The following is a 54,385-nucleotide window of genomic DNA, read 5'->3' as shown; positions in this document are numbered from 1 at the left end:
TGGCCCGGCCGATGCCGCGGCTGCCGCCAGCCACCACCACCCGTTTGCCCCTGATCCCGAGGTCCATGACATTTTCTCCCGTCTGATTGGCTTCAGCTTTGCCCAGGCAAAAGCGTCATGCAACGGCCCCAAGCCTCTGGTATGCTTCTTGCTGCCAATAACGGACAGATCGAGGTCCGGATGCCGCAATACACCGCCAGCCTGAATGGGACCCGCCATATCTTCGCCGACCTGAAGGCGCTGCTGGCCTGCGCTTCGCCGCGACGCTCGGGCGACGAACTGGCCGGCATCGCCGCCGTCAGCGACGAACAGCGCGTGGCGGCAAAGATGGCGCTGGCCGATCTGCCGTTGCGCGTCTTCCTCGACGAGGCGTTGATCTCCTACGAGCAGGATGAAGTGACGCGACTGATCGTGGACAGCCACGATGCTGCAGCCTTTGCGCCGGTCGCCTCGATGACAGTGGGCGAGTTCCGCGACTGGCTGCTGGGATATCAGGCCGATGGCGCGGCGCTGGCCCGGCTCGCCCCCGGCCTGACACCGGAAATGGTGGCCGCCGTTTCCAAGCTGATGCGCAACCAGGACCTGATCGCGGTCGCGGCGAAATGCCGGGTGATTACCGGCTTCCGCACCACGCTGGGCCTGCCCGGCCGCCTGGGCAGCCGGCTGCAGCCCAACCATCCGACCGACGATGCCGAAGGCATTGCCGCCGCGCTGCTGGATGGCCTGCTCTTCGGCATCGGCGATGCGGTGATCGGCATCAATCCCGCCACCGACAGCGTGCCCGATGGCATCCGCCTGCTGGAGATGCTGGACACCATCCGCCAGCGTTTCGAGATTCCGACACAAAGCTGCGTGCTGGCCCATGTCACGACGACATTGCAGATGATGCAGCGCGGCGCCCCGGTCGATCTGGTCTTTCAATCCATCGCTGGCACAGAGGCTGCGAACAAGGGTTTCGGTGTCGATCTCGCCATCCTGAAGGAAGCACAGGATGCAGCACTCGGCCTGAAGCGCGGCACGGTGGGCAGCAACGTGATGTATTTCGAGACCGGCCAGGGCAGCGCACTGTCGGCCGACGCGCATCACGGCGTCGACCAGCAGACGCTGGAAGTCCGCGCCTATGCGGTCGCCCGCGCTTTCAGGCCATTGCTGGTCAACACCGTGGTCGGTTTTATCGGTCCGGAATACCTGTTCGATGCCAAGCAGATCATCCGCGCCGGACTGGAAGATCATTGCTGCGGCAAGCTGCTCGGCCTGCCGATGGGCGTCGATGTCTGCTACACCAACCATGCCGAAGCCGACCAGGACGACATGGACAGCCTGATGACCTTGCTGGGCACCGCCGGCGTGAACTTCCTGATCGCCGTGCCCGGCGCCGACGACGTGATGCTGAATTACCAGAGCCTGTCTTTCCACGATGTGCTGGGCCTGCGTCATCTGCTGAAGCTGCGGCCGGCACCGGAATTCGAAGCCTGGCTCGGCCGCATGGGCATGCTGAACGATGACGGCCGCCTGCCGCCGCCAGCACCCGACAGCGCCGCCCTGCGACGCCTGACCGGCATGACGACATGAACGATGTGACCCGGGATATCTGGGCGCGCTGGCGCAGCACCACGCAGGCCCGCATCGGCTTGGGCCGCAGCGGCGACGCGATGCCCACGGCGCCGTTGCTGGAATTCCAGGCCGCCCACAGCCGTGCCCGCGATGCCGTGCACGGCACCGCCGATTTCGTCGCGATCGCCGCGCAGCTCGCGCCCCATCCAACCCTCCACCTGCACAGCCGGGCGGCCGACCGCGCCACCTATCTGCGCCGCCCGGATCTCGGCCGTCGCCTCGATCCCGCCTGTCTCGATACGCTCGCGGCTGCAGCCGGCGACTGGGATGTGGCTTTTGTGCTGGCTGATGGCTTATCGGCGCGTGCCGTGACGGCACAGGCCGTGCCGCTGCTGCAGCGCTGCTTTGCCAGGATGGCTGGCTGGCGCATTGCGCCCGTCGCCCTGGTGAACCAGGGCCGCGTTGCCATCGGCGACGAGATCGGCGCGGTGCTGAAGGCCGATGTGGTCGCCGTGCTGATCGGGGAACGGCCGGGCCTGTCGGTGGCCGACAGTCTCGGCGTCTATCTCACCTGGGCGCCGCAGCTGGGCCGCGTCGACTCCGAGCGCAACTGCATCTCGAATATCCATGGCAACGGCCTGCAGTCCGAACCGGCGGCCGAGCTGCTGGTCTGGCTGCTGACCGAAGCGCGGCAGCGAAAGCTGAGCGGCATCGCCCTCAAGGTCGATCCCGCCGCGGTCCTGCCCCCTACATGATGATGTCGCCGCCGTTGACGCGGACATGCTGGCCCTTGAGGTCACGCACCGACTTGCAGCCGCAGGCATGGGCGATGGCTTCCACGTCATGCTGCACCGCCTTGGCGTAATTGGCGACGCGCACCGCCTTGCGGGCAGGATCCAGCCCGCGCATGAAGCGCGGATCGTTCGAGGTCACGCCGGTGGGGCAATGGCCGGTGTTGCACTTCATCGCCTGGATGCAGCCGAGCGAGAACATGAAGCCGCGCGCCGACACCACATAGTCGGCACCCATGCAGATCGCCCAGGCCACCTTATCCGGCGTCAGCAGCTTGCCTGAAGCGACCAGGCGGATGCGCTGCCGCAGGTTATACTCGCGCAATCTCTGAGCGACGAGCGGCAGGGATTGGACGATCGACTGGCCGACATAATCGGCCAGCGGCGCCGGCGCCGCACCGGTGCCGCCCTCGGCGCCATCAATCTGGATGAAGTCCGGCGCGTCTTCAGGGCGCGACTGCAGATAGCCGAAGAAATCGTCGATGAAGTCGAAGCTGCCGACGGCCATCTTGATGCCGACCGGCTTGTCAGTGACCTTGCGCACGCGGTTGATCAGCGCGACCAGCGTCGGGATATCGGTGATGTCGCGATGGCGGCTGGGCGAGATCGAGGACTTGCCGGCCTCGATGCCACGGATACCGGCGATCTCCGTCGTCACCTTGGAGCCCGGCAGGATGCCGCCGCGGCCCGGCTTGGCGCCCTGGCTCAGCTTGATGCAGAACATCTTCACCTGTTCGAGATCGGCGATCTTACGCAACTTGGCTTCGTCGAGATTTCCGTCCTGGTCGCGCACGCCGTATTTCGCCGTGCCGATCTGGAACGAGATATCGCAGCCACCCTGCAGGTGATAGGGCGACAGGCCGCCCTCGCCCGTATCCATCCAGATGCCGGCCATCGCCGCGCCTTCCGACAGTGCCTGCACGGCAGCCGAGGACAGCGCACCGTAGGACATGCCCGAGATATTGAAAAAGCTCTTCGGCTTGTAGGGGTTGCCGACGATACCCTTGCCGATCCACTTGCCGGTGAAGTCCTCGACCTCGTCGTCGTTGATCGGGAAAGCCGAGTGCAGAAAATAGATATGCCCGGGCTGCTGCGCATCGACCTCGGAACCGAAAGCGACATAGTTCGACACGCCCTTGGCCGAGCGATAGACCCAGGCGCGGGTCAGGCGATTGAATGGGCGTTCCTCCCAGTCGGCGGTGAACCAGTACTGGCGGAAATACTCGCCCATGTTCTCCATGACATAGCGAAAACGGCCATAGATCGGGAAATTGCGACGGATCGCATGGTCACGCTGGATCCAGCGGTCGTAGATGTAATACCAGGACATGGTCCCGAAGCCGAGCAGCGCCAGCGCGGCCAGGATATACAACGCCACCACCATGATCGTCTCCCCACCCTTCGACCGCCGTCACTGCGGACGGTCGGACGAGCTTAGCACAATCAGTAATAGCGCCCCCGGATTAACATTCGATAACAGGATGTTGACAGATCATCGTGCTGCACTGCACAGCATCAGGAGCACCTGTTCAGGAGCGGGGGCCGAGCATGCTGCGCGGATCGGCCAGCCGGTCGTACTCGGCCTCGCTTAAATATCCCAGCGCCACCGCGGCCTGCTTCGGACTGATCCCTTCCGCGAAGGCCTTGTTGACGATCTGCGCCACCTTGTCATAGCCCAGATGCGGATTGAGCGCGGTGGCCAGCATGATCGAGTGCTCGACATTGCGCTTCAGCGTCGCCTCATTGGGCTCGATGCCTGCGACCAGACCGGTGCCGAAGACCTGTGCCGCATCGGCCAGCAGCTGGATCGACGTCAGGATATTGAACACGATCACCGGCTTGGCGACGTTGAGTTCGAAATGACCGGCGGCAGCGGCATGGGTGACGGTGACATTGTTGCCCATCACCTGGTAGCAGACCTGCAGCAATGCCTCGGCCAGGGTGGGATTGCGCTTGCCCGGCATGATCGACGAGGTCAACCCGTCATGCGGCAGCACCAGTTCAGCCAGGCCGGCCCGCGGGCCGGCGCCAAGAAAGCGAATGTCATTGGCGATCTTGGCCAGCGACACGGCAATGGTATTCAGCATGCCACTGGTCTCGACCAGGGCGTCATGGGCGCCCATGCCCTCGAACTTGTTCGGATTGGTGACGAAGGGCAGCCCGGTCAGGTCCGAAAGCTCGAAGGCAAAGGCCGTATCGAAGCCCACCTTGGCATTCAGTCCGGTGCCCACCGCCGTGCCGCCCTGGGCCAGCGGATAGAGGCGCGCCAGCGCTTCGCCGGCGCGCACGATTCCCAGCTCAACCTGGCGCGCCATGGCGCCGAATTCCTGGCCCAGCGTCATCGGCGTCGCATCCTGCAGATGCGTGCGCGCAATCTTGATCACATCGGCCCAGGCCACAGCCTTGGCGGCGAGTTCCTTATGCAGACTCTGCAGCGCCGGAATCAGGCGGGCCTTCAGCTCCAGCACGGTGACGATATGCATCACGGTGGGGAAGCTGTCATTCGACGACTGGCCGCGATTGACATGATCGTTGGGATGCACCGGCTTCTTGGTGCCAAGCGGCTGGCCCAGCAATTCGTTGGCGCGGTTGGCGATCACCTCGTTGGCATTCATGTTGGTCGCCGTGCCCGAACCGATCTGCCAGACCGGCAGCGGGAAGTGATCGTCGAATTTCCCGTCCGCGACTTCGCGGGCCGCCTGCTGCAGCGCATCGACGATCTCGTTCGGCAATTCGTCGAGTTTGGCATTGGCGCGCGCGGCGGCCAGCTTCTGCAGGCCGATCGCCCGCGTCAGCGCCGGCGGCAGTTTCTCGCGACCGATCTGGAACAGCGTCAGCGCCCGCTGTGTCTGCGCCCCCCAGTAGCGGTCGGCCGGCACCTCGACGGTTCCGAAAGCATCGCGTTCCTGACGGGTCGACATGGCAGGGTCCTTTCTCCTGGCCCAGAAGGATAAGGCATCGGCGTAACGGTTATAAGTATGCCTATGTATTATCCAGTCGAGCCGTGCAAATTGCACAATATTGCAGCAAACCCTTTGTTCCATCGGCCAACTGGCGGCGACCGCAAGCGGGGCCAGTCTGAAATCCGAATACAATCTTGGTCTTCGCAGCGAGTCGACGCCCGGCGGCTATACCTATGGACGAGATGTCGCAGGGCCACCGAACGGGCCGCATATCCGGCATGTATCGTGCATTGTGGGCCCTGTCTCGCCATACAAACAGAGTTATAAAAACAATGACTGCACAGGCTCACCATCTGCAGGTCCATCAGCTTATCGACGGCATCGAACGCGACGTCCAGGAGTTCGGTACCAAGAACGAAGAGATCGCCTTCCAAACCACCCTGCTGTCGCTCAATGCCTCGATCGAGGCGGCGCGCGCCGGCGAAGTGGGCCGCAGCTTCGCCGTCGTCGCGCAGGAAGTCAAAGCGCTGGCCAACCAGGCCTCCGACAACTCGAAACGCTTCCGCGAAGTGGTGCTGAAGCGCGTCGCCGATTCAAAACGCGCGGCGGAAGAAATCGTCGACCAGATCGTGAAGGACCTGGAAGGGCCGCGCCTGACCGACATGGCGCAGACCATGGTGCAGCTGATCGTGCGCAACCTGTATGAACGCACCTGCGACTGCCGCTGGTGGGCCACCGACGACGCCATGTGGCAGGCGCTGGCCGAACCCTCGGATGAACTCTTCGCCCGCGCCAGCGAACGCCTGGGCATGATCAACCGCTTCTACACCGTCTATCTCAACCTGGTGCTGGCCAACGAGAAAGGCCAGATCGTCGCCTCCTCCAATCCCAAGCAGTTCCCCCGCGCCGCCAAGGCTTCAGTGGCGCAGACGCGCTGGTTCCGCGAAGCCATCCAATCCTCCAGCGGCGACGACTATGTGGTCGACGATATCAGCCAGAGCGGCAGCCACGACAACAAGGCTGTCGCCATCTATGCCGCCGCCGTGCGCAGCGGTGGCCAGATCCATGGCGCGCCGCTCGGCGTGCTGGGCGTCATCTTCGACTGGGACAAGCAGGGCAAGAGTATCGTCAAGGACGAGCCGAGCCTGACCCCGGAAGAATGGCAGCGCACCCGCGTGCTGCTGCTGGATGCCAAGAACCGCATCATCGCCTCGTCCGACAACCAGAATGTCTACCAGACCTTCGCGCTGGAGACCGGCGACAAGCAGCGCGGCTACTACTACCAGCCCGACGGCACGCTGATCGCCTTCGCCAAAACCATCGGCTACGAAACCTATGACGGCCTGGGCTGGTACGGCGTCATCAGCCAGAAGCCGCGCTGATCGCAGGATTCTGCCACAGCCAGGTCAGCTCGTGCTTGTTGTGATGCAGGTGCAGCACATGGCTGCCCGGAATGGCCGCAAAGGCCCGTGCGGTCTCGTGATCGGTCTCGCCCTGGAATTTCAGCGTGCAGACCGCATTGCGCACATGGCCTGACGCCAGCCAGCGTTCGGCCAGTTTCAGCAGCCGGGCCGGATAGCAGATCACATCGGAACAGAGCCAGTCGACGCGGTCAAAGCGCGCCGGCTCCAGCGCAAAGGCGCTGCCCTGTTGCCACGAGACCGTGGGCATCTTCGCAACAGTCGGCGCCAGCGGCGCCTTGTCGATGGCGGTAACATTTGCGCCGAGCGATCCCAGCACCCAGGTCCAGCCGCCCGGCGACGACCCGAGATCGAGACAGATATCGCCCGCTTTCGGCAACCCGCCGCCGAAGAAGGCGGCATGCCGCGTCAGCCCTTCCCAGAGTTTCAGGTAGGCACGGCTGGGCGGGCCTTCACGGTCCTCGTTGAAATCGAACACGCCATTGGGCCGCGAACTCGAACATTGTGCCGCGAACAGCATGCGGTCGGGCGCCAGCAGGGTGAAGCTGCCCAAGGGTGCTGCGTGCAGCGGCTGGCCGAAGTTGAGCGGTTTGGCCGAGACATGCGGCAGCTTCTCGACAATCAGCTTGGCGCGGCCGTGATGCAGCGGCGCATAGGCCGCCCAGTTGCGCTGGATGCTCTTGAGTTGCGACGCCGCATCGCCGATGGAGGCAATGCCGACATCCTGCACGTCGTGCCAGATATTGGCGGCCCATGCGGCGTGAAGATTGGCGGCATGGCCTTCGCCTTCGGTCAGGAACAGCCGCTCATATTCAGCCGTGATCCGGCCGCCCAGCTCCTCGCGGAGCTGCGCCTCGAACCCTTCGGCGGCCATATATCCGGTGACGGTCATGACGATGGTGAGTGCCGGATCAGCGGCCCGAGATCAAGCGCCGTCCCTAGGTCGATCAGTGGCTTGGACAGCTCGGCCCGCAGAATCGCCCGCAATTCCTCCTCCATCGACCGGCAATTCAGGGCCGCCCGCAGCCGCAGTCTCACCTTCAGGTCGTTATCCAGGTTCCGGATCGTCACGCTGGCCATGGCCGTCGCCTCCTGTGCAATCACTGCAATCACTGTCATCACTGCTGCAAAACCGGGGTGTTTCAGCTTCGTTTGGGTTCGTTTCGGTTCGTTGGAGCTTCGTTTGGCTTCGCTGCGGTTCATTCGGCGTTCAGTCGGGTTCATTCCGGTTCGTTGGCGTTCGCGGCCATTGCCGGATCGATTAATACTGGAAATCCGCCAAATACACCCAATGAGAACATATAGTGAATATTGCAGCGTTTTCAAGCCCGGGAACGATGTTGCCAGCCTGTGGAAAATCGCTATAGTCCGCGCCCTTACATAGCTCCTTGCTGAACCCGGGTCGGGTTCGGCTAAAGGCCTGATCCGCCGGCACATGGTGTGCCGTCGCCGGGCCGCTAACCCAGAAGGAGAGCTGCCGATGGCGTTCTACGAGAACGTTTTCATCGCGCGTCAGGACCTTTCGACCACCCAGGTCGAGGCCATGGCCGCGCAATTCACCGACATCATCAAGGCCCAGGGCGGCGAGGTCTCCAAGACCGAGCAGTGGGGCGTTCGCAACCTCTCCTATCGCATCAAGAAGAACAAGAAGGGCCACTATGTCCTTCTGAACATCTCTGCGTCGGGTGCGGCGGTTGCCGAACTGGAGCGCAACATGCGCATCCACGAAGACATCCTGCGTTATCTGACCGTGCGCGTCGAAAAGCTGGAAGAAGGCCCGTCGGCCGTCCTGCAGAACAAGGATCGCGGCGAGCGTGGCGACCGTCCGGAGCGTGGCTTCGGCGATCGTGGCTTCGGCGGTGGTGGTCGTGGCTTCGGTGGCGACCGCGAGCGCGGTGGTGACCGCGGCGAACGTCGTCCGCGTTTCGAGCGTGAAGAATCGGCTCCGGCCGCTGCTCCTGGGGAGAATGCCTAATGTCGAGCACTGGTACCTCTTCTGAGCGCGGCGGCAAGCCCGCCGCCGGTGGCCGTGGCGGCCCCGCCCGTCGTCCCTTCTTCCGTCGTCGCAAGACCTGCCCGTTCTCGGGCGCGAACGCACCGAAGATCGACTACAAGGACGTGAAGCTGCTGTCGCGCTTCATTTCCGAGCGCGGCAAGATCGTGCCGTCGCGCATCACCGCAGTGTCTGCCAAGAAGCAGCGCGAACTGGCCCAGGCCATCAAGCGCGCCCGCAACCTGGCTCTGCTGCCGTTCGTCATCAAGTAAGGACCCAGCTGGTTTTCGCATAGAAAACCGGAACGACCTGCAACCATGACCATGACACGCAGCCTGATCATCGGCAGCCTCGCCGGCGTAGCGAGTGCAGTGCTTGTTCTGACCGCCACCAGCGGTCCGTTCGGCTTCCTGCTCTCCTATCTGGTGCCGCTGCCGCTGTTCTTCGCCGGTCTGACCCATGGCCTTCCGGCCATCGGGATCGCCGGCGCGTTTGGCGCACTGATCAGTGCGATGAACGGGCTGCAGGCCGGCGCTTCCTATCTCGTCATCTTCGCGGTTCCGGCCGCGCTGCTGACGCGACAGGCTCTGCTGGCCCGGCCGGCGGCGGAAGCCGCTGCCGGTGCCGAGGTCAACGACGGGCTGGAATGGTATCCGGCCGGCGGCCTGGTTGTCTGGCTGACCCTGTGGGTGCTGGGGCTGTTTGCCCTCGCGCTGCTGCTGACCGCGGGCCGCGAAGGCGGCCTGCCGGGCATGCTGCAGCCGAAGGTCGAGCAGGTCCTGCGCCTGATCACGACCGAAATGCCGCAGCGCGATGGCAAGGCCATCGACTATGTGGCTGCCGCCGGGAGCCTGGCTCGCGCCCTGCCCTCGGCTCTCGGTCTGGGCTGGCTCACCATGATGGCCGTCAATGGCACCATGGCCCAGGGCCTGGCGATGCTGGTCCGGCAGAACCGCCGGCCCACGCCGCATTACAGCGCCCTGACGCTGCCGCGTTATCTGGCAGCTGCCTTCGGTGTTGCAGTCATCGCCGGGTTCGTTCTGCCCGACGACATCGCTTACGTCGGCGCCACGGCGGCGACGGTTCTCGCCTTCCCCTTCTTCCTGCAGGGGCTGGCGGTGGTGCACGGGCTGGCGGCCAAGGTCGCCCTGCCGGGTCTCGTTCTGGCCGTCTTCTATGCGGCCTTGGTTTTGGTTAGCGCGCTGGTCGGTGTACTGGTCGTTATCCTGGGTTTCATCGAACAATGGGCGGGTTTCCGCCGGCGTTTCGCCGGGGCCGGAGCCAGCCAGGAGAAGAACTAATGGAAGTCATTCTGCTCGAACGCGTCGAAAAGCTCGGCCAGATGGGCGAAGTGGTGAAGGTGAAGGACGGCTACGCCCGTAACTTCCTGCTGCCTCGCAAGAAGGCCATGCGTGCCACCAGCGCCAACAAGGCGGTCTTCGAAAACCAGCGCGCCCAGCTGGAAGCGCAGAACCTGGCCAAGAAGGGCGAGGCCGAGAAGGTCGCCGTCAAGATGGCCGGTCTCAGCGTTGCCCTGCTGCGCCAGGCTGGCGACAGCGGCCAGCTGTTCGGCTCGGTCAGCGCCCGCGACATCGCGGAAGCTGTCACCGCCGCCGGTTTCACGCTGAACCGCAACCAGGTCAACCTGATCGCTCCGATCAAGACCGTGGGCGTCACCGGCGTCACCGTGGTCCTGCATCCGGAAGTCACCGTCGAGGTGAAGGTGAACGTTGCCCGCTCCGAGGCTGAAGCCGAGAAGCAGGTCAGCGTCGAGGCCCTGCTCGACGAAGGCGTCTCGATCGAGGACGAAGAGGCCGAGGGCGAAGCTGAGGCGGAAGCCCAGAACGCCTGATCCTCCGGACTGCAATCGGTCTGAAACGAATCGGCCCGGCAGAAATGCCGGGCCGTTTTGTTTTCGCACGAAAGAACGATGCCTGTGGATTACTTGGTTTTGCGCCAAGAATTGTGTGTGGAAATATCGACTTAGGAAGATCGGTTACCCACAGCTAAAATGCGGTGGATAATAAGCTGTCAATCGTATTTCGAAGTAGAACTGCGCAGGCCATTCGCCGTTAATGCGCCCCTCGCCAGCATGGCGACGCAGAACCGTCACAGTCCCTACCGCGGGAAATATCCCAGGATGGACAGAATGCGGTCGATGAACTGAACGGCAGAACTCAGGCGTGGGAAGAAGTCCGTAATGGCAGTTGTTACTCCCTTCACCGTCCCGATGCCCGGCAGCGACCAGGCCGGCACCGAACCGGCCTTCCGCACCCAGCCGCATAACCTGGATGCCGAGCAGGAGCTGCTGGGCGCCATCCTGGTGAATAACGAAGCGGCCATGAAGGTGTCGGGCTTCCTGGCGCCGGACCATTTCTTCCACGAAGCCCATCGCCGGATCTATGAATCGACCCTGACGCTGATCGAGCGCGGCGAGATCGCCAATCCGGTGACGCTGAAAGCCTATTTCGAGCGCGACGACGTACTGGCCAAAGCCGGCGGCACGGCCTATCTGGCCCGCCTCGCCGCCGCCGCCACTACCGTCATCAATGCCGAGGATTACGCCAAGGTGATCCACGACCTGGCGCTGCGCCGCCAGCTGATCACCATTGGCGAGGATATGGTCAACCGCGCCTATGACCCCAAGGTCGACGAGGCGGCGACGCACCAGATCGAGGAAACCGAACAGCGCCTGTTCAAGCTGGCCGATGAAGGCAGCTCGGAAGGCGGCTTCGTCTCGTTCAAGGAATCCATCGGGGAATCGATCAAGTCGATCGACGCCGCCTGGAAGAAGGGCGGCCTGTCGGGCGTCACCACCGGCCTGCGCGATATGGACAAGATGCTCGGCGGCATGCATCCGTCGGATCTGGTCATCCTGGCCGGCCGTCCGTCGATGGGCAAAACCTCGCTGGCCACCAACATGGCCTTCAATGCGGCTCGCGCCGGCATCCCGGTGGCCTTCTTCAGCCTCGAAATGGCGTCCGAACAGCTCGCCACCCGTATCCTGGCGGAAGAAACCGAAATCCCGTCGGAGAAGCTGCGCCGCGGCGATATCACCGACGACGAGTTCACCCGCAAGATCGTGCCGGCCTCCAAGGAGCTGGCGCAGCTGCCCTTCTATATCGACGATACCGGCGCGATCTCGATCTCGCTGTTGCGCAGCCGCGCCCGTCGCCTGAAGCGCACCAACAATATCGGCATGATCATCGTCGACTACCTGCAACTGGTGCGCGGCAGCAATTCGCGCCGCAACGACAACCGCGTGCAGGAAATCTCCGAAGTGACCCAGGCGCTGAAGGCGCTGGCCAAGGACCTGAACGTGCCGGTCATCGCCCTCTCCCAGCTGAGCCGCGCGGTGGAAAGCCGCGACGACAAGCGGCCGCAGCTGTCGGATCTGCGTGAATCAGGCGCCATCGAGCAGGACGCCGACGTGGTGATGTTCGTGTACCGCGAGGAATACTACGAGATGCGCAAGCAGCCCAACGAGGGCACGCCCGAGCATGTCGAATGGCAAGAGAAGATGGGCCGTATCGCCAACCTGGCGGAAGTGATCATCGGCAAGCAGCGTCACGGCCCCATCGGCCGCGTGGTGCTGCATTTCGAGAGCGCCTTCACCAAATTCAGCGACCATATCCAGAGCGACCATCTGCCCGAAGCCTACTGACGATAATGCCGAGCCCGATTTCGCTGTAGGCGCATATCCACGTATACGCTCTAACCGGAAAATAACTTTCTCATAAACTCGCTCGCAGCGAGTATCCCTCCGTTCATTCAGGCCGCCCGCGCGGCCCAGGCTGACGTCGCAGTGACGACCGGCCGCCATCCGGAGGGAAATCATGCAGCTTGTCAGCAATTTAAAGATCGGCACACGGATCATTGCCATCCTGATCCTGTTCGCCTGCGGCCTGGTCGGCGTCACGCTGATCGGCCTGAACGGCCTGCGCACCTATGACGACAGTGTCAACGAGATGCAGAGCATGGCCGATCGCGCCCTCTATGCCCTGAAGGCCAGCCGCGCCATGAGCGACACGGCAGCGGAATCACGCGGCCTCTACACCGCCACTACGCCGGCCGAAGTCACCACGCAGGTGGAACGCCTGAACCGCGCCACCAAGGAATTCGAAGACACCATCGCGCCCTATGAAGCGTCGCAGCCGGCCGACCGGCGCGCCGCCTTCCAGGCTCGCAAGCAGCAGATGGTGGAATTCATCAAATACCGCCGTGAAGTCGCCCGCATCGGGCAGACCAGTGGCGCGGCCGCCGCCCGCGAGTTCGGCAACCAGCCGCAATATGTCACCCTGCGCGAGACCCTGGATAAAGACCTCGATGCGGCAATCGACCGCAATGACCAGGGAATCCGGGATATCTCTGCCAAGCTGGATGCCTTCATTATCACCGAAACCCAGCTGCTGATCGGCCTGTCCGCCGCCATTATCATCGGCTCGCTGCTGCTCGGCTTCGGCCTGTCGTCCCTGACGATCACCCGGCCGATCAATCGCCTTGCCGCCGGCATGCGCACGTTGGCCGATGGCAACACCAAGACCGAAGTGTTCGGCGCCGGTCGCGGCGACGAGATCGGTGTGATGGCCAAGACCGTGCAGGTGTTCAAGGACAACATGATCGCCCGCGAAAAGGCCGAAGCCGATATCGCCGAACAGCGCCGCATCGCCGAGGAGCAGCGCACCGCCCGCGAGACCCGCGAGCGCAAAGCCATCGAGGAAATCTCCGGCCTCTGCGACAAGGTGGTGGACGGCAACCTGGACACCCGCCTGAACGAAGCCGACAAGGAGGGCTTCCTGCTCACCATCAGCCAGCGTCTGAACGGCCTGACCGGCATGCTGCAGCAGATGAGCAATGAAATGGCCAAGGTGACCGGCAACATGGCCCAGGGCAACCTGACCCATGACGTGACCGGCAGCTATCGCGGCGTCTTCGGCATGCTGAAGGACAGCGTCAACACCATGGCGACCAAGCTGCGCGAGATCGCCGGCGAACTGAACCAGAGTGCCGCAGCCGTGAAGGAAGCCTCGGCCGAAATTTCGACCGGCAGCCAAGACCTGGCTAGCCGCACGGAATCACAGGCCGCCTCGATCGAGGAAACCGCCGCCTCGATGCATGAGATCACCGCCACGGTGAAGCAGAATGCCGACAATGCGGCGGCGGCCAACCAGCTCGCCACTGTGGCGCGCGATGCCGCCGACAAGGGCGGCGCCGTGATGGAGAATGTCGTCACGGCGATGGGGCAGATCGAGGGCAGCGCCCAGAAGATCAGCGACATCGTCTCGCTGATCGACGAGATCGCCTTCCAGACCAACCTGCTGGCCTTGAACGCCAGTGTCGAAGCCGCACGCGCCGGCGAAGCCGGCAAGGGTTTTGCCGTGGTGGCGCAGGAGGTTCGTTCGCTGGCCCAGCGTGCCGCCAATGCCTCGAAGGACATCAAGGGGCTGATCAATGCTTCGAACAGCCAGGTCCGCGAGGGCGGCAAGCTGGTCGGCCAGGCCGGCGAAAGCCTGACCGAGATCGTCGGCGCCGTGAAGAAGGTCAGCGATATCGTCGCCGAGATCGCATCCGCGTCGCGCGAACAGGCCACCGGCCTGGAACAGGTCAACACTGCCGTCGGCAGCATGGACGAGATGACCCAGCGCAACGGCGCCCTGGTGGAAGAAACCTCGGCTGCCGCCCAGTCGCTGTCGCTGCAGGCCAGCCAGCTCGCCCAGCTGGTCAGCTTCTTCCGCACCGACGACCGCACGGGTATGCTGCCGAAAGCCGCCTGACCGAAAGGACATGACAATGGATCGCCTCGATGCCCTGCTCGTCAATATCGGCGACCAGACTTATGCCCTGCCGCTGCTGCAGATCCAGGAAATCCGCGGCTGGTCGCCGGTCTCGCCGTTGCCCGATACCGATATTTCCTGCCTGGGCGTCATCAATCTGCGTGGCAATGTGCTGCCGGTCTTCGATGCGCGCATGATACTGGGCAAGACAACCACGCCGCCGCGCCCGCAGGATGTGATCGTGGTCGCGGTGCTGAATGCGAAACCGCTCGGCTTGCTGGTCGACAGCGTGTCCGACATCGTCGAGATCGATGCCGCGAATATCAGCCATGCCGAATCCGGCGAGGCCTGGTCGTCGGGCCTGCTGGATGGCATTGCCACCGTGGGCGAAAAGCTGGTGCCGCTTCTGGCGATCCACAAGCTGGCCGGTTCGCGCCTGCCGACCCAGTTGCCAGCCCAGTTGCCGGCGGTGGACGAAGCCGCTTAACCGCGAAAAAACCAGACGCGCAGGATTTCCTGCGACGGCCCGTGTTGTTGGGGGACGGTGGCGAAAAGGCTGCCGTCCCCTTTCGCAACCCAGGAGTCCGTCATGTCGATCCGCAATGCCCTCCTCGCCGCCAGTGTGATTGCCGCCGGGTTCAGCGGCGGCCTCGCCTTCGCCCAGCCGGCCCAGCAGCCCGGTGCATCGCCGGCCGCGCCGCATACGCAACGCGTCGAACGCCCCGCGCCCGGCCGCTTCATCGAAGGCCGCATCGCCTTCCTCAAGGCCGAACTGAAGCCGACCGCGGCGCAGCAGCCGCTGTTCGACAAGCTGGCCGATGAACTGCGTGTCAGCGCCAAGGCGATGGAAGCGCGCCACGAGGCGCGCAAGCAGCAGGCCAGCATCCGCCCGACCTCGGCCCTGGAAAAGCTGGAGCAGCGCCAGGGTGCAATGAAGGACGCCATCGCCGCGCAGGATCGCTACCTGGCCGCCTTCCGCCCGCTGTACCAGTCGCTGTCGGATGAGCAGAAGAAGACGGCCGACCAGCTGTTCGCCGGCCCCATGGGCGGCTCGATGCCGGGCAAGCCGGGCCCGCGCCATCACTGACAAGAGCCTGTGACTGCGGTCACCGAAACGGGGCCCTCACGGGCCCCGTTTTGCGTCACAGGCCGGCCTGCAGGTCCGTCTGTGCTCCCGTAAGAAGGAGAAAACCCATGACCCAGCGCCTCGACTACCGTCAGCACAGTCCCGAAGCCATCAAGGGACTGTTCGCAGTCCAGCCCCATCTGACCACCGCCCTGCCCCGCCCCTTCCTGGATATCGTCTGGATCCGCGTGTCGCAGATCAACGGCTGCGCCTACTGCGTCGACCAGCATACCAAGGACGCGCTCAGGCACGGCGCCACCGACCGCAAGCTGCATCATATTGCCATCTGGTGGGAGTCGCCGCTATTCGACGACAAGGAACGCGCCGCCCTAGCCTATGCCGAAGCCGTCACCCGGCTGGAACACCAGCGTGTCGCCGATGATGTCTATGACGCCGTGAAGGCCGTGTTCGATGAGCGCACGGTGGTCGACCTGACCATCGCCATTGCATCGATGAATGCCTGGAACCGGCTGGCCATTGCCTTCCGCAAGGGCGCGCCGGCCTGAGGCCTGCCGACGGGATACTGTCGTTTCGAGCGTGGTCCATGCTACATCTGTGGCATGGACGTCTCGACGGCAACCTCCCCCTTCTCTCCATTCCTGCTCGGTGTACTGGCCAGTGTGGTGGCCGGTTTCGGCGCCACCGCTGTCGGCGCCCTGCCGGTCTTCGTGCTGCGCACGATCAAGGACACCACCCAGAACCTGATGCTGGCCTTTGCCGCCGGCGTGATGCTGGCTGCGACCTTCTTTTCCCTGCTGCTGCCGGCACTCGAGCAGGCCGAGCAAAGCCTGGCGCGCAGCCCGGCGGCGCTGAGCGTCATCGTCGCGCTGCTGGTTGGCGCCATGACCATGCATCTGGCCCACCGTTTCGCACCGCATGAGCATTTCGGCGAAAAGGGCCGCGAAGGCGCCGACAATTCGCGGCTTGCCCGGGTCTGGCTGTTTGTCATCGCCATCGCCCTGCATAACTTCCCCGAAGGCCTGGCGGTCGGCGTCGGCGCCGCCAGCGGCGACCTGACCAGCGGCATGGGCGTCACGCTGGGCATCGGCCTGCAGAATCTGCCCGAAGGCCTCGCCGTCGCCGTGGCCCTGCGCGGTGAAGGCTATACGCGTCAGCGCGCCTTTCTGATCGCCGCCCTGACCGGCCTGCTGGAACCCCTGGGCGGCGTTGTGGGTGCAGGCGCCGTGGCGCTCTCGGCCGGGCTGCTGCCCTGGGCGCTTGCCTTTGCCGCCGGCGCCATGCTGTTCATCATTTCATCCGAAGTGATCCCGGAAACCCATCGCCATGGGGCCGAGCGCGGCGCCACGACAGCCCTGTTCGGCGGCTTTGTCGTGATGCTGTATCTGGATGTCGCCCTGGGCTAGGCCCGCCATCCCGCCGTCCCTGAACCGTCTTACAAGCCCCGTTCCCCGTTCGCTCCGGACGCGATAGAATATATATCGTTGGAATACTAACGATAATGGTGGCTGTCCTGACGCAGCGCCAAACGGGAGGCAGAATGGCGACCCAGTCCCTTAACAACCTGAGCATCGGCGGCCGGATCAATCTCGGCTTCGGCATTGTCATCCTGCTGCTGCTGGTGGTGGCCGGCGCCGGCATCCTGGGCTCCAACAATGCCCGCTCCCTGTTCAACGAATATGACGTCACCTCCGATGCCACGCGCGCCGTGCTGCGTGCCGAGCGCGACATTATCGACCTCAGTCGCAATGTGCTGCTCTACATGGATCGCGACAGCACTCCCGGCCTGGAGGCTGCGCGCGGCCTGGTGAAATCCATTCCGGCGACGCTGAAAGAGGCCGACGCCGATGCCGACCCGAACGAGAAGCGGGCGATGGGAGAGATCAACGACCTGACCCAGAAATACGGGGCGGCGCTCGAAGCGGCCGTTGCCGCCCGCGCCGAATACAACGGCATTTTCCAGAAAGATGTTGTTCCTGCCAGCACGCTGATCCGCCAGATCCTGCCGCAGACCATGGGCCAGGCCGTCGATGTGAAGGATTTCGAGACCGCCTATCTGTCGGCCCGCGTACAGGAAGTGCTCAACGCCATCGGTGCCGCCGCCTACCAGTATCTCTACCGCCCGCGTCCCGAGCTGCTGACCCGCACGCAACAGCTGACCGCCGAACTCAGCACCGTCAGCGCCGCTCTGGCGGAACGCCTGATCAGCAAGGGGCAGATGACGGCCGGCGAGGAGCTGAAGGAAGCAACCGCCACCTATGCCACCGGACTGGTCAAGGTGATGACCATCATCGGCCGCATCAGCACCGAAATCCTTGGTGCCATGCAGCAGAATGCAGTCGGTTCGCTGGAGCGTGTGGAAAAGCTGGCCGACAGCCGCAGCGCCGAACTGGACCGCGACGAAACCGCCATGCATGCCAGCCTGGGCCGGACATTGCTGGTCATCGCAATCCTGGCACCCATCGCCCTGGTGGTGGCATTGATCTTTGCCGTGCTGATCGGTCGCTCGATCCGCAACCCCATCGTCGGCCTGACCGATACGATGGCCGTCCTGGCCAAGGGCGACTACAGCGCCGCCGTGAACGGGCTGGGCCGCGGCGACGAGATCGGCCGCATGGCCGAAGCCGTACAGGTGTTCAAGCAGAATGGCGAGGAGAACGAGCGCCTGCGTGGCCAGGTGGAGGTCGAGCGCCAGCAGCGCGAACGCGACCGCGCCGAACAGGAAGCCGAACTCGACCGTTCCGTAGGCATGGTGGTGGAGGCTGCCGTCAATGGCGATCTCAGCCGCCGCATCGACACCGCCAGTCTGCAGGGCGTCATGCACAAGCTGGGCAGCGGCATCAACAACCTAGTGTCCAGCGTCAACACCGCCATCAACGAAGTCGGCGGCGTGCTGGCCTCGATGGCGGGTGGCGACCTGACCAAGCGGGTCAGCGGCCAGTATTACGGCGTGTTCGGCGAGCTGAAGGACAACACCAACAGCACCAACGAAAAACTGGCCACGACTGTGCGCGGCATCGCCGAAGCCGCAACAGCGGTGAATGAAGCAAGTTCAGAAATCTCCACCGGCAGCCAGGACCTGGCCAGCCGCACGGAATCGCAGGCCGCCAGCATTGAAGAGACGGCCGCCTCGATGCACGAGATCACGGCCACCGTGAAGCAGAATGCCGACAATGCCGAAGCGGCCAACCAACTGGCCGTATCGGCCCGCGATGCCGCCGACAAGGGCGGCAAGGTGATGCATGATGTCGTCGGCGCCATGACCGGCATCGAAGGCAGCGCCCAGAAGATTGTCGAGATCGTCGGCCTGATCGACGAGATCGCCTTCCAGACCAACCTGCTGGCGCTCAACGCCTCGGTGGAAGCGGCCCGCGCCGGCGAGGCCGGCAAGGGCTTTGCCGTGGTGGCGCAGGAGGTGCGCACATTGGCCCAGCGTTCGGCCGATGCCAGCAAGCAGATCAAGGGCCTGATCTCGGAATCCAACACCCAGGTAAAGACCGGCGCCGCCCTGGTCAACCAGGCCGGCACGGCGCTGGGCGATATCGTCGCCTCGGTGAAAAAGGTGTCGGACATCGTGGCCGAGATCGCTGCCGCGTCGCGCGAGCAGGCGACCGGCCTCGACCAGATCAATACGGCGGTCGCCAGCATGGACGAGATGACACAGCGCAATGGCGCCCTGGTGGAAGAAACCAGCGCCTCGGCCCAGGCCCTGTCGGGCCAGTCGCGCGAACTGGCCGCGCTGGTCGGCTTCTTCCGGGCGACGTGACCAGGCCCGCGGATCAGGCGGCGGGATTGCCCCGCCGCCATTCCGCCAGCAGGATGCCGCCGAGTACCAGTACCAGCGCGACCACATGGTAAAGCGACAGCACCTCGCCCAGGAACAGCATGGCGAAGCTGGCGCCGAACAGCGGCATCAGGTTGGTAAACAGGCCAGCGCGGCCTGAGCCGATCAGTTCGACGGCGCGGATGTAGAAGACCTGCGACAGCAGCGACGGGAAGAGCGCCACATAGAGCAGCGCCACCCAGCCCTTCCAGCTCGGCCAGAAGAATTCGCCGGCCGCGATCTCCACACCAAGCAGAACGATCGAAGACAGCATGGCGGCCGGCGCCAGGGCCGCGAAGAAGACCATGCCGGGCACCAGGGGCCGGTTGCGCAGGAAGACCGTGTAGCCGGCATAGAGGGCCGTGGCGATCAGGATCAGGATATCGCCACGATTGATGGAGAGATGCAGCAGGACGGCCAGGTCGCCTTTCGCCGCCGTCACCAGGACGCCGATGATCGATACGGCGAGACCGATCCATTGCAGCAGGCGCACCGGCTGTCCGAAGACCAGCAGCGCGCCCAGGAAGATCAGCGCCGGCATGGCCGCATTGATGATGCTGATGTTGATGGCGGTCGTGTAATGCGCCGACCAGTAGAGCAGTATGTTGTAAGCCGTGTAGCCGAGCGTGCCCATGGCGGCCAGATACCAGATGCGCGGCCGCAGCAGCGGCCAGTGCTCGCGCAGGCCCCGGCCGCTCACCGCCAGCATGATGCCGGCGACGATGAACCAGCGCAGGAAGGTGAGCGAGGCCGGCGAGATTTCATCCACGGCCAGACGGCTGACCACGGCATGGCCGCCCCACATGGCCGTGGTCAGGACCAGCAGCAGATAGGGATTGCCATACAGCCAGCCCCAGAAACCCGGACGGGCGGCGGCGGTATCGGACGCGGAAGACGGGGTCGACATACTGGCCTCGGGTACAGACAGATGGCTGGATCACGGTTGTTGTGACAGCCCTCTTGCGTGGCCGGCCCCCATGGCAGTGTCACCTGCCCGGCTGGCGGCGGCAAGACCTTCGGCACACACCGCATTTCGGGCGATTTAAGCCTGTCGCTTTCCGCCCGGCTGGGCTAAACACCGGCCATGACGCTCTCCGCAAGACCGCCCTCTGGCGACCAGGCGATTCTCACCATCGATCTCGATGCGCTGGTCAGCAACTGGCGCCGGGTGAAGGCCATGGCGCCAGCCGCGGAATGCGCCGGCATCCTGAAGGCCGATGCCTATGGTACGGGCGCAGCCCAGGTTGGGCCCGCCCTGTATCGCGCCGGCTGCCGCCGGTTTTTCGTGGCGCATTCCGAGGAAGCCCTGGAACTGCGCGCCCTGCTGCCGGACGCCGCGACCATCCACATCCTGCACGGCCCCTCGCCCGGCCTGGAAGACGAACTGGCCGCCGCCAATCTGAGCCCGACCCTGTCCACGCCGGGGCAGATCGCCGCCTGGTCGGCCGCCGCGAGGCGGCTCGGCCGCCGCCTGCCTGCCGCGCTGCATATCGACACCGGCATGAACCGGCTGGGGCTCACGGATGCGGAAGCCGAAATCGTGGCGGCCGATCCAGCAATGCTGGACGGCATCGCCCTCGACTTCGTGATGACGCATCTGGCCTGCGCCGATGAACCGGATCACCCGGAGAATGCCCGGCAGCGCGACCGTTTCGCCCTGTGGCGCCGGCGCTTCCCGGCGCTCAAGGGCAGCCTGGCCAACTCGGCCGGCCTCTTCCTGGGTCCGGATTACCACCACGACATCCTGCGACCGGGAATCGCGCTTTACGGCGCCAATCCGCTGGGCCCGGGCGACAGCCCGCGACATACCGCCGCCCGCATGACGGAAGTGGTTCATCTGCAAGGTAAAATCCTTCAGGTCCGTTCCGTTGACAGGGGCCAGAGCGTTGGCTACGGTGCCGGCTATGTCGTTGAAAAACCGGGCCGAATTGCCACCGTGGCGGTCGGTTACGCCGACGGGTTCTCACGCGGGCTGTCCGGTCGGGGCACCGCTGTCATAAAGGGTCGCCAAGGCCATGTCCGAGTGCCAATCGCAGGCCGGGTCTCGATGGATCTGATCACACTCGACGTCTCCATGCTCGGCGATGAGGACTGCGCACCCGGCACGGCCGTCAGTCTGCTCGGCGGCGGCATCGACATCGACGAACAGGCGGATGCTGCCCGCACCAACGCCTATGAACTGCTGACCCAGCTCGGCGCGCGCTATCACCGGGTCTACAAGGGCGGCGCTGCATGAACCCGCTTGCGATTGTCGGCCGCGTCTTCATCGACTTCCTGAGCGCCCTTGGCCGCGTTGCCGTCTTCGCCTTCAACGGCCTGCGCCATATCGTCCTGCCGCCCTTCTACCTGCGCCTGCTGGTGCGGCAGATGATGACGATCGGCTATTTCTCGCTGCCCGTCGTGGGCCTGACCGCGCTGTTCACCGGCATGGTGCTGGCGCTGCAGATTTTCATCGGCGCCGGCCGCTTCAATGCCGAAAGCGCTGTGGCCAGCATCGTGGTGCTGGGCATCACCCGCGAACTGGGCCCGGTGCTGGGCGGCCTGATGGTTGCCGGCCGCGTGGCATCTGCTATGGCCGCTGAAATCGGAACGATGCGGGTGACCGAGCAGATCGATGCGCTGACCACGCTGTCGACCAACCCCTATAAATACCTGGTGGCGCCGCGCCTGCTGGCCGCCACGCTGTCGCTGCCGGTGCTGGTGCTGGTGGCCGATATCATCGGCGTGATGGGCGGCTACCTGATCGCCACCCACAAGCTGGGCTTCAATGCCGGCACCTACCTGAAGAACACCATCGACTTCCTGCAGACGCTGGATGTCGTTTCCGGCCTGGTCAAGGCGGCGGTGTTCGGCTTCGTCATTGCCCTGATGGGCTGCTATCACGGCTTCCATTCCAAGGGCGGCGCCCAGGGCGTCGGCAAGGCCACCACGGATGCAGTGGTCTCGGCCTCGATCCTGATCCTGGTCGCGAACTATTTCGTCACCGAACTGTTCTTTGCCGGCAAATGAACGAGCAGCCCAAAATCCTCCTGCGCGACGTGCACAAGAAGTTCGGCCGCAAGGTCGTGCTGGACGGCCTGTCGTTGGAAGTGCCGCGCGGCAAGTCGCTGGTGGTGATCGGCGGCTCGGGCACCGGCAAGTCGGTGATGCTGAAATGCGTGCTGGGCCTGATTCGCCCCGACAGCGGCCAGATCCTGATCGATGGCCAGGATTCGATGAAGTTCGACAATGGCGAGCGTGAGGACGCCCTGCGCAAGTTCGGCATGCTGTTCCAGGGCTCGGCGCTGTTCGACTCCCTGAAGGTCTGGGAGAACGTCGCCTTTGGCCTGATCCAGGGCCGCCGCATGGCGCGCAACGAAGCCAAGGATATCGCGCTGGAAAAGCTCGGCCAGGTCGGCCTGAGTCCGGAAGTGGCCGAGCTTTCGCCCTCCGAACTGTCGGGCGGCATGCAGAAGCGCGTCGCACTGGCCCGCGCCATCGCCGCCGAACCGGAAATCATCTTTTTCGACGAACCGACAACCGGCCTCGATCCGATCATGGCCGATGTGATCAACGACCTGATCGTGTCCTGCGTGCGCAAGCTGGGCGCCACCACCCTCAGCATCACCCATGACATGGCCAGCGCCCGCAAGATCGCCGACTACATTGCGATGATCTACAAAGGCAAGATCATCTGGCATGGCCCGGTCGAGCAGGTCGACCATTCGGGCAATGCCTATGTCGACCAGTTCATCCATGGCCGGGCCGAAGGTCCGATCCAGATGGAAATCCTGAAACCCTGATGGCGAAAGTCGTCGACTCCTTCGTCTGCCAGTCCTGCGGCGCCGCCTACCGCAAATGGCAGGGCCGCTGCGACGCCTGCGACGAATGGAACACGATTGTCCAGGAAGCCCCGAAAGTTGCAGTTCCGAAAGGCCTGTCGACCGGCAAGGGCAAGGCCATCGGCTTTGCCTCTTTAAGCGCACAGCCCGACAAGGTGGTGCGCACGATCAGCGGCATCAACGAATTCGACCGTGCTCTGGGCGGCGGCCTAGTGCCCGGCTCGGCTATCCTGATCGGCGGCGATCCCGGCATCGGCAAATCCACCATTCTGTTGCAGGCTGTCGCGCAACTTGCGCGCCGAGGCACGACTGCGCTGTATGTCTCGGGCGAAGAAGCCGTGGCGCAGATCGGCCTGCGCGCGCAGCGCTTAGGACTCGCCGATGCGCCGGTGCTGCTGTCCTCGGCGAACAGCCTGCGCGATATCCTCGCCGGCATCGACGCGGCGATGGCGCAGGCCAAGGGCGCACCGGCAGTGATCGTGATCGACTCGATCCAGACCATCTTCGCTGACAATATTGAAAGCGCGCCGGGCACCGTGAACCAAGTGCGCGCCTGCGCCCATGAACTGGTGCGCGTGGCCAAGCAATCGAATGCCTCGGTCTTCCTGGTCGGCCATGTCACCAAGGATGGCCAGATCGCCGGCCCCCGCGTGGTCGAGCATATGGTCGATACGGTGCTGTATTTCGAAGGCGAGCGCGGCCACCAGTTCCGTATCCTGCGCGCTGTGAAGAACCGCTTCGGCGCCACCGACGAGATCGGCGTGTTCAGCATGACCGATGCCGGCCTGTCCGAAGTGGCCAACCCCTCGGCCCTGTTCCTCGGCCGCTCGGACGCCGGCAAGGGCGACCCGGTGGCGGGATCGGCGATTTTCGCCGGCATGGAAGGCACGCGGCCGTTATTGGTGGAAATCCAGGCCCTGGTCGCACCCTCGCCGCTTGCGACACCACGCCGCACCGTAGTCGGCTGGGATTCGGGCCGTCTGTCCATGGTTCTGGCCGTGCTGGACGCCAGATGCGGCTTGCGTTACTCCGGCTGCGACGTCTATCTCAACGTCGCTGGCGGGCTGCGCGTGGTCGAGCCGGCCGCCGATCTGGCCGTGGCCGCCGCCCTGCTGTCCGCACTGGCCGACAGTCCGGCGCCGGACCGCACGGTGTTCTTCGGCGAGGTCAGCCTGGCCGGCGAGGTGCGTCCGGTCAGCCAGTCCGAGTCGCGGCTGAAGGAAGCCGCCAAGCTCGGCTTCGAGCATGCGGTGATGCCGGCCGGCGGCAAAAGTAAGGTAAAGGCGATCGGAACGAGCGAACTGATGCGGCTGACCGAACTGGTAGAACTCTTCCCCGGCGCCCGTGCGGCCGCCAAACGGGCCAATGCCGGACGCAACGACCGCGCCGCCTGGACCGGCGAGGAGGAATAGCCGCATGTCGTCGCTGCCGGTCAATATCGTCGACCTGATCGTCATCGCCATCCTGCTGCTTTCGGCGACGCTGGCGCTGTTCCGCGGCTTCGTGAAGGAAGTCCTGTCCATCCTCGGCTGGGTGGCGGCCCTGGCGGCCACCTACTTCTTCTTCCCCCTTGCCCGCGACCTGGCCCGCTCCTATATCGAGTCACGGATTTTCGCCGATATTGCGGCCGGCATCGCCCTGTTTCTGCCGACCCTGATTCTGTGTTCGATCCTCACGCACTGGATTTCCGAACAGGTTCGACGGGCTGCAGCGGTTTCTGCCGTGGACCGCAGCCTAGGCTTTCTGTTCGGTCTGGCGCGCGGCGCGGTGATTGTGGTGGTCGCCTGGTGGGTTGTGGACCGGCTGGTACCGGAAAACACCCGGCCGGCCTGGCTGCAGGATGCCAAAACCCGTCCTCTGGCCGAGGCGGGCTACAACTGGGCGGCGGAACTGGTCCTGCGGCAGCTGGATCCGGGCCGGGCGCCGGCCAAAAAAGACTCGGGCAGACCGGTTTCAACCCCGGTTCCGACCCATACAACACCGGGCGGCGGCGCTGACTCGCGCAGCCAAACCGGCTATAAGACCGAGGAACGCCAGGGCATCGAAAGTCTGATCCGCACGCAGGACAAGCCCTGAGCGGCCGGAAGCCGGTTTTGCTTGCCCAGCATGCGTCGTGACGATGGAGCCGTTAGGAATGCAAACGAACCCCTTCGACGACGACAAACTGCACGAGGAGTGCGGCATTTTCGGCATGTTCGGCACGCCCGACGCCGCCGCCAATACCGTCCTCGGACTACATGCCCTGCAGCATCGCGGCCAAGAGGCCGCCGGCATCGTCGCCTATAACGAAGGCCGCTTTAACAGCCATCGTGCGCTGGGTCATGTGGCGCCGAATTTCTCGTCCGAGAAGGTGATCCGCGAACTGCCGGGCGACAGCGCCATCGGTCATGTGCGCTACTCCACCTCGGGCGGTACGCTGCTGCGCAACGTGCAACCGATCTACGCCGATCTGGAACTGGGCGGCATCGCGCTCGCCCATAACGGCAACCTGACCAATGCCCGTCATATCCGCGACGATCTGGTGGCCAAGGGCAGCATCTTCCAGTCCACCATGGACACCGAAGTCATTACCCATCTGGTGGCGCTGAGCCGCAAGACCACGGTGGTCGACCGGGTCGTCGACGCGCTGAAGCAGGTCGAAGGCGCCTATGCGCTGGTGGCGCTGACGCCGAAGAAGCTGATCGGCGTGCGCGACCCCTGGGGCGTGCGGCCGCTGGTGCTGGGCACCCTGAAGGGCGCGCCGATCCTGGCGTCGGAAACCTGCGCACTCGATATCCTGGGTGCCGATTTCGTGCGCGACGTCGAACCAGGTGAACTGATCGTCATCGATGCCGAGGGTATCCACAGCCACCATCCCTTCCCTCCGGTCCAGCGCCGCTTCTGCATCTTCGAATACATCTACTTCGCGCGCCCGGACTCGCAGGTCGAAGGCCTCAGCGTCTATGAATCGCGCAAGCGTATCGGCGCCGAACTCGCCCGCGAGAACCATGTGGATGCCGATGTGGTCATCCCGGTGCCGGATTCCGGTGTCCCGGCCGCCATCGGTTATGCCGCCGAGAGTGGCATCCCGTTCGAGCTGGGCATCATCCGCAATCATTATGTCGGCCGCACCTTCATCGAACCGACCGACCAGATCCGCCATCTGGGCGTCAAGCTGAAGCACAACGCCAACCGCGCCTATATCCAGGGCAAGCGGGTCATTCTGGTGGACGACTCCATCGTACGCGGCACCACCTCGACCAAGATCGTCGAGATGGTGCGCGACGCCGGCGCCAAGGAGGTGCATATGCGCATCGCCTCACCGCCGACCACGCATAGCTGCTTCTACGGTGTCGACACGCCGGAACGCAGCAAGCTGCTGGCCGCTACCCACACGGTTGAAGAAATGGCCAAGTTCATCAAAGCCGACAGCCTGGCCTTCCTGACCATGGAAGGCCTCTATCGCGCCATGGGCCGCCCGTCGCGGGATGCCGCCAAGCCGGCCTTCTGCGATGCCTGCTTCTCGGGCGACTATCCGATCGGCCTGACCGACGAGGTCAACCGCACCACACGCGGTCCGCGCCAGCTCACCCTGCTCGCCGAGACCGGCTGACCACTCACCAAGACAGAAGAGAAGAGTTATGCGTCTTAAGGACCGCATCGCGCTGATCACCGGCGCCAGCCGCGGCATCGGTGCCGCGATTGCCAAACGCTATGCCGCCGAGGGCGCCCATGTGATCTGCGTCGCCCGCACCACCGGCGCGCTGGAAGAGCTGGACGACGAGATCAAGGCCATCGGCGGCAGCGCCACCCTGATACCGCTCGATCTGGAAAAGACCGAGATGATCGATGGCCTGGCGGCACCGCTGCTGGAGCGTTTCGGCCACATCGATATCCTGGTCGGCAATGCCGGCATCTTTGGCCGGATGACGCCGCTGCATCAGTATCCGCCGAACCTGTGGGAACAGGTGTTCAGGCTGAATGTGCATGCCAACCAGCGCCTGATCCGCGCCGTGCATCCGCTGCTGTTCGCCGCGCCGGCCGGGCGCGCCATCTTTGTCACCTCCAGCGTCGGGCACACCGTGCGCGCCTACTGGGGCGCCTACGCGGCCTCGAAAGCCGCGCTCGAGAACCTGGTGCTGGCTTATGCCAAGGAAAACGAGAAAAGCAACATTCGCGCCAATCTGGTGGATCCCGGCGGCACGCGCACCAAGATGCGTGCGGAGGCTTATCCGGGCGAGGACGTGAACAGCGTGCCGCTGCCCGAGGAAATCACGGAAGTATTCGTTGCGCTGGGCGAAGACTCCTGCGCACGCAACGGCGAAACCCTCGCCGCCCGCGACTTCCGCAAATAGTCCGACAGATCATGTCCGAGGCCACGCCACGCCATGCCGATGTGATTGACCGTCTGCTGGCGGCGCGGCGCGGGGGGCCACTGGTCGAGGCGACCGATGCGGCAGCGCCGCTCAGCATCGCCGATGCCTATGTCATCCAGTCCGGCGTGATGCACGGACTGGGTGCGAAAGTCGGTGGCTGGAAAGTCGGACGTGCCGGTGCCGACCAGCCGCTGATCTGTTCGCCGATCCGCGCCGACCTGATCCGCGCAGCACCCGATATGCGGCAACCGGCCGAGACGCGCTTGCGTGGCCTGGAACTCGAAGTCGGCTTCCGCATCGACGGAGTCCTACCGGCCATCGACGCGCCGGACTTCATGCAGAACCTGGCTGCCGTCGTGACGCCATTGCCGGTCTTTGAAGTGGTCGACAGCCGGCTCGCCGACCCGCAGGGGGCAAGCAAGCTCTGGCAACTCGCTGATTTCCAGCTCAACGCCGGCTTGATCTATGGCCCGCCGCTGAACAAGACCTGGCGCGCGGAAGACTTCGACAGGCCGGATGTTCAGCTTGTGGCTGATGGCACGGATGTCTGCAATGGTCCCGCAACACTGAATACCAGCACGCCCTTTGGCATGCTGGCCGATCTGGTGCGCGAATGCGGTGACCGCTGCGGCGGTGTGCAACCAGGTCAGATCGTCACCACCGGCTCCTTCACCGGCCTGCGTTTCTTCAAGGCGGGTACGACACTGACCGGATCGATCCGCCGTCTGTCGCCGATCACGATGACCTTCGCGACCTGAACCGTCGACGGCATGCCCCCGTCTCGCTCCCCCGCAACCGGTATGGCGCTGGTTGCCTTTGGCGCCATCGGCTTCGGCCTGATGCCGCTCTTTGCCCGCACTGCCTATGCCGACGGCCTGCCGCCGCTGTCGCTCTTGAGCTGGCGTTTCGGCATCGCCTTCCTCTGCCTGCTGCCGTTCCTGCCCCGCCTGCTGGCCGCACGCCGCGATACGCTGGTCGCGATTCTCACCGGTGCCGGCTATATGGGCATCAACCTGTTTTACTTCCTGGCGCTGCAGCATCTCACCGTCGCACTGACGGTGTTGATCCTGTTCACCTACCCCCTGTTTGTCATCCTGATCGGCTGGCTGTTCTTCCATGAACGGCTGACCTGGCCCACGGCAAGCGCCGCAGCGCTGGTGCTGGTGGCGGCGATCCTCATTCTTGCCCCGGCAGGCCTCGGCAGCGATCTCAATCTTCTGGCGGTCGGCATGGCTTTCATTCCGCCTTTTGGCTACGCCATCTTCGTGCATGTTGCGGCGAAACGGCTGAGCCGTGTGGCAATCCCGGTGCGGCTCGGCGGCGTCTTCCTCGGTGGCCTGCTCGCCATGCTGGCGCTCGGACTGATCCTGGATGGGCATATTGCCATGCCGGTCTCGGCCGGTGGCTGGGGCGCGACCGTCGGCCTTGCCATCGTCAGCACCGTAGGCGCATTGGGGTTGCTGCTGTACGGCGCCCCGATCGCCGGCGCCGAACGCACCGCGGTTGCCGGCGCCAGCGAACTGGTGACAGCACTGATCGTCGGTGTGGTGGCCTATGGCGAAAAGCTGGATACCACCATGATTGCCGGCGCCGCGATGATTGTGGGGGCCATCCTCCTGGCCAGCCGCACATCCAGCGAATAAATTACGACAAAAATTTGTATAAAAACGACATTAACATTTTGATTTGATATAATAATGCCAGCCGCTTAGTCTCGCCTCCGCAGGTAATCCAGGGAGGAAGTCCATGCGTGCCCCGACATTCATTCTGGCGGTTGTCACCGTCATTGCCGCCAGTAGCGCGGCCTCCGCGCAGCAGCGCACCGCAGCCATCAGCGATACGGCCCTTGCCGTCCAAACCTGCAACGTGTGCCACGGCAGCGCATCGTATATCTCGCCCACCATGCCGCCTATTCGTGGCGCGGATGCCAATGCGATCTATACCTCGCTGATCGAATTCAAGACCGACAAACGCCCTTACACGATCATGGGCCGCATCGCGCGCGGCTATTCCGACGAGCAGCTGAAAGCGCTTGCCGATTATCTGTCGAAGAACTGAGCGGGAGACCAGCCATGACCACTTTCTCTCGTCGTCAGATTCTCGCCGCCGGCGCCGCGTCTGCAGCAGCTTTCGGTCTGCCCCATATCGCCAGTGCGCAAAGCGCAGCGGGCCGCGTCGTCGTTATCGGCGGCGGCTTTGGCGGCGCCACGGCAGCGCGTTACATCAAGCTGTTTGCCCCAGAGACCGATGTGGTTCTGGTGGAGCGCGATGCCACCTACATCACCTGCCCGTTCTCGAACTACGTTCTGGCCGGCATCCGTGACATCAACAGCATCACCCATCGCCGCGATCCGCTGCGCCAGCGCTATGGTGTGCGACTGGTCCGCGGCGAAGCCAGCGCCGTGGATACCAACGCCCGTCAGGTGCGTCTGAAGGATGGCAGCGTGCTGCCTTATGACAGGCTGGTTGTCGCGCCAGGCATCGAGCTGAATTACGCTGGCGTCGCCGGCTACAGCGAGCAGGCTGCCAACAGCACCATGCCGCATGCCTGGAAGGCCGGTACGCAGACCCTGCTGTTGCGCAAGCAGCTGGAAGCCATGCCCGATGGCGGCACCGTGATCGTCGCGCCACCCGCCAACCCGTTCCGTTGCCCACCCGGACCGTATGAGCGCGTCAGCATGATCGCCTGGTATCTGAAGGCGAAGAAGCCGAAGTCGAAGATCCTGGTGCTGGATGCCAAGGATGCATTCTCCAAGCAGGGCCTGTTCATGGCCGGCTGGGAAAGCCAGTATCCCGGCATGATCACCTGGGTCGCCGGCAAGGATGGCGGCAAGGTGGAGAGCGTCGATCCCAAGGGCATGACGGTGACGGCCGGCTTCGGCAAGGAGAAAGGCGCAGTCATCAACGTCATCCCGCCGCAGACGGCGGGCAAGATCGCACTGGACGCCGGTCTGGCCGAAAGCAATGGCTGGTGCGCCGTCGATCCGGCGACCTTCGCCTCGCGCAAGGCAGCCAATGTTTATGTGCTGGGCGATGCCTCGATTGCCGGCGCCATGCCGAAATCCGGCACGGCGGCAAACAGCCAGGCCAAGGTGGTGGCCGCGAATATCGTGTCGTCCCTGCACGGCACCACGCCGCCAGCCACGGTCTTCCACAACACCTGCTACAGCCTGGTGACGCCGGATTACGGCATCTCGGTCACCGGCACCTATCGGCCGGGTCCGCAGGGCGTGGCGGAGGTGCCGAATTCCGGTGGCGTTTCCCCGGGCAACGCCAATGCGGCCCAGCGCAAGTCGGAAGCCGATTTCACGCTGGGCTGGTATGCCGGCATCATCGCCGACAGCTTCGGCTGAAATCCCTGCTGTCGCTGAAAAAGAAAAACCCCGGGGCCAAGAAGGCTCCGGGGTCTCAGTTGGGAACTACGAGGGTCATCCCTCGACGCTGACCCGCAAACTATTCCATAGCCGGCCGGAGCTTTACTGTGACCATGGTCACAGGCCAGGTCCACGCTAGTTCAACTCGCTTCTGCAAGCTGCGCGAGCAATGTGTCACCATGGCGCCGGACCAGGGTCAGGCGGAATCCTTCAGCTTCCGGCAGATGCCGCTCCAGCTGACGCTTGGCCGCCGCCTGTGTGGCGGCCTGCACCTGATAAAGGCGTCCGTTCAGCCAGTGCCGTGCATGATGGTCCGGATCGGTTTCGCCATGAGATTCGGTGTCGTGCTGCACCAGGAATTCCCATACCGCGCCGCCGGGATCGAAATTCTCGGTCGGGGTGACGCAATAAACGAAAGGCAGCGGTTCGGTATCATGACGATGCCGCACGGCAGCCAGTTCCTTCTCCGTATCGGCCAGCTTGCGCTGCGCCTCCTCGATCTTCTGCGTGGCTTCCGATGTCTTGATGCTGGCAGCCTCGGTGGAATCCTTCAGGTGTTCGATCTGCGTCTGCGCCATCCGTGCGCGACTGGCGACGACGGCCCAGGCCTCGCGGGCCCGCTCCATGGCCAGATTACCGACCAGCAGGATCAGCGCCAGGTTTGCGGCCAGCACCAGAAGATAGGTCAGCGTCATGAAGTCGAGATCAAACATCGGCGCGCTTCACCCGTCCCTTGAAGGGTTGAATCGATAACACCGAGGCATCCTTGCTGAAACGCTGGCGGCAGAGTTGCTGCGCCGTCTCGGCATTGACACCCCACATCACCATGCGGCCGGTGCGATAGCCCTCGGCATTGGTCGGGACCGTGCCCATGCCATTGAACATGGCGTGCTTGCGGTGCAGCAGCAGTTTGACATACCAGCCGGGGCTGCCGGCGAGCGGCTTACCCACTTCAAAGAGGGTGTTGTTGTGCGGATCCTGCAGCGCAGCCTCGGCATAACGCAGGCTCTGCAGCTCCCGGGCGATACCGAGATACTGGCTCTCGACCGCCATCAGTTCCTTGTTCTTTTCTTCCAGCCGGCCGGCCTGTTCCTGGTAACTGCGCCGCGCCAGATCGCCCAGGGTGCTCAGGCGCCCCAGATCGAAGCGGCTCATGGCGATATTGCGCACCAGCGCCGAAAGGGCATCTCCGCCGATGCCTACGGCAAGCAGCAGGATCATCCCCGGGATCGTGGCTATAGCGATATCGATAACGGCCATGGGAAATCTATTAAGGTGTTTGTCCGATCTGTTACCAGTTTAATACTAGTAACAGTTGTTTACTCCTTAAGGTGAAATTGAATTCTCATCAATTCTCTCTTCGATTGCTTATTAATAAAAATACTTATTAATATCATATGGTTATGAAAATTCTGCAGCCGCTTGCCTTTCACCGGGTCTGCGCTTTTTCTAAAGCACTTCCTGCTTCCTGCCCTCCTTCTCCACGGACACCTCCCCCATGACATCGCTGTTCGATTCGTACCGCCTCGGCAAGCTCCAGCTTTCCAACCGCATTGCCATGGCGCCGCTGACGCGCAACCGCGCCATACCCGGCAGCAATGTGCCGACAGACCTGATGGCCGAGTATTACGCCCAGCGCGCCACGGCCGGACTGATCATCGCCGAAGCGACCCAGGTGGTGCCTGAAGGCCAGGGCTACCAGGATACGCCCGGCATCCATTCCGCAGAGCAGGTTGCCGGCTGGAAGCGGGTCACAGATGCCGTGCATGCCAAAGGCGGCCACATCTTCCTGCAACTCTGGCATGTCGGCCGCATCAGCCATGTGTCGCTGCAGCCCAATGGCCAGGCCCCGGTCGCCCCTTCGGCCATCCGCGCGAAGACCAAGACCTTCGTCGGCGGCACCTTCACGGATGTTTCCGAGCCGCGCGCCCTGCAGCTGGAGGAACTTCCGGGTATTGTCACCGGTTATCGCCAGGGTGCCGCCAATGCCATTGCCGCCGGCTTTGACGGTGTCGAGCTGCATGGCGCCAATGGCTATCTGCTGGACCAGTTCCTGCGCAATGGCATCAACCAGCGCACGGACGCCTATGGCGACAGCATCGAGAACCGCGCCCGCCTGCTGCTGGAATCCGCCGCGGCCGTGGTCGAGGAGATCGGTGCCGAGCGTACGGGCATCCGCATCTCACCGGTGACCCCGGCCAACGATGCCAGCGACAGCGATCCGCAACCGCTGTTCAATCATGTGGTGGAACAGCTCGACCGCCTCAATCTGGTCTATGTGCATGTGATCGAAGGCTCGACCGGAGCCGACCGCGATTTCGGCGCCGGCTTCGATTACGGCGCGCTGCGCAGCCGCTTCCGCAACACCTGGATTACCAATAACGGCTATACACCCGACATGGCTGCCGAGGCCGTGACCAGCGGCCGGGCCGACATGGTGGCCTTTGGCCGGCCCTTCATCAGCAATCCCGATCTGGTCGAGCGCCTGCGCCGCAAAGCACCACTGGCGCCGCTCAATCGCGCCACGCTCTATGGCGGCGGCGCCGAAGGCTATACGGACTACCCTGCGTTGGGTGTAGCTGCGGAGTAAACTGCACGCTTACCTCGATCACCGAAGCTTGAGACCGGGTGTGGCTGCGCGGGGCTGGACGTTCAGGATACTGTAGCGTCCAACCACGGAGGCTTCATGACCAGCGCGTTCCGGCTGCCCGTCCCGCGTCTGCTGTCGCTGGCAACCGCAGTCCCGGATTTCGATCTGCCGCAGGCGGAAGTGGCGCGCCGCGCTGGCGAGATTTTCGCGCCGATGGTCAGCGACTTCCAGCGCCTCGCACCGGTCTATCGCAATGCCGAGATCGAACATCGGCATTCTTGCGTGCCGATCGACTGGTACACGGCACCACACAGCTTCGCAGAGCGCAACGCCCTGTTCCTCGACAATGCCGTCGCGTTGCTGGCGACGGCCGCGCAGGATGCGATTGAAACCGCCGGCCTGCACGCCAGTGAGATCGATATGCTGGTGACCGTCTGCTCGTCAGGCATCGCCACGCCCAGTCTGGATGCCCGCCTCATGCAGCGGCTGGGGTTCCGCAGCGATGTGCAGCGCCTGCCGATCTTCGGTCTGGGCTGCGCCGGCGGCGTGCTCGGCCTGTCACGGGCAGCCGCCATGGCCAGGGCACAGCCGCAGGCCCGCATTTTGTTCCTGGCTGTCGAACTCTGCGGCCTCACCTTCCGCCATCAGGACCGGTCGAAAAGTAACATTGTGGCCACGGCGCTGTTCGGCGATGGCGCTGCGGCCGCGGTGATCTGCACCAGCCAGCATGGCGACCGGCCATCGATCGGTGCCGGTGCCGAACATACATGGCCCGATACCCTGGATGTGATGGGCTGGGATGTGCTGGACGATGGCCTGAAAGTCGTCTTCTCCGGCAACATCCCGGATCTGGTTCGCCATGACCTGCGCCCGGTGATTGATCGCTTCCTCGATGCACAGGGCATCGCCGCCGATGAAATCGCCGGCTATCTCTGCCACCCTGGCGGTGCAAAGGTACTGGATGCACTGGAAGCCTGCCTCGATCTGCCGGCGGGCAGCATGCGATATGCGCGCGATACCCTGCGCCACCATGGCAACATGTCATCCGTCACCGTGCTGTTTGTACTGCAGGCGGCGATGACCGGCGGTGCGCGCGGTCGTCACCTGATGACAGCCTTGGGCCCCGGCTTCACTGCGGCCTTGCAGATGATTGACCTGCCATGACCGTATTACAGGCCGTGCTGGCCTTCGTGGTCATTCAGCGTCTGGCCGAGCTGGCTTGGTCAGCACGCAACACACGACGCCTGCTGACCCGCGGCGCGCAGGAGATCGCGCCGGCACATTACCCGCTATTCGTGATACTGCATGCATCATGGCTGATCGCCCTCGCCGCAACCGTACCCGCGGAAACACCGCCGTCATGGCCGCTGCTTGGCCTCTTTGCCCTGATGCAGGGTTTGCGGATCTGGGTGGTTGCAACACTGGGGTCGTACTGGACCACGCGGATCATCACCCTGCCCGATGCACCGCTGGTGCGGCATGGCCCCTTCCGCTTTCTCAGGCATCCGAATTACGCGGTGGTGGTTGCCGAGATCGCCATACTGCCGCTGGCCTTCGGTGCATGGCAGATCGCACTGCTATGGTCGATATTGAACGGCCTGTTGTTGCGTCATCGCATCCGCATCGAAGAATCCGCGCTGCAGCCTCGCCGCGACCTGGCATAAACACCGCATAAACTCTGGCTCGATATGCATGCCAACCATGCAGCTTCAGCATGGTTGGCGCCCAGATTCTGTGACCGTCGACACCGATCCGGCAACGGTCTGCGCTCAGACTTGGCGCGCGGTTTTCTGCGGCCTATACCGCAACTTCCCGTTTGCAGCGGCGTTATCACGCCGCGCCGAGCACGCATCCAATCCGCAGGGAGTCGTCATGACCACCACCGCTTTTGCCGATCAGCCGGCAACCACCCATGATACCCGTCGCCGCGTCATGGCTATCGTCGCCGGATCATCGGGCAACCTGGTCGAATGGTTCGACTTCTACGTCTATTCCTTCTGCGCCCTGTATTTTGCGCCGGCCTTTTTCCCCAAGGGCGACACCACCACGCAGCTGCTGAACGCTGCCGGTGTCTTTGCTGCCGGCTTCCTGATGCGCCCGATCGGCGGCTGGTTCTTCGGCCGCTTCGCTGACCGTCAGGGCCGCCGCGCCGCCATGGTGCTGTCGGTGCTGATGATGTGCGGTGGCTCGCTGATCATCGCCATTCTGCCGACCTATGAACATATCGGCCCGGCCGCCGCCGTGCTTCTGGTGCTGGCGCGCCTGCTGCAGGGCCTGTCGGTCGGTGGCGAGTATGGCACCAGCGCCACCTATATGAGCGAAGTGGCCGTGGCGAAGCATCGCGGCTTCTTCTCGTCGTTCCAGTATGTGACCCTGATCGGTGGCCAGCTGATGGCCGTTCTGGTCCTCGTCATCATGCAGCAATTCCTGAGCCACGAAGAGCTGATGGCCTGGGGCTGGCGCATTCCCTTCTTCCTCGGCGCCGTACTGGCCATCGTCGCCCTGATGCTGCGTCGTTCGCTGCCTGAGACGATCTCGGCTGCAAAGCGCCAGCAGAAAGAAGCCGGCACGATTGCCGGCCTGAAAAAACACTACAAAGCCTTTCTGCAGGTGCTTGGCCTGACGGCCGGTGGTTCACTGGCCTTCTACACCTACACGACCTACATGCAGAAATACCTGGTCAACACCGCCAGCATGGATGCCAAAACCGCCAGCCTGGTGATGACCGCCGTACTGTTCGTCTACATGCTGCTGCAACCGCTGTTCGGCACACTGGCCGATCGCATCGGTCGCAAACCGGCACTGCTCGCTTTTGCCGGACTAACTGCAATCGCCACGGTACCGCTGCTCACAGCCATCGGCAGCGTGACCAGTCCCTACGCAGCCTTTGGCCTGATCCTCACCGCGCTGGCGATCAACAGCTTCTATACTTCGATCAGCGGCCTGGTGAAGGCCGAACTGTTCCCCACCGAGGTGCGAGCCCTCGGCGTTGGCCTGTCCTATGCCCTGGGCAATGCGGCCTTCGGCGGCTCGGCCGAGTATGTCGCCCTGTGGTTCAAGTCGCAGGGCGCGGAAGAGGTCTTCTATTATTATGTAAGCGGCATGGCCCTGCTGGCTCTGCTGGCCGTGCTGTGGATGCCGGACAGCCGCCGCCATAACCATCTTGGCCATACCGATCATCCGGTCGAATAAAACCTGGGAAATTACCTGGCCGTAAAACTGGCCTACCCCCGGCTGTTCTGCTAGAAAGCCCGCGTCCGGACACCGGATGCGGGCGGTTAGCTCAGCGGTAGAGCGCCTCGTTTACACCGAGGTGGCCGGCGGTTCGATCCCGTCACCGCCCACCATTTCCCACATATCCGGATGACCTATTCGGGCAATCTGGCCTCGGGCGAGACTACACGTTCTTCCGGGAACAGGCCCTGCGGCCGGTACAGCAGCATGCCGACCAGAATCAGGCCAACCAGCACCACGCGGGCGGACGCCACCTGATTTTTCAGTCCAGCCGGCAGAAGCGCACCCAGCAGGCTCTCGGTCAATGTCCACAGGGCCCAGATCACAAAGGTGCCGACAATGGCGCCCTTGTTGTTGCCATTCCCGCCGACGGTCAGCATCACGAAAACCTGGAACGTGAAAATCGGCAGCATGTCCTGCGGGCTGACAAAACCGGTGAAACTGGCGTAGAGCGCACCAGACAGACCCATCAGCATGGAGCCGATCACGAAGGATTGCAGCCGGAAGGCAAAGGCGTTCTTGCCAAGCGCACCCGCAGCCTCTTCATCCTCCCGGATCGCGCGCAACACGCGTCCCCAGGGCGAACGCAGCATCCGTTCGAGCGCCCAGTAGATCAGGCCGACAATGCACAGCACCAGTGCGAGATAAACCAGGTTGTTGCCCAGCGGCGTCCCCGGCCAGCCAGCGAAAGGCTTCGGTATGCCATAGAGTCCATCGAAACCGCGCGTGACCGATTTCCAGTTCATCGCCAGAAGCTGGATGCAGATCGCGATGCCGAATGTGCCGATGGCCAGGAAATCGTGGCGTAACCGGATGGTGGGCACACCGACGATCAATGCAAAAAGACCAGAGACGATCATTGCACCGATCCAGCCCAGCGGCACAGGCAGGCCAAAGCCCCCAAAGGCATCCGCATAGGCCGGACCGGTGAGAAAAGCGGCGGTGTAGGCGCCAACGCCGAAATAACCGACGATGCCGACGCTCATCAGGCCGGTGAAACCCCATTGCAGATTGAGGCCGAGCGTACTGAGAGAATAAATGCTGGCAACAATCAGGAAGAAGATCAGATAGGAGAAGACATCCATCATTCCTTCTCCCCGAACAGGCCCTGCGGGCGCAGCATCAGCACCATGATGACGGCAATGAAGGAGACCGCCTGACGATACTCCGCAGCGAAATACCGGACCGTCAGACTTTCCGCCACACCGATCAGCACAGCCCCCAGGATCGCGCCATAGACATTGGTCATGCCGCCGACAATCAGGGCCGCGAACATGGGCAGCAGCAATTCGAAGCCGAAATAGGGCTGCAGGCCCACGGCAATGCCGAACAGAACACCGCCGATAGCCGCCAGCCCAGCGCCGATGAACCAGGTCCAGCGGATTACGCCGTCGACGTCGATGCCATTCACCCGCGCAAGAGCAGGGTTTTCGGCCACCGCACGCATGGCCTTTCCGAGCCTGGTCCGGGTGAGGAAGAGATGCAGGCCAACCACCAGAACGACCGTCACGGCAAGGACCACAAGTTCATTCGGCGTGATGCGGATGCCCCAGAGGCGGAGCGCCGGCTGGATGGCAAAGCTGTAATAGACCGGATCGGGCCCGAAGAACATCGACACCAAGTGCCGCAGCATGAGCGCCACGCCAAACGAAGCGATGATCAGGGTGATGCGCGACGATCCCTGTCGGCGCAAGCGGCCATAAACCGCCCGGTCGAGCAACTGCGCCACCAACCCGGTGAGAATAGCCGCACCGAAAGCGGCGAGAATAACCGGCCAGCCGAAGGTCAGGGATCCGATGGCGCCGGCTGTACCCGCCAGCAACACCATGACCACCGCAAAATAGGCACCGATGGTGAGATGATCCCCATGCGCGAAGCTCGGGAAATTCAGAACATTATAAACCAACGAGAGCCCGATCACGCCAAGTGCAATGAAGGAAGCAGAAACCAGACCATCGACCAGAACCTGCATCATGAGGCGAGCCTCGTCCCGGCGCCGAGATAGAGCGCGCCCACTTCCGGGCTGTCCAGCAGCGTTCTGGCCGTGCCGGCGAAATGCTCTCGCCCCTCTGCCAGCACATAACCGCGATCTGAAATGGTCAATGCGGCCTTTGCATTCTGTTCGACCATCAGGATCGCGATGCCGCTCTTACGAATGTCGATGAGTTTGGCGAAGAGAGTCTCGGTCATCTTGGGCGACAGACCTGCGGAAGGCTCATCCAGCATCAGCACTGTGGGACCAGCCATCAGGGCTCGGCCGACAGCAACCATCTGGCGCTGGCCGCCGGAAAGCTTGCCGGCCGCCAGGCGGCGGAAGCGATGCAGATCCGGAAACAGGCTCAGCACCTGCTCCAGCCGGTCTCCAGCCTTGTCGCGGGCCGCGAAGGTGCCAATCTCCAGATTCTCCGCCACCGAAAGCCGGACAAAGATATTGCCGACCTGCGGCACATAGGCCAGGCCCTGACGAACCAGCATATGCGTCTTGTGGCCGGTGATATCCTGGCCATGCAGCAGCGCCTGTCCGGACTGGACCGGCACCAGGCCGGCAATCGCCTTGAGCATCGTGGACTTGCCGGCGCCGTTCGGCCCCAGCACGGTCACGATCTCGCCGGGCTCCACATGCAGCGAGACGCCACGCAGAATGGGGACGCCGGGAACATAGCCGGCGACCAGCTCGCGGATTGCCAGCGGCAAAGGTGCACTCATGCCGGTGCTCCGCCCAGATAGGCATCCAGCACACGCGGATCGCGCTGCACGTCGCGCGGCTCGCCCTGCATCAACAGCTTGCCAGCCGCCAGAACCACCACCGGCCGGCAGAGATTCATCACCAGATCCATATTGTGTTCGATAATCAGGAAGGTGATGCCGCGGCGCTGGAGTTCCGCAATGCGGTCGATAATCTCACCCAACAGGGTCGGGTTCACGCCGGCACCGGGTTCATCCAGCAGCAGCATCTTGGGTTCCGACATCAGGGCGCGGCCGATCTCGAGCAGCTTCAGCTGTCCGCCCGAAAGGGTCCGTGCCGGCTGGTTGGCCAGCCGGAGCAATCCGATGAAGTCGAGGATATCGCGGGCCTTGTCGCGGTTGCGGCGTTCCTCGGCCCGCACGGCAGCGCCGCGGATCCAGGTATTCCAGAAGCGCTCGCCGACCTGCCCCATCGGCACCAGCATCATGTTTTCCAGTACCGACATTTCACCAAAGGGGCGGGGAATCTGGAAGGTACGCACCAGCCCGCGCTTGAAGATGCGGAAATGCGGCAGGTGGTCGATCCGTTCGCCGTTGAAGCTGATCTGACCGGCGCTCGGACGGTAGGCCCCGGCCATCATATTGAACAATGTGGTCTTGCCGGCGCCATTGGGTCCGATCAGGCCAGTGATGGTTCCTGGTTCAATACGGAAGGAAACATCGTCGACGGCCCTGAGACCGCCGAACTCCTTCACCACCCCCGTCAACTCCAGCATTCCCCGATCTGCCCCCGAAAACACCCGCCGGACAATCGCCCGGCAGTCCCCTGGCCGAAATGACCTAGCCAAACGAGCCTGTCTTTGTTATGCTATCTTTGATCAAAGATCACGGCAAGCCGAAATGCAGCGAACCCGCGCATCCGGTCGGACCGGCGCCAGACGCGGTGCAGACCGCGGATTGGCATCAGAAAGTGGAGGCAGCGCAGCAATGGCACTTCTGTCCAGTATCGGTCTTGGCGTCACGCCTATCCAGCGCGAAACCGTACAAAACTGCATTCATCGCCAGTTGCGCGATCTGTTGATGCGCGGCCGCTTTCAGCCCGGCCAGCCCTTGAAGATCCAGGATATGGCCGACCTCTTCGGCACCAGTACTCAGCCGGTACGCGAGGCGATCCGACAGCTGGTTGCGGAAAATGCTCTTGAGGCCCTGCCCAACCGCACCGCGCGGGTGCCGGTTTTCAACCGCGAGCGACTGGAAGATCTGCGCCGCGCGCGCATCGCCATCGAAGGCCTGGCCGCCGAACTGGCAACCGCACGGGCCACCAAAGCGGATATCAAGATGCTGGAAAGCCTGGTGGAGGTGGAAACCGCCGCCGATGACGCCGACCAGGCCGAATTGAGCGTGGCCCAGAACCAGCGCTTCCACTTTGCTTTCTATCGGCTGTCAGGCTCTGCCGTGCTGCTGCCGATCATCGAGGGCCTCTGGCTGCAGATCGGTCCGTTCATCCGTAAATCGGCGGAATATTTCGATGCGCGCGAAGGCCGGGGCGCTGAGCACCATGTTGCCGCCCTCTCCGCCCTGCGCCGCCGCGATCCTGCCCGCGTGCGTCGCGCCATCGAGGCCGACATCAACCGGTCGTTCGACATCGCCCGCGATGCGATGTTCCCTGCCGACCGCGCGGCCTGAGAACGCTCATGAGCTACGGCGAAATCAAAGGCGATATGCCCGACGGCTTCGAGCTTTATGACCTGCGCGTCGAGGTCGTGGCGCCGCCCGGAGCAAAGCTGCTCTGCAACAGTGTGGCCGGCGATTATTTCGAGGTGCGTGGTGAACTGCTGCATTTCCCGCAGGGCAAGGGCTTCAGTCTGTATAACCTTGCCGCCATCATCCCGATGCTGCCGGCCAAACAGCGCCCGACCGACAAAAACGACTGGATGACCACCGATGCGGACATTGCCTGTCCGGATCCGAACTGTCCGAGCCGGTTCCGCATCACCAGGCTGGGCAAACGCCGCTTCAGTCACGCCGAAACCACGGCAGTCCCGCTGCCCAAGGATTGATCGCCGTTCGGAGGATAAGATTTGTCGCAGGTTGAACGCATCGAGTTGACGCCAGGCTATACGATGTCCCGCCTCCTCAAGGGCGGCTGGCATCTGGCCGGCGGACATGGTCAAGTGGATCGCACCCAGGCGATCAAAGATATGGCCGCTTTCGTCGAGGCTGGCATCACCAGCTTCGATTGCGCCGATCATTATATCGGCGTCGAGGAACTGATCGGCGATTTCCGCCGGGATTACCCCAGCCTCGCCCCGTCGGTCCAGGTTCATACAAAATTCGTCCCCGATCTTGCTTCGCTTGCCACCATGAACCGGGAAGGCGTTGTCAGCGTCATCGATCGCTCCCTGAAGCGCCTGCGTGTCGAACAGCTTGATCTGGTCCAGTATTTCTGGTGGGACTGGAGTGTAAAGGGCGCCGTCGACATCGCACTGGTGCTGAGGGACCTGCAGCGTGAAGGCAAGATCGCCCGGATCGGCGTCACCAATTTCAACACGGCCTACCTCGCCGAACTGATTGATGCCGGCGTTCCGGTTGTCGCGAACCAGATTCAGTATTCTCTGGTGGATCGTCGACCCGACTGGAAAATGAATGCCTACTGCCAATCGAAGGGCATCAAGATTCTCACCTACGGCCACCTGCTCGGCGGCTTCTTCTCCGAAGACTGGCTGGGCAAGCCCGAGCCACAGGGTCAGTTCGAGAACCGCTCCTGGACCAAGTACAAACTGATCATCGATGAGTTTGGCGACTGGTCATTGTTCCAGGCACTGCTTGCGGCATTGCAGACCATTGGCAAGCGGCATGGCGTCGGCATCGGCGAAGTGGCCGTGCGCTGGGTCCTGGATCGCCCGAATGTCGCTGGCTGCATCATTGGCGCAACCTCAACGCGCCACCTGGCGCGCAACCTGAAGATTTTCGATTTCGCGCTGACCCGCGAAGACCTTGCCGATCTGGCGCTGATTACCGATAACCGCCGCGGCCCGCCGGGCGACTGTTACCAGCTTGAAAATGATCGTACCGGTCCGCATGGCCGGATCATGCGCTACAACCAGAATGAAGTGAATCAGAAGCCGGCGGCATAAAGAGCCAGCCGAAAACCGCGTGCGTTTGTTTGAGTGGAATGAGGGGGCCGATCCGATGCTCGGGCGGTTCGGATTAAATCAGACAAGACCAAACGGAGGCTTACATGGCGATGAAGCATAATGCGATGCTGGCGGCAGTTGCCGCAGCAGGTTTAACCATCGGCGCACCGGCTTTGGCCTGTCCGGCGAAAATCGGTGCCACCCTGTCGATGACCGGGACCTACTCCACCTTTGGCATCCCGATCAACAACGCCTCCCAGCTCGCTGTCGAGCGCCTGGCTGAAGCGGGCTGGAAGGTCGGCGATTGCAGCAAGCTTGAGTATATTGTGCGCGACGACCAGACCCAGCCTTCGGTCGGTGTGGACGCAGCGCGACGCCTGATCGATCTCGATGGCGTGGCCGCCATCGTTGGCCCGATCAGCTCCGGCGTCACCGGACCGATCCTGTCGTCCGTGACGGTCGAAAAGAACGTCCTCATGATCCCGGCTGCGTCATCCTCACCCACTTTCACCGATATGGCCCGGCAGGGGAAATTGAACGGCCTGTTCTTCCGCGTACAGCCCTCCGATGCGCTGCAGGCCGTGGCTGCCGCCAAGATGGCCATTGATGCCGGCCACAAGAAAATGGTGGTCGTGAATCTGAACAACGACTGGGGCAACAACCTTTCTAAGCAGTTCATTGCCACCTTCAAGGCCATGGGCGGCACGGTGACCGGACAGGTTACTTACAATGCCGAGCAGCCGAGTTACCGCGCCGAAGTGAACAAGGCCCTGGAAGGTACACCCGACAGTCTCTATCTCGCTGCATCGGTGATCGATGGCAGCAAGATCATGCGCGACTGGCTGGCACTGGGCGGCGAGCAGAAATATGTCTTCCCGCTCGGCCTCAATGACCAGAAGTTCATCGATCAGATTGGTGAACAATATCTGAAGAATGCCCTGTTCGTGACGCCTGGTTCGCCGGCGCCAAACTCGGCCACGATCTATCGCGAGGTTTATGAAAAGCGCTGGAACTCATCCGGCGTCGGTCCTGGTCGCGATTCCGGCTACGATGCAGCTTCGCTGATCGGTCTCGCCATGGTTGCCGCGAAAGATTACAAGGACGGCAAGAAAATTGCCGCCGGACTCCCGAAGGTGACCGACCCGAAAGGCGAGCCGATCACGCTCAGCGCCGATGATCTCAAGAAGGGCATCAAGCTGCTCAGCGAAGGCAAGACCATTCGCTATATCGGGGCCAGCGGTGCGATGAGCTTTGACCAATATGGCGATGTCAGCACACCTTTCGTGGGCTGGATGGTCGAAGGTGGCAAACTGGTGGCCAAGAAAGATGTCAGCGCCCAGGATGTCGCCGACACCAAAAGCAAAACCGGCACGTGATTCAGCGAGTATGACGGGCAGGCGGGCTGAGGTTCAGCCCGCCTGTTACGTTCAGATTTCCATGACAGCGGCCCTGCCAACCGTCGAAATCCGTCACGGTCTGACCCTGCCCCGCCTCATCCGTGGCACCTGGCAATTGCATGAGCGAGCGGGCCGGATTTCGCGCGACGCCGCCATCGCCGATCTGCTCTCAGGATTCGACCTGGGCTTTACGACCATCGAAGCATCCGACAATTATGATGGCGTCGAAGAATTGCTCGGTCAGTTTCGCAACGAACTTCTGAACAAACGTGGTCGTGATGCTTTAAAATCGCTCCGTGCCCACACTCGCGTTACACAGACTGGTTCCGCGCCGTTGAGCCCGGCGGATATACGTGCCCGCACACACCGCTCCTGTCAGCGCCTAGGCCAGACCCAGCTTGACCTGGTGCAGCTGCAGTGGTGGAACCTGGCCCTGCCCGGCTGGCGCGAGGCCACGCATGTTTTACAGGATTTGCAAGCAAGCGGCGTCATCCTCGATATCGGTCTGGCAAATTTTCCCACCGCTGAAATGCAGTCGATCCTGGCGGATGGCATAAAGCTGCTTTCAAACCAAGTGCAGGTCTCTCTGCTCGATCCACGAGCCGGCAATGGCGTTATTGCCACATGCCACGCACATCGCATGCAGGTCTTCGGCTACGGTCCTCTGGCCGGTGGATTCCTGAGCGAGTCCTGGCTCGGCGCGGCCAATCCGGGTTTCGAGCCGAGCGCGGAGAAGCCGTTCGGCAAAGTCTATCGGCAACTGATCGAGCATTTTGGCGGCTGGGACTGGCTGCAACGCCTGCTCGGCGCTCTCAAAACCTGCGCCCTGCGCCACGACACCGATATTCCCGCTGTTGCACTGGCCTGGACTCTGCAGCAAGGGGGCGCCAATGCCCTGCTGGTCGGCATGTCGTCCCATGACCGTGCCATGGCTTATGTCAGGGCAGCACAGCTGGAACTGACCGGTGCTGATATTGCAACCATCGGCACTGTACTGGCCGAACGCGGGCCGGTCGATGGCGACGTCGCCGGCGTGGAGCGCGCCGAGATGCAATCCGCTATCGCTGCGAGCTATACGGCCTCGGTCTAGCCTATTCCGGCCGTGCCACCTCTCCGCCATGCTGGGCAGAGATGTCATGCCGCAATTCCCATAATTCCGGGAAGAAGATGTAGCCCATCGTGCCGGCGAGATAGTCCTTGCCGAACGTGCCACCGGTGCCCTTGGTGCGCATGCCGATCTGCCGGCGCACCATCAGGATATGGTTGTACCGCCAGGCCTGGAAACGGCGATCAAGCTCGATGGCATTTTCGGCCAGCGAGAACAGTTCGAAATGTTGCCAGCGCTGGGCGTAGATTTCGAGCAGCGTGAGGCCGGATCGCTCAACTGCAGCAAAAAATGCCTGCCGCAGCGTGACGGGATAGGCCTCGATCATTCCCGGCCAGGCCGCACGCACACTCGCCGTATATTTTTCTCCAGCCAGTTCGCATAACCCGCAGATAACCTCGACTTCACGGAACTGGCGAGATTGCATCCCGCTGGCTCCGGTCAGATAGGGACGGAATTCATGGAAGTCGGGGGCGGAAAGCGTCTCCAGCACCGTCCAGTGCGCATCAGCCAGCCGCATGATCTCGCCGAGCCGCTTCAGCAGCCAGTTGGCTTCGGCCAGGCGATTATCCGCAATCATGGGCAGAATGCGCTTCAGATCGAAGATGATGTGCTTGAACCAGATTTCCAGCGCATGGTGCGTGGTGAGGAAAAGATGTTCCTCCGGATGCGGGGTAATCGGCTGCATGGCGGACAGCAGCGTGTCGAGTTGCAGATGCGCGATGTAGCTGAACTGGTCTTTGTTGAGGGGCGCGTCCGCCATGAATCCTCCATTTACGCTGCCGGCCAAGATTAGTTTATATTTAAAGTATATAGATTCTCGGCCAGCAGAGACAGGGATTTATGCTTTAATCCTGCGTGTTCGCGGCCAGCGTGCAACGAAGCCCGAAGGGATGCTCTTCGGCGAGAGCCGCGAAAATCAACCGATCGACCCACTCGCCTTTTATCAGCTCGGCCTTCCGGAAATGGGCCTCGCGCCGGAGCCCCAGTTTTTCCAGTAATCCGGCCGACGCCCCGTTCCGAGCGTCGCATCGGCCAATGACCCGGCGAAAGCCCGCCAGGGAGAACGCAATACGCAAAATGGCCGCCGCCGCTTCGTAGGCCAGTCCACGCCCCTGATACTGCGGATGCAGGATGAAACCGATCTCGCCCTGCATCAGCTCGCGGTTCACCAGAATCAGCGCCACCTCGCCGACCAAAGCGTCTGTGCCCTTTTCAGTGACGGCCAGAACGAGCTTGTCGCCATCCGCGGCCAGCCCGCGCACGGCCATGCGCGTCTCAAGCAGCAGGCGGCTGTCATTCAGATTGGCGTGAGCCGGCCAGGAGACATACCGAACCACATTCGGCCGGGAATGAATGTCGTGCAGGGCCTGAATGTCCCCAGAGCTGAACCGGCGCAGACACAATCGGTCAGTTTCGATTGGCGCGGCGGGCTGCCACAGCATATCAGTCAAAAGATGCCTCCATCCCAAGCAAACTTATGCCGTGAATTTAACCAGACTAAAATTATTTTACTAAGGTGAAAATTCGGGTAGCTTGCCGGGATGGATCGAGACTCGGGATTCCCCGCCATTGCAGAGCCCGCAGATGACGCCGCCCAGGCGGCTCGCGAGGCGCTGGTGTCGAATCTGGGTGCCGTCATTCGCCAGGAGCGGCAAAAGCGCAAGCTGACCCTGGTACAGGTCAGCGAAAAAGCCCGACTGTCGCCGGCTTTTCTGTCACTGGTCGAGCGCGGTATGGCGACTCCGTCGCTCGGCAGCCTGGCCGGCATTGCCTTTGCTCTTGATCTGCCGGTTTCAACCTTCGTCCATGTCAGTTCTGCTGCCGGCGCCGTGACGCGCGCCAGCCAGCGCGCCCAGTTCGGCATTGAAGCCTCTGGCCTGCGTTACGAGCGGCTGTCCACGGTCTTCCCCGGCCAGCATATGGATGCCGTTATCATTCATGTTCCCCCCGGATACAGCGCCGAGACAATCGCCCATGTCGGCGAAGAGTGGCTGTATGTACTGGCCGGAGAACTGGAGCAGACAATCGACGGCACTACCGTACAACTCGGCCCGGGCGATACCTGCCATTTCCGTGGCGACACGCCGCATTCCTATGGCAACCGCGGCAAAATCCCGACCGCCGTGATCTGGGTCGGTACCGTTCCTGTTTTTCGCAGTGAAGACTCCCAAGGATTTCATCCATGACGTCAGTCGGTAGTTTGGTTCTGGACGTACAGGCCGCCTGGGCAGCGCCGGAGCAGCCCCGCACCCTGCTCGAAGCCGTCGGCAAGGCCTTCGCGCAAACCGTCGGCTTCAAGCTCTATACGGTGACGCAGATCCTGAAGGGCGGCCGTGAGGTGGAACGCATCCACTCGACCAACCAGGACGTCTATCCGGTCGGCGGACGCAAGCCGGTTCTCGCCAATGCCTATAACGAGCGCGTGCGCAGCCAGATGCAGCCCTTCCTGGGCCGCACGGTGGAAGACTTCAAGCCGTTCTTCCCCGATCACGAAACCATCGCCGGCCTGGGCCTGGGCTCGGTAATGAACCTGCCCATCGTCTATGGCGGCGCCGTGCTCGGCACTGCCAACCTGCTCGACAGCCCGCTCGCTTACGACACGCAGCATCTGGAACCGGCCATGACCATTGCCCGGCAGCTGCTGCCGGCATTGCTGACCACTGAAATCTGACATTACTTCTTCGCATCATCTGACCAAGGGGGACCGACAATGAACAGAGTAAGCCTGACGCTGGCCGCGACACTCTTTACCGTCGTCGCAGGCACCGGTTTTGTCGAAGCGAAGACACCCGCGAACCTGCTGGTTGTCGCCAAGAATATCGATGATATCGTCAGCCTGGATCCTGCCCAGGCTTACGAATTCACCAGCGGCGAAGTCGTCGCCAACATCTACAACAAGCTGATCGAATACAATCCGGCCCAGATCGAGACGATCGTGCCCGGACTGGCCGAAAGCTGGAAGATTTCCGACGATGGCAAGACCATCACCTTCAAACTGAAGAGCGGCGTGAAATTTGCCTCCGGCAATCCGGTGCGCCCCGAAGACGTCGTGTTTTCCCTGCGCCGCGTGATCGTGCTGAAAAAGGCACCGGCCTTCATCCTGGCACAGTTCGGCTGGACCGCCGACAATATCGACCAGATGGTGAAGAAGGTTTCGGACAGCGAAGTCGCCATCACCATTGCCGAGAATTTCGCTCCCTCCTTTGTGCTGAACGCGCTAGCCGCCCGCCCCGGCTCGATCGTTGACGAGAAGGAAGCGACGAAGAACGCTAAGGACAACGACCTGGGCAATGCCTGGCTGTCGCGCAATTCGGCCGGCTCCGGCCCCTTCGCGCTGCGCGTCTGGCGCCCGGGCGAGTCTCTGGTGCTGGATGCGAACAAGAACCATGCCGGCGGGCCGCCGAAGATGACGCAGATCGTCTTCAACCATGTGGCGGAAGCCTCGACACAGCGACTCATGGTCGAATCCGGTGATGCCGATATCGCCCGCAATCTCGGCCCCGACCAGATTGCCGCCGTCAAGGACAAGGCCGGGATCAAGGTCGAGACCTATCCCCAGGCCGCTCTGCATTTCTTCAGCTTCAACCTCAAGCACGAGAAGCTGCAGAACCCTGCCCTGTGGGAAGCGATGCGTTACCTCATCGATTATGACGGCATCGCCAACACGCTGCTCCGCGGCCAGATGAAGGTCCATCAGACCTTCTGGCCATCGGGCTTCCCCGGCGCGGTGGAAGACAAGCCCTTCAAACTGGATGTCGCCAAGGCGAAGGACATTCTGGCCAAGGCCAATATCGCACCCGGCCTGTCCATCGACATGGACATGATTTCTTCGGCACCCTTCACCGATATCGGTCAGTCCATGCAGGCGACGATGGCACAGGCCGGTATCAAGCTGAACCTGCTGCCCGGCACGTCGGCACAGGTCATCACCAAATATCGTGCCCGCCAGCATGAAATGATGCTGCTCTACTGGGGCCCGGATTTCATGGACCCTCATTCGAACGCCAAGGCATTTGCCTATAACGTCGATAACGGCGACGGCACACCGCAAAGCACCACCACCTGGCGCAATGCCTGGCTGGTACCGGAGCTGTCGGCCCGGACCCGTGCGGCACTGGTGGAACGCGACCCGGCCAAGCGCCTCGACATGTACCGCGACCTGCAGCGGGACGTGTTGAAGTCGTCGCCCTGGGTGATGACCTTCCAGGCCCAGGCCCAGGTTGCCCTGCGCAGCGAGGTCAAGGGCTTCATCCACGGGCCGACGAATGATCTGGTGCTGTACCGCAACGTCACCAAGTAAATACCGCTCGGCTGATCTGGCATGATGGGGAGCGCATCCGGATTTCTGCTGTTCCTGCGTGGCGTGGCGACCCTGGTCGTCACGCTCGCAGGGCTCCTCTTCGCCACGTTTATCATCGGTCGGGTGATGCCGATCGACCCGGTCATTGCCGTGGTCGGCGACAAGGCTTCGCAGGAAACCTATGCCCAGGCCCGCGTGCAGCTCGGCCTCGACCGTCCAATCTGGGTACAGTTCGGCCTTTATATCGAAGGCATCGCCCGCGGCGACTTCGGTCAGTCTTCAGCCAGCGGTCAGCCGGTACGCGAGGATATCGCCCGGGCATTTCCCGCCACCCTGGAGCTTGCCACGCTGGCCATCGTGGTCGGCATTGCCGTCGGACTGCCGCTCGGCGTCTATGCGGCTCACAGGCGCAACACTTGGTTCGACCATACGGCCCGGGTGCTGTCGCTGATTGGTTATTCAACGCCGGTCTTCTGGCTCGGCCTGATCGCCCTGCTGGTATTCTACGCCCAACTCGGCTGGACCGGCGGACCGGGCCGCATCGGCACTGCTTATCGCTATACCGTCGAGGACTGGAGCGGCCTTCTGCTGATCGACACCTTGCGCAGCGGTGACTGGTCCGCGTTTCGCAGCGCCTTCTCGCATATCATCCTGCCCGGGCTGCTGCTTGGCTATTTCTCGCTCGCCTATATTGCACGCATGACGCGGAACTTCATGATCGAGGAGCTGAATAAAGAATATGTCACCATGGCCCGCATCAAGGGGGCCTCCGAGACCCGCGTGCTGTGGCGGCATGCCTTCCCCAATGCTCTGGTGCCGGTGGTGACCGTCATTGCACTGTCGTTCGGCCATCTGCTGGAAGGCGCCGTACTCACCGAGACCGTCTTTGCCTGGCCGGGCCTCGGGCTTTATATTACCAAGAGCCTGTTCTCGGCCGATATGCCGGCCGTCCTGGGTGGCACTTTGGTCATCGGCATCTGCTTCGTGCTGCTCAACAAGCTGACCGATGTCATCTATCCCCTGCTCGATCCCCGGACGCGCGCCCGATGAGCGCTGCTGCGAATATGCTCGCCCCCAACTCGCGACGCGAAGCGCGCCTGATACAGATCAGGATCGGCCTGCGTCGCATCATGCGCAATCCGTCAACCCTGGTCGGCGGACTCCTGGTCCTGACATTGCTGGTCATGGCGCTGGTTGCCCCGCTGCTCGCCACCCACGACCCGATGGCCCAGACTCTGACCGATCGCCTGCAGCCGCCCGGCGCCGCCCACTGGCTCGGCACCGACCAGCTCGGGCGCGACATCTACAGCCGGCTGTTGTACGGCGCACAGCCCACGTTGCTGATCGTGATTCTCGTCATCGCCTTCTCTGCACCCTTCGGTCTTGCCATCGGCATGATCGCCGGTTATCTCGGCGGCTGGGTCGAAACCCTGCTCATGCGGCTGACTGACATCTTCATGGCCTTCCCGCGCCTGATCCTGGCGCTGGCACTGGTTTCCGTTCTGAAGCCTGGCCTGACCAATGCCGTCATCGCCATCGCGATTACCGCCTGGCCTTCCTATGCGCGGCTGGCGCGCGCCGAAACACTGACACTGCGGCATGCCGAATTCGTCGAAGCAGCCCGCGGCCTGGGCCAGTCCGGGACGCGCATCGTGATCGGCCAGATTCTACCGCTCTGCCTGTCTTCGGCCGCCATCCGCGCCACGCTCGACATGGCCGGCATCATCCTCACCGCCGCCGGCCTCGGTTTCCTCGGCCTCGGTGCGCAACCACCCATGGCGGAATGGGGTGCCATGATCGGAACCGGGCGCGACCATGTTTTCGATGCCTGGTGGGTTGCAACCGTGCCGGGGGTAGCCATCCTGCTGGTCAGCCTGGGTTTCAACCTGCTGGGCGACGGCCTGCGCGATGTCCTTGACCCGAAGCATCACGACTAGGCCCTGCGATGACCGACACTCCGCTGCTGGACATCGACGGCATGACCGTCAGCTTCCCCTCCGACCAGGGGCCGGTATCCGTGGTGCGCGACTTTTCGCTCAACATCGGCCGCGAAAAGGTTGGCATCGTCGGCGAGTCCGGCTCGGGTAAATCGATGACCGCCCGCGCCATTCTGGGCCTGATCCCCAAACCCGGAATGATGACGGCACGATCCATGCGCCTGCGTGGCACGGACCTGCTGTCGCTGGACAAGATCGGCTGGCGGCGTTTACGTGGCAAGCAGGTGGGGATGATCCTGCAGGACCCAAAATTCTCGCTCAATCCCGTCATGCGCATCGGCGACCAGATCACCGAAACTCTGGTCCTGCACGAGAACATCAGCCGGAGCGAGCAGCGCGAGCGCGCCCTGGCGATCCTGGCCGCTGTGGGCATCGACGACCCGGCCAGGGTTTATGCTGCCTACCCTCATGAACTCTCGGGCGGCATGGGGCAGCGCGCCATGATTGCCGCCATGCTGGTTTCCAGCCCCGATCTTATCATCGCCGATGAGCCGACCAGCGCGCTTGATGTGTTGGTGCGCGAGCAGGTTCTGAAACTGCTGGATGACCTGGTCACCCGGCGCGGCATCGGTCTGATCCTGATCAGCCACGACCTGCCCATGGTGGCGCGGTTCTGCGACCGTATTCTGGTAATGTATCGCGGCCGGATCGTCGAACGCCTGGACAGCAAACATCTCGACCGGGCCGAGCATCCCTATACCCGCGGCCTGATCGCCTGCCTGCCCTCGCCTGTCCTGCGCGGTCAGTTGTTGCCGAATCTCAACCGCGACCCCGCCTGGGAAACCGCATGACGACTGCAGCGATTACAGTAGCTGGCGTCGATATCTTTCATGGCGACGGGAAGCAGCGTTTCCATGCCGTGCGCCAGGCTGAACTGACCGTTGCGCCGCGCGAGACATTCGGGCTGGTCGGCGGTTCCGGTTCGGGCAAATCGACCCTGCTGCGTGTGCTGGCCGGGCTGTCCTCGAACTGGACCGGGGCCATCACGGTTGCCGGCGAAACCCTGCCGCCGGGCCAGCGCCCGCCACGCAGCTATCACCGTCATGTCCAGATGGTGTTCCAGGATCCCTATGCCTCGCTCAATCCCCGTCATACGGTGGATCGCATCCTGTCCGAGGGGCTGGTGCTGCACGGCTTCTCCGATGTGGAACGCCGCATCCGCGATCTGCTCGACCAGGTCGGCCTGGGTCCACGCTTTCGCTTCCGCTACCCGCATGAACTGTCTGGCGGCCAGCGCCAGCGGGTTGCGATTGCACGCGCCATAGCACTGGAACCCGAGATCCTTCTGCTCGACGAGCCGACCAGCGCGCTGGATGCCTCGGTGCAGGCGGAAATCCTCAACCTCCTGATGGCAATCCGCAAGGAGCGATCCGTCACCTGCGTCTTCGTCAGCCACGATCTGGCCGTGATCGCGCATCTCTGCGACCGGGTCGCTGTGATGGAGAAAGGTGTCATCGTCGAACGACTGTCTACCGACGACCTGATCGCCCGCCATGTCCAGCATCCATATACGCGCCAGTTGCTGGCCGCTTCGGAAGGCCATATGGCCATTCCACATCCCGACCTTACGCACGGTTAAGCGGGCGTTTTAGCGCCGGGTAACCTCAGGATGATCCAGGCTGCTAGTGTGGCGCGGATCAGCGCCGCCGGGCCGGCCCCAGTTGGTGACCGCCGGACCGAAGAATTCCGCATTGATCTGCAGGAAGGCGCTTTCGCTGGCCGGCAGTGCCATATCTTCGAAAATCGCCTCGACCGGACAGACAGACAGGCAAAGACCGCAGTTGATGCATTCATCCGGGTGGATATACATCATGCGGCCGCCCTCGTAGATGCAGTCGACCGGGCAGACTTTCTGGCAGGCCCCGTCCTTCACATCGATACAGGGAGCCGCCACCACATAGGTCATGGCGCTCAGCAGCCCTGCCAGACCGGTGCGCGTTTTTCCTGAAAGGCCCGCACGCCTTCGTCCGAATCTCTGGATTGCAGCGCCTCGACCAGAGCCGGCAACCGCAGCGCCTGCGCCTCCTGCGGAGTCAGTCGGCCGCCCTGACGCACCATCTGCTTCACAGCCCGCAGACTGAGCGGTGCGCAGGCCAGGATATCGACAAGCCAGCGTTCCACCGCGGCATCCAGATCGGCATAGGGCACAACCTCATTGATCAGGCCCAGGGATTTCGCTTCTGCGGCCGGGATGCGTCGACCGGTGAGCAACAGGCCCATGGCATTGACGTAATGCATCCGGCGCGCCAGCAGGGCAATGCCGCCATCCAGCGCCAGCCGTCCGACCCGCGGTTCAGGCAGGCCCACGGTCGCATGCTCGGCGGCAATGACGATGTCGCAACCCAGCATGATTTCCATACCACCGCCTAGCGCGTGACCATTGAGGCGCGCAATCACCGGAACATCCAGCGTATCGCGCAGCGACAGGCCGCCGAATCCGCCCGGTCGGGGCGCCGCCCAGTATTCCAGCCCGGTCTTGCCGTTGCCGCCCTTCATATCAGCACCCGAACAGAAGGCCCGTTCGCCACTGCCGGTAATGACGACGGCGCGGATATCGCGATCCCGCTCGATCGTTTCCCAGATGCGGATCAACTCGGCTTCGGCGGTTGCATTGATGGCGTTCATCCGCTCCGGCCGGTCGATGGTCACCCGGGCGATATGATCGGCGATATCGAAGCGAATGCTCATGCCACCACCTTGGCATCGCGCAGCCTGGAAATCCGGTCGGATGAATATCCCAGTTCGTTCAAGATGGCGCCGCCATGCTCACCCAACTGCGGCGGCAGATGACGCAGGCGAAAAGCGGTTTCATCCATATGCAGGGGCGAACCAAGCAATTGCATGGCATCGTTCGCCTGCGCGCCGCCGGTCGGCCGCGTCATTGACACCACCATGCCATTGACCGCGGTCTGCGGCGATTCCAGGGCCTGGGCAAGATTCTGCACGGGAGCTGACAGAAGATCCTGCTCCTCCAGCCGGGCCATCCAGTATGCCGTACTGTTGGTCGCGACACGCTCGCGGAACATCGTCTGCAGCAGGCTGCG

The 54,385-nt window shown here is 63.2% G+C and carries 58 protein-coding genes and 1 tRNA gene (2 of these 59 running past the window's edge); 42 read left to right on the top strand and 17 right to left on the bottom strand.

What is annotated here, in order from left to right:
• Nucleotides 1-67, bottom strand: the start of a protein-coding gene (locus tag AC1ROT_RS19390; protein WP_493000968.1) for an SDR family NAD(P)-dependent oxidoreductase. It extends 686 nt beyond the left edge of the window; only the first 67 of its 753 coding nucleotides appear in the window; its start codon is at nt 65-67; the stop codon falls past the left edge of the window.
• Nucleotides 68-180: 113 nt separating this feature from the next.
• Between AC1ROT_RS19390 and AC1ROT_RS19385 the strand changes: the two genes are divergently transcribed.
• Nucleotides 181-1,572, top strand: a complete 1,392-nt coding sequence (locus AC1ROT_RS19385) for an ethanolamine ammonia-lyase subunit EutB (protein ID WP_493001178.1) — start codon at nt 181-183, stop codon at nt 1,570-1,572.
• Nucleotides 1,569-2,309, top strand: coding sequence for an ethanolamine ammonia-lyase subunit EutC (eutC, locus tag AC1ROT_RS19380; RefSeq protein ID WP_493000966.1), 741 nt, complete (start codon nt 1,569-1,571; stop codon nt 2,307-2,309). Before AC1ROT_RS19385 ends, eutC begins: the two co-directional genes overlap by 4 nt.
• Here the strand turns inward: eutC and AC1ROT_RS19375 are convergent.
• A complete protein-coding gene (locus AC1ROT_RS19375; RefSeq protein WP_493000964.1) occupies nt 2,302-3,729 on the bottom strand; it encodes an FMN-binding glutamate synthase family protein in 1,428 nt (475 codons plus the stop codon). The two genes, eutC and AC1ROT_RS19375, sit on opposite strands and share 8 nt — an antisense overlap.
• A 145-nt stretch (nt 3,730-3,874) precedes the next feature.
• Nucleotides 3,875-5,266, bottom strand: a complete 1,392-nt coding sequence (locus AC1ROT_RS19370) for a class II fumarate hydratase (RefSeq protein ID WP_493000962.1) — start codon at nt 5,264-5,266, stop codon at nt 3,875-3,877.
• A gap of 314 nt (nt 5,267-5,580) precedes the next feature.
• Between AC1ROT_RS19370 and AC1ROT_RS19365 the strand changes: the two genes are divergently transcribed.
• On the top strand, nt 5,581-6,630 hold the full coding sequence (locus AC1ROT_RS19365; RefSeq protein WP_493000960.1) for a methyl-accepting chemotaxis protein: 1,050 nt from the start codon (nt 5,581-5,583) through the stop codon (nt 6,628-6,630).
• On the opposite strand, the gene AC1ROT_RS19360 is transcribed toward AC1ROT_RS19365, so the two are convergent.
• Together AC1ROT_RS19360 and AC1ROT_RS19355 are read right to left on the bottom strand one after the other, a co-directional pair.
• A complete protein-coding gene (locus AC1ROT_RS19360) occupies nt 6,611-7,561 on the bottom strand; it encodes an SAM-dependent methyltransferase (RefSeq protein ID WP_493000959.1) in 951 nt (316 codons plus the stop codon). The two genes, AC1ROT_RS19365 and AC1ROT_RS19360, sit on opposite strands and share 20 nt — an antisense overlap.
• On the bottom strand, nt 7,558-7,872 hold the full coding sequence (locus AC1ROT_RS19355) for a FitA-like ribbon-helix-helix domain-containing protein (protein WP_493000956.1): 315 nt from the start codon (nt 7,870-7,872) through the stop codon (nt 7,558-7,560). The genes AC1ROT_RS19360 and AC1ROT_RS19355 overlap by 4 nt, the downstream gene beginning before the upstream one ends.
• A gap of 277 nt (nt 7,873-8,149) precedes the next feature.
• Here AC1ROT_RS19355 and rpsF point away from each other — a divergent pair, with 277 nt between their 5' ends.
• The 11 genes from rpsF (at nt 8,150) to AC1ROT_RS19300 (ending at nt 19,286) form a co-directional block, all read left to right on the top strand.
• The gene (gene rpsF / locus AC1ROT_RS19350; protein ID WP_492970907.1) at nt 8,150-8,644 is read left to right on the top strand and encodes a 30S ribosomal protein S6; all 495 of its coding nucleotides are present in this window, start codon (nt 8,150-8,152) and stop codon (nt 8,642-8,644) included.
• Nucleotides 8,644-8,934 carry a 30S ribosomal protein S18 gene (rpsR, locus tag AC1ROT_RS19345; protein ID WP_492970908.1) on the top strand — a complete coding sequence of 97 codons (291 nt, stop codon included), beginning with the start codon at nt 8,644-8,646 and terminating at the stop codon, nt 8,932-8,934. Before rpsF ends, rpsR begins: the two co-directional genes overlap by 1 nt.
• A 45-nt stretch (nt 8,935-8,979) precedes the next feature.
• On the top strand, nt 8,980-9,963 hold the full coding sequence (locus AC1ROT_RS19340; RefSeq protein ID WP_493000954.1) for a DUF2232 domain-containing protein: 984 nt from the start codon (nt 8,980-8,982) through the stop codon (nt 9,961-9,963).
• Complete coding sequence (gene rplI, locus AC1ROT_RS19335; RefSeq protein WP_492970910.1) at nt 9,963-10,514, top strand: 50S ribosomal protein L9; 552 nt, start codon at nt 9,963-9,965, stop codon at nt 10,512-10,514. The genes AC1ROT_RS19340 and rplI overlap by 1 nt, the downstream gene beginning before the upstream one ends.
• Before the next feature lie 348 nt (nt 10,515-10,862).
• Nucleotides 10,863-12,326 (top strand): replicative DNA helicase, encoded by a 1,464-nt coding sequence (locus AC1ROT_RS19330; RefSeq protein WP_492970911.1) that lies wholly within the window; start codon nt 10,863-10,865, stop codon nt 12,324-12,326.
• A gap of 172 nt (nt 12,327-12,498) precedes the next feature.
• Nucleotides 12,499-14,436: a methyl-accepting chemotaxis protein gene (locus tag AC1ROT_RS19325; protein WP_493000952.1), complete on the top strand. Its 1,938-nt coding sequence runs from the start codon at nt 12,499-12,501 to the stop codon at nt 14,434-14,436.
• Between the two features lie 16 nt (nt 14,437-14,452).
• The gene (locus AC1ROT_RS19320) at nt 14,453-14,923 is read left to right on the top strand and encodes a chemotaxis protein CheW (protein WP_493000951.1); all 471 of its coding nucleotides are present in this window, start codon (nt 14,453-14,455) and stop codon (nt 14,921-14,923) included.
• Nucleotides 14,924-15,025: 102 nt separating this feature from the next.
• Complete coding sequence (locus AC1ROT_RS19315; protein WP_493000950.1) at nt 15,026-15,523, top strand: Spy/CpxP family protein refolding chaperone; 498 nt, start codon at nt 15,026-15,028, stop codon at nt 15,521-15,523.
• Between the two features lie 107 nt (nt 15,524-15,630).
• Nucleotides 15,631-16,068: a carboxymuconolactone decarboxylase family protein gene (locus tag AC1ROT_RS19310; RefSeq protein ID WP_493000948.1), complete on the top strand. Its 438-nt coding sequence runs from the start codon at nt 15,631-15,633 to the stop codon at nt 16,066-16,068.
• A gap of 54 nt (nt 16,069-16,122) precedes the next feature.
• The gene (locus AC1ROT_RS19305; protein ID WP_493000947.1) at nt 16,123-16,926 is read left to right on the top strand and encodes a ZIP family metal transporter; all 804 of its coding nucleotides are present in this window, start codon (nt 16,123-16,125) and stop codon (nt 16,924-16,926) included.
• A 134-nt stretch (nt 16,927-17,060) separates the two neighbouring features.
• Nucleotides 17,061-19,286 (top strand): methyl-accepting chemotaxis protein, encoded by a 2,226-nt coding sequence (locus tag AC1ROT_RS19300; protein ID WP_493000945.1) that lies wholly within the window; start codon nt 17,061-17,063, stop codon nt 19,284-19,286.
• 13 nt (nt 19,287-19,299) lie between these two features.
• On the opposite strand, the gene AC1ROT_RS19295 is transcribed toward AC1ROT_RS19300, so the two are convergent.
• The gene (locus AC1ROT_RS19295) at nt 19,300-20,250 is read right to left on the bottom strand and encodes a DMT family transporter (RefSeq protein WP_493000943.1); all 951 of its coding nucleotides are present in this window, start codon (nt 20,248-20,250) and stop codon (nt 19,300-19,302) included.
• 177 nt (nt 20,251-20,427) lie between these two features.
• Here AC1ROT_RS19295 and alr point away from each other — a divergent pair, with 177 nt between their 5' ends.
• From alr to AC1ROT_RS19240, 11 genes are all read left to right on the top strand, one after another.
• Nucleotides 20,428-21,579 carry an alanine racemase gene (gene alr / locus AC1ROT_RS19290; protein ID WP_493000941.1) on the top strand — a complete coding sequence of 384 codons (1,152 nt, stop codon included), beginning with the start codon at nt 20,428-20,430 and terminating at the stop codon, nt 21,577-21,579.
• Nucleotides 21,576-22,352: an MlaE family ABC transporter permease gene (locus AC1ROT_RS19285; protein ID WP_492970920.1), complete on the top strand. Its 777-nt coding sequence runs from the start codon at nt 21,576-21,578 to the stop codon at nt 22,350-22,352. The genes alr and AC1ROT_RS19285 overlap by 4 nt, the downstream gene beginning before the upstream one ends.
• On the top strand, nt 22,349-23,125 hold the full coding sequence (locus AC1ROT_RS19280; protein WP_492970921.1) for an ABC transporter ATP-binding protein: 777 nt from the start codon (nt 22,349-22,351) through the stop codon (nt 23,123-23,125). Before AC1ROT_RS19285 ends, AC1ROT_RS19280 begins: the two co-directional genes overlap by 4 nt.
• On the top strand, nt 23,125-24,576 hold the full coding sequence (gene radA, locus AC1ROT_RS19275; RefSeq protein ID WP_493000940.1) for a DNA repair protein RadA: 1,452 nt from the start codon (nt 23,125-23,127) through the stop codon (nt 24,574-24,576). Before AC1ROT_RS19280 ends, radA begins: the two co-directional genes overlap by 1 nt.
• Before the next feature lie 4 nt (nt 24,577-24,580).
• Complete coding sequence (locus AC1ROT_RS19270; protein ID WP_492970923.1) at nt 24,581-25,240, top strand: CvpA family protein; 660 nt, start codon at nt 24,581-24,583, stop codon at nt 25,238-25,240.
• Between the two features lie 58 nt (nt 25,241-25,298).
• Nucleotides 25,299-26,756 (top strand): amidophosphoribosyltransferase, encoded by a 1,458-nt coding sequence (gene purF, locus AC1ROT_RS19265; protein WP_492970924.1) that lies wholly within the window; start codon nt 25,299-25,301, stop codon nt 26,754-26,756.
• Nucleotides 26,757-26,784: 28 nt separating this feature from the next.
• Nucleotides 26,785-27,498, top strand: coding sequence for an SDR family NAD(P)-dependent oxidoreductase (locus AC1ROT_RS19260; protein WP_493000938.1), 714 nt, complete (start codon nt 26,785-26,787; stop codon nt 27,496-27,498).
• Between the two features lie 11 nt (nt 27,499-27,509).
• Nucleotides 27,510-28,277: a hypothetical protein gene (locus AC1ROT_RS19255; RefSeq protein WP_493000936.1), complete on the top strand. Its 768-nt coding sequence runs from the start codon at nt 27,510-27,512 to the stop codon at nt 28,275-28,277.
• Nucleotides 28,278-28,319: 42 nt separating this feature from the next.
• A complete protein-coding gene (locus AC1ROT_RS19250) occupies nt 28,320-29,162 on the top strand; it encodes a DMT family transporter (RefSeq protein ID WP_493000934.1) in 843 nt (280 codons plus the stop codon).
• Nucleotides 29,163-29,265: 103 nt separating this feature from the next.
• The gene (locus tag AC1ROT_RS19245; RefSeq protein WP_492970928.1) at nt 29,266-29,577 is read left to right on the top strand and encodes a c-type cytochrome; all 312 of its coding nucleotides are present in this window, start codon (nt 29,266-29,268) and stop codon (nt 29,575-29,577) included.
• A 14-nt stretch (nt 29,578-29,591) separates the two neighbouring features.
• The gene (locus tag AC1ROT_RS19240) at nt 29,592-30,872 is read left to right on the top strand and encodes an FCSD flavin-binding domain-containing protein (RefSeq protein WP_493000932.1); all 1,281 of its coding nucleotides are present in this window, start codon (nt 29,592-29,594) and stop codon (nt 30,870-30,872) included.
• A 161-nt stretch (nt 30,873-31,033) separates the two neighbouring features.
• On the opposite strand, the gene AC1ROT_RS19235 is transcribed toward AC1ROT_RS19240, so the two are convergent.
• Nucleotides 31,034-31,606 (bottom strand): hypothetical protein, encoded by a 573-nt coding sequence (locus tag AC1ROT_RS19235; protein WP_492970930.1) that lies wholly within the window; start codon nt 31,604-31,606, stop codon nt 31,034-31,036.
• Nucleotides 31,599-32,153, bottom strand: coding sequence for a hypothetical protein (locus AC1ROT_RS19230; RefSeq protein ID WP_492970931.1), 555 nt, complete (start codon nt 32,151-32,153; stop codon nt 31,599-31,601). The genes AC1ROT_RS19235 and AC1ROT_RS19230 overlap by 8 nt, the downstream gene beginning before the upstream one ends.
• A gap of 238 nt (nt 32,154-32,391) precedes the next feature.
• On the opposite strand from AC1ROT_RS19230, the gene AC1ROT_RS19225 reads away from it, so the two are divergent.
• The 5 genes from AC1ROT_RS19225 to AC1ROT_RS19205 all read left to right on the top strand — a co-directional run bounded on the left by AC1ROT_RS19225 (nt 32,392) and on the right by AC1ROT_RS19205 (nt 36,830).
• Complete coding sequence (locus AC1ROT_RS19225) at nt 32,392-33,483, top strand: alkene reductase (RefSeq protein WP_493000930.1); 1,092 nt, start codon at nt 32,392-32,394, stop codon at nt 33,481-33,483.
• A gap of 96 nt (nt 33,484-33,579) precedes the next feature.
• Complete coding sequence (locus AC1ROT_RS19220; RefSeq protein ID WP_493000928.1) at nt 33,580-34,647, top strand: type III polyketide synthase; 1,068 nt, start codon at nt 33,580-33,582, stop codon at nt 34,645-34,647.
• Nucleotides 34,644-35,147 carry an isoprenylcysteine carboxyl methyltransferase family protein gene (locus AC1ROT_RS19215; protein ID WP_493000926.1) on the top strand — a complete coding sequence of 168 codons (504 nt, stop codon included), beginning with the start codon at nt 34,644-34,646 and terminating at the stop codon, nt 35,145-35,147. Before AC1ROT_RS19220 ends, AC1ROT_RS19215 begins: the two co-directional genes overlap by 4 nt.
• A 208-nt stretch (nt 35,148-35,355) precedes the next feature.
• Complete coding sequence (locus tag AC1ROT_RS19210; RefSeq protein ID WP_493000925.1) at nt 35,356-36,675, top strand: MFS family transporter; 1,320 nt, start codon at nt 35,356-35,358, stop codon at nt 36,673-36,675.
• Between the two features lie 80 nt (nt 36,676-36,755).
• A tRNA-Val gene (locus AC1ROT_RS19205) sits at nt 36,756-36,830 on the top strand.
• Between the two features lie 21 nt (nt 36,831-36,851).
• Here AC1ROT_RS19205 and AC1ROT_RS19200 read toward each other — a convergent pair.
• Genes AC1ROT_RS19200 through AC1ROT_RS19185 form a run of 4 tightly spaced genes read right to left on the bottom strand, consistent with a single transcriptional unit; the run spans nt 36,852 to nt 40,178 of the window.
• Nucleotides 36,852-37,805, bottom strand: coding sequence for a branched-chain amino acid ABC transporter permease (locus AC1ROT_RS19200; RefSeq protein ID WP_492970936.1), 954 nt, complete (start codon nt 37,803-37,805; stop codon nt 36,852-36,854).
• Nucleotides 37,802-38,692, bottom strand: coding sequence for a branched-chain amino acid ABC transporter permease (locus AC1ROT_RS19195; protein WP_493000923.1), 891 nt, complete (start codon nt 38,690-38,692; stop codon nt 37,802-37,804). The genes AC1ROT_RS19200 and AC1ROT_RS19195 overlap by 4 nt, the downstream gene beginning before the upstream one ends.
• Entirely contained in the window at nt 38,689-39,423 is a 735-nt protein-coding gene (locus AC1ROT_RS19190) for an ABC transporter ATP-binding protein (RefSeq protein WP_493000921.1), read from the bottom strand. Before AC1ROT_RS19190 ends, AC1ROT_RS19195 begins: the two co-directional genes overlap by 4 nt.
• Nucleotides 39,420-40,178: an ABC transporter ATP-binding protein gene (locus tag AC1ROT_RS19185; protein WP_492970939.1), complete on the bottom strand. Its 759-nt coding sequence runs from the start codon at nt 40,176-40,178 to the stop codon at nt 39,420-39,422. Before AC1ROT_RS19185 ends, AC1ROT_RS19190 begins: the two co-directional genes overlap by 4 nt.
• A gap of 211 nt (nt 40,179-40,389) precedes the next feature.
• On the opposite strand from AC1ROT_RS19185, the gene AC1ROT_RS19180 reads away from it, so the two are divergent.
• The 5 genes from AC1ROT_RS19180 (at nt 40,390) to AC1ROT_RS19160 (ending at nt 45,026) form a co-directional block, all read left to right on the top strand.
• Nucleotides 40,390-41,088 (top strand): GntR family transcriptional regulator, encoded by a 699-nt coding sequence (locus AC1ROT_RS19180; RefSeq protein ID WP_492970940.1) that lies wholly within the window; start codon nt 40,390-40,392, stop codon nt 41,086-41,088.
• A gap of 8 nt (nt 41,089-41,096) precedes the next feature.
• A complete protein-coding gene (locus AC1ROT_RS19175; protein WP_493000919.1) occupies nt 41,097-41,462 on the top strand; it encodes a TIGR04076 family protein in 366 nt (121 codons plus the stop codon).
• Between the two features lie 63 nt (nt 41,463-41,525).
• Nucleotides 41,526-42,539 carry an aldo/keto reductase gene (locus AC1ROT_RS19170; RefSeq protein ID WP_493000917.1) on the top strand — a complete coding sequence of 338 codons (1,014 nt, stop codon included), beginning with the start codon at nt 41,526-41,528 and terminating at the stop codon, nt 42,537-42,539.
• A gap of 104 nt (nt 42,540-42,643) precedes the next feature.
• Complete coding sequence (locus AC1ROT_RS19165) at nt 42,644-43,915, top strand: ABC transporter substrate-binding protein (RefSeq protein ID WP_492970943.1); 1,272 nt, start codon at nt 42,644-42,646, stop codon at nt 43,913-43,915.
• Nucleotides 43,916-43,976: 61 nt separating this feature from the next.
• The gene (locus AC1ROT_RS19160) at nt 43,977-45,026 is read left to right on the top strand and encodes an aldo/keto reductase (RefSeq protein WP_493000915.1); all 1,050 of its coding nucleotides are present in this window, start codon (nt 43,977-43,979) and stop codon (nt 45,024-45,026) included.
• A gap of 1 nt (nt 45,027) precedes the next feature.
• Here AC1ROT_RS19160 and AC1ROT_RS19155 read toward each other — a convergent pair whose 3' ends face one another.
• Nucleotides 45,028-45,804 carry a tryptophan 2,3-dioxygenase family protein gene (locus tag AC1ROT_RS19155; protein WP_492970945.1) on the bottom strand — a complete coding sequence of 259 codons (777 nt, stop codon included), beginning with the start codon at nt 45,802-45,804 and terminating at the stop codon, nt 45,028-45,030.
• 85 nt (nt 45,805-45,889) lie between these two features.
• Nucleotides 45,890-46,486 (bottom strand): GNAT family N-acetyltransferase, encoded by a 597-nt coding sequence (locus AC1ROT_RS19150; protein WP_493001176.1) that lies wholly within the window; start codon nt 46,484-46,486, stop codon nt 45,890-45,892.
• 99 nt (nt 46,487-46,585) lie between these two features.
• On the opposite strand from AC1ROT_RS19150, the gene AC1ROT_RS19145 reads away from it, so the two are divergent.
• From AC1ROT_RS19145 to AC1ROT_RS19115, 7 genes are read left to right on the top strand one after another with little or no spacing between them, the layout of a single operon-like run.
• Complete coding sequence (locus tag AC1ROT_RS19145; RefSeq protein WP_492970946.1) at nt 46,586-47,230, top strand: helix-turn-helix domain-containing protein; 645 nt, start codon at nt 46,586-46,588, stop codon at nt 47,228-47,230.
• Nucleotides 47,227-47,715: a hypothetical protein gene (locus AC1ROT_RS19140; protein WP_492970947.1), complete on the top strand. Its 489-nt coding sequence runs from the start codon at nt 47,227-47,229 to the stop codon at nt 47,713-47,715. The genes AC1ROT_RS19145 and AC1ROT_RS19140 overlap by 4 nt, the downstream gene beginning before the upstream one ends.
• Before the next feature lie 39 nt (nt 47,716-47,754).
• Nucleotides 47,755-49,344, top strand: coding sequence for an ABC transporter substrate-binding protein (locus tag AC1ROT_RS19135; RefSeq protein WP_492970948.1), 1,590 nt, complete (start codon nt 47,755-47,757; stop codon nt 49,342-49,344).
• Nucleotides 49,345-49,365: 21 nt separating this feature from the next.
• Complete coding sequence (locus tag AC1ROT_RS19130) at nt 49,366-50,394, top strand: ABC transporter permease (protein WP_493000914.1); 1,029 nt, start codon at nt 49,366-49,368, stop codon at nt 50,392-50,394.
• Nucleotides 50,391-51,281: an ABC transporter permease gene (locus AC1ROT_RS19125; protein WP_492970950.1), complete on the top strand. Its 891-nt coding sequence runs from the start codon at nt 50,391-50,393 to the stop codon at nt 51,279-51,281. The genes AC1ROT_RS19130 and AC1ROT_RS19125 overlap by 4 nt, the downstream gene beginning before the upstream one ends.
• Nucleotides 51,282-51,289: 8 nt before the next feature.
• Complete coding sequence (locus tag AC1ROT_RS19120; protein WP_492970951.1) at nt 51,290-52,132, top strand: ABC transporter ATP-binding protein; 843 nt, start codon at nt 51,290-51,292, stop codon at nt 52,130-52,132.
• Nucleotides 52,129-52,920, top strand: coding sequence for an ABC transporter ATP-binding protein (locus AC1ROT_RS19115; protein ID WP_493000912.1), 792 nt, complete (start codon nt 52,129-52,131; stop codon nt 52,918-52,920). The genes AC1ROT_RS19120 and AC1ROT_RS19115 overlap by 4 nt, the downstream gene beginning before the upstream one ends.
• 9 nt (nt 52,921-52,929) lie before the next feature.
• Here the strand turns inward: AC1ROT_RS19115 and fdxA are convergent, their stop codons facing one another.
• The 3 genes in view from fdxA to AC1ROT_RS19100 are tightly spaced (at most 5 nt apart) and all read right to left on the bottom strand, a layout consistent with a single transcriptional unit that may run on beyond the window.
• Complete coding sequence (fdxA, locus tag AC1ROT_RS19110; RefSeq protein ID WP_493000911.1) at nt 52,930-53,247, bottom strand: ferredoxin; 318 nt, start codon at nt 53,245-53,247, stop codon at nt 52,930-52,932.
• 5 nt (nt 53,248-53,252) lie between these two features.
• A complete protein-coding gene (locus tag AC1ROT_RS19105; RefSeq protein WP_493000910.1) occupies nt 53,253-54,029 on the bottom strand; it encodes an enoyl-CoA hydratase-related protein in 777 nt (258 codons plus the stop codon).
• A protein-coding gene (locus AC1ROT_RS19100; RefSeq protein WP_493000909.1) for a CaiB/BaiF CoA transferase family protein crosses the window boundary here: on the bottom strand, nt 54,026-54,385 show its final stretch. Its footprint extends 864 nt past the window's final position; 360 of the gene's 1,224 nt are visible here — the last part of the coding sequence; its start codon lies off the right edge, out of view — the gene reads right to left on this strand; the stop codon is at nt 54,026-54,028. The genes AC1ROT_RS19105 and AC1ROT_RS19100 overlap by 4 nt, the downstream gene beginning before the upstream one ends.

This window comes from Ferrovibrio sp. GW821-FHT12E11 (genome assembly GCF_058806975.1).
The sequence above is the reverse complement of the archived record's forward strand: the minus strand, read 5'-3'. Positions and strand labels throughout refer to the sequence as shown.

Excerpts from the sequence above, each read along its gene's own strand:
- AC1ROT_RS19270 (WP_492970923.1), top strand. The coding sequence starts at position 24,581 with ATGTCGTCGCTGCCGGTCAATATCGTCGACCTGATCGTCATCGCCATC.
- AC1ROT_RS19115 (WP_493000912.1), top strand. The coding sequence starts at position 52,129 with ATGACGACTGCAGCGATTACAGTAGCTGGCGTCGATATCTTTCATGGC.
- AC1ROT_RS19155 (WP_492970945.1), bottom strand. The coding sequence starts at position 45,804 with ATGGCGGACGCGCCCCTCAACAAAGACCAGTTCAGCTACATCGCGCAT.
- AC1ROT_RS19295 (WP_493000943.1), bottom strand. The coding sequence starts at position 20,250 with ATGTCGACCCCGTCTTCCGCGTCCGATACCGCCGCCGCCCGTCCGGGT.
- AC1ROT_RS19260 (WP_493000938.1), top strand. The coding sequence starts at position 26,785 with ATGCGTCTTAAGGACCGCATCGCGCTGATCACCGGCGCCAGCCGCGGC.
- AC1ROT_RS19370 (WP_493000962.1), bottom strand. The coding sequence starts at position 5,266 with ATGTCGACCCGTCAGGAACGCGATGCTTTCGGAACCGTCGAGGTGCCG.
- AC1ROT_RS19280 (WP_492970921.1), top strand. The coding sequence starts at position 22,349 with ATGAACGAGCAGCCCAAAATCCTCCTGCGCGACGTGCACAAGAAGTTC.
- AC1ROT_RS19365 (WP_493000960.1), top strand. The coding sequence starts at position 5,581 with ATGACTGCACAGGCTCACCATCTGCAGGTCCATCAGCTTATCGACGGC.
- purF (WP_492970924.1), top strand. The coding sequence starts at position 25,299 with ATGCAAACGAACCCCTTCGACGACGACAAACTGCACGAGGAGTGCGGC.
- AC1ROT_RS19105 (WP_493000910.1), bottom strand. The coding sequence starts at position 54,029 with ATGAGCATTCGCTTCGATATCGCCGATCATATCGCCCGGGTGACCATC.
- AC1ROT_RS19200 (WP_492970936.1), bottom strand. The coding sequence starts at position 37,805 with ATGATGGATGTCTTCTCCTATCTGATCTTCTTCCTGATTGTTGCCAGC.
- AC1ROT_RS19165 (WP_492970943.1), top strand. The coding sequence starts at position 42,644 with ATGGCGATGAAGCATAATGCGATGCTGGCGGCAGTTGCCGCAGCAGGT.
- radA (WP_493000940.1), top strand. The coding sequence starts at position 23,125 with ATGGCGAAAGTCGTCGACTCCTTCGTCTGCCAGTCCTGCGGCGCCGCC.
- rpsR (WP_492970908.1), top strand. The coding sequence starts at position 8,644 with ATGTCGAGCACTGGTACCTCTTCTGAGCGCGGCGGCAAGCCCGCCGCC.
- AC1ROT_RS19360 (WP_493000959.1), bottom strand. The coding sequence starts at position 7,561 with ATGACCGTCACCGGATATATGGCCGCCGAAGGGTTCGAGGCGCAGCTC.
- rpsF (WP_492970907.1), top strand. The coding sequence starts at position 8,150 with ATGGCGTTCTACGAGAACGTTTTCATCGCGCGTCAGGACCTTTCGACC.
- AC1ROT_RS19245 (WP_492970928.1), top strand. The coding sequence starts at position 29,266 with ATGCGTGCCCCGACATTCATTCTGGCGGTTGTCACCGTCATTGCCGCC.
- rplI (WP_492970910.1), top strand. The coding sequence starts at position 9,963 with ATGGAAGTCATTCTGCTCGAACGCGTCGAAAAGCTCGGCCAGATGGGC.
- AC1ROT_RS19305 (WP_493000947.1), top strand. The coding sequence starts at position 16,123 with ATGGACGTCTCGACGGCAACCTCCCCCTTCTCTCCATTCCTGCTCGGT.
- AC1ROT_RS19255 (WP_493000936.1), top strand. The coding sequence starts at position 27,510 with ATGTCCGAGGCCACGCCACGCCATGCCGATGTGATTGACCGTCTGCTG.
- AC1ROT_RS19250 (WP_493000934.1), top strand. The coding sequence starts at position 28,320 with ATGGCGCTGGTTGCCTTTGGCGCCATCGGCTTCGGCCTGATGCCGCTC.
- AC1ROT_RS19355 (WP_493000956.1), bottom strand. The coding sequence starts at position 7,872 with ATGAACCGCAGCGAAGCCAAACGAAGCTCCAACGAACCGAAACGAACC.
- AC1ROT_RS19180 (WP_492970940.1), top strand. The coding sequence starts at position 40,390 with ATGGCACTTCTGTCCAGTATCGGTCTTGGCGTCACGCCTATCCAGCGC.
- AC1ROT_RS19120 (WP_492970951.1), top strand. The coding sequence starts at position 51,290 with ATGACCGACACTCCGCTGCTGGACATCGACGGCATGACCGTCAGCTTC.
- AC1ROT_RS19125 (WP_492970950.1), top strand. The coding sequence starts at position 50,391 with ATGAGCGCTGCTGCGAATATGCTCGCCCCCAACTCGCGACGCGAAGCG.
- AC1ROT_RS19210 (WP_493000925.1), top strand. The coding sequence starts at position 35,356 with ATGACCACCACCGCTTTTGCCGATCAGCCGGCAACCACCCATGATACC.
- AC1ROT_RS19150 (WP_493001176.1), bottom strand. The coding sequence starts at position 46,486 with ATGCTGTGGCAGCCCGCCGCGCCAATCGAAACTGACCGATTGTGTCTG.
- AC1ROT_RS19235 (WP_492970930.1), bottom strand. The coding sequence starts at position 31,606 with ATGTTTGATCTCGACTTCATGACGCTGACCTATCTTCTGGTGCTGGCC.
- eutC (WP_493000966.1), top strand. The coding sequence starts at position 1,569 with ATGAACGATGTGACCCGGGATATCTGGGCGCGCTGGCGCAGCACCACG.
- alr (WP_493000941.1), top strand. The coding sequence starts at position 20,428 with ATGACGCTCTCCGCAAGACCGCCCTCTGGCGACCAGGCGATTCTCACC.
- AC1ROT_RS19195 (WP_493000923.1), bottom strand. The coding sequence starts at position 38,692 with ATGATGCAGGTTCTGGTCGATGGTCTGGTTTCTGCTTCCTTCATTGCA.
- AC1ROT_RS19225 (WP_493000930.1), top strand. The coding sequence starts at position 32,392 with ATGACATCGCTGTTCGATTCGTACCGCCTCGGCAAGCTCCAGCTTTCC.
- AC1ROT_RS19185 (WP_492970939.1), bottom strand. The coding sequence starts at position 40,178 with ATGCTGGAGTTGACGGGGGTGGTGAAGGAGTTCGGCGGTCTCAGGGCC.
- AC1ROT_RS19340 (WP_493000954.1), top strand. The coding sequence starts at position 8,980 with ATGACCATGACACGCAGCCTGATCATCGGCAGCCTCGCCGGCGTAGCG.
- AC1ROT_RS19315 (WP_493000950.1), top strand. The coding sequence starts at position 15,026 with ATGTCGATCCGCAATGCCCTCCTCGCCGCCAGTGTGATTGCCGCCGGG.
- AC1ROT_RS19325 (WP_493000952.1), top strand. The coding sequence starts at position 12,499 with ATGCAGCTTGTCAGCAATTTAAAGATCGGCACACGGATCATTGCCATC.
- AC1ROT_RS19375 (WP_493000964.1), bottom strand. The coding sequence starts at position 3,729 with ATGGTGGTGGCGTTGTATATCCTGGCCGCGCTGGCGCTGCTCGGCTTC.
- AC1ROT_RS19285 (WP_492970920.1), top strand. The coding sequence starts at position 21,576 with ATGAACCCGCTTGCGATTGTCGGCCGCGTCTTCATCGACTTCCTGAGC.
- AC1ROT_RS19220 (WP_493000928.1), top strand. The coding sequence starts at position 33,580 with ATGACCAGCGCGTTCCGGCTGCCCGTCCCGCGTCTGCTGTCGCTGGCA.
- AC1ROT_RS19330 (WP_492970911.1), top strand. The coding sequence starts at position 10,863 with ATGGCAGTTGTTACTCCCTTCACCGTCCCGATGCCCGGCAGCGACCAG.
- AC1ROT_RS19300 (WP_493000945.1), top strand. The coding sequence starts at position 17,061 with ATGGCGACCCAGTCCCTTAACAACCTGAGCATCGGCGGCCGGATCAAT.
- AC1ROT_RS19310 (WP_493000948.1), top strand. The coding sequence starts at position 15,631 with ATGACCCAGCGCCTCGACTACCGTCAGCACAGTCCCGAAGCCATCAAG.
- AC1ROT_RS19240 (WP_493000932.1), top strand. The coding sequence starts at position 29,592 with ATGACCACTTTCTCTCGTCGTCAGATTCTCGCCGCCGGCGCCGCGTCT.
- AC1ROT_RS19170 (WP_493000917.1), top strand. The coding sequence starts at position 41,526 with ATGTCCCGCCTCCTCAAGGGCGGCTGGCATCTGGCCGGCGGACATGGT.
- AC1ROT_RS19145 (WP_492970946.1), top strand. The coding sequence starts at position 46,586 with ATGGATCGAGACTCGGGATTCCCCGCCATTGCAGAGCCCGCAGATGAC.
- AC1ROT_RS19215 (WP_493000926.1), top strand. The coding sequence starts at position 34,644 with ATGACCGTATTACAGGCCGTGCTGGCCTTCGTGGTCATTCAGCGTCTG.
- AC1ROT_RS19190 (WP_493000921.1), bottom strand. The coding sequence starts at position 39,423 with ATGAGTGCACCTTTGCCGCTGGCAATCCGCGAGCTGGTCGCCGGCTAT.
- AC1ROT_RS19135 (WP_492970948.1), top strand. The coding sequence starts at position 47,755 with ATGAACAGAGTAAGCCTGACGCTGGCCGCGACACTCTTTACCGTCGTC.
- AC1ROT_RS19320 (WP_493000951.1), top strand. The coding sequence starts at position 14,453 with ATGGATCGCCTCGATGCCCTGCTCGTCAATATCGGCGACCAGACTTAT.
- AC1ROT_RS19160 (WP_493000915.1), top strand. The coding sequence starts at position 43,977 with ATGACAGCGGCCCTGCCAACCGTCGAAATCCGTCACGGTCTGACCCTG.
- AC1ROT_RS19130 (WP_493000914.1), top strand. The coding sequence starts at position 49,366 with ATGATGGGGAGCGCATCCGGATTTCTGCTGTTCCTGCGTGGCGTGGCG.
- fdxA (WP_493000911.1), bottom strand. The coding sequence starts at position 53,247 with ATGACCTATGTGGTGGCGGCTCCCTGTATCGATGTGAAGGACGGGGCC.
- AC1ROT_RS19140 (WP_492970947.1), top strand. The coding sequence starts at position 47,227 with ATGACGTCAGTCGGTAGTTTGGTTCTGGACGTACAGGCCGCCTGGGCA.
- AC1ROT_RS19175 (WP_493000919.1), top strand. The coding sequence starts at position 41,097 with ATGAGCTACGGCGAAATCAAAGGCGATATGCCCGACGGCTTCGAGCTT.
- AC1ROT_RS19385 (WP_493001178.1), top strand. The coding sequence starts at position 181 with ATGCCGCAATACACCGCCAGCCTGAATGGGACCCGCCATATCTTCGCC.
- AC1ROT_RS19230 (WP_492970931.1), bottom strand. The coding sequence starts at position 32,153 with ATGGCCGTTATCGATATCGCTATAGCCACGATCCCGGGGATGATCCTG.